The sequence below is a fragment of the Collinsella aerofaciens genome, assembly GCF_964243765.1.
Lineage (GTDB): Bacteria > Actinomycetota > Coriobacteriia > Coriobacteriales > Coriobacteriaceae > Collinsella > Collinsella aerofaciens_BU.
Genome location: NZ_CAXTGI010000002.1, coordinates 172406 through 229043 on the forward strand (window position 1 = coordinate 172406; position 56638 = coordinate 229043).

The 56638-nt window shown below is 60.1% G+C and carries 55 protein-coding genes and 1 tRNA gene (2 of these 56 cut by a window edge); 42 read left to right on the forward strand and 14 right to left on the reverse strand.

Going from position 1 to position 56638, the window contains the following annotated elements; genetic code table 11:
• The 31 genes from ACESSC_RS02275 to hflX form a co-directional block, all read left to right on the forward strand.
• Positions 1–1775 carry the 3' portion of a DNA internalization-related competence protein ComEC/Rec2 gene (locus ACESSC_RS02275; protein WP_373161046.1) on the forward strand. The gene continues 424 nt to the left of window position 1, outside the view, so 1775 of the gene's 2199 nt are visible here — the last part of the coding sequence; the start codon falls outside the window, past its left edge; the stop codon is at positions 1773–1775.
• Positions 1776–1853: 78 nt separating this feature from the next.
• Positions 1854–2816: a DNA polymerase III subunit delta gene (gene holA / locus ACESSC_RS02280; RefSeq protein WP_373161047.1), complete on the forward strand. Its 963-nt coding sequence runs from the start codon at positions 1854–1856 to the stop codon at positions 2814–2816.
• Between the two features lie 133 nt (positions 2817–2949).
• Positions 2950–3216: a 30S ribosomal protein S20 gene (rpsT, locus tag ACESSC_RS02285; RefSeq protein ID WP_022094714.1), complete on the forward strand. Its 267-nt coding sequence runs from the start codon at positions 2950–2952 to the stop codon at positions 3214–3216.
• A gap of 96 nt (positions 3217–3312) precedes the next feature.
• Positions 3313–5124 carry a translation elongation factor 4 gene (lepA, locus tag ACESSC_RS02290; RefSeq protein WP_040359843.1) on the forward strand — a complete coding sequence of 604 codons (1812 nt, stop codon included), beginning with the start codon at positions 3313–3315 and terminating at the stop codon, positions 5122–5124.
• A 4-nt stretch (positions 5125–5128) separates the two neighbouring features.
• A complete protein-coding gene (dusB, locus tag ACESSC_RS02295) occupies positions 5129–6172 on the forward strand; it encodes a tRNA dihydrouridine synthase DusB (protein ID WP_117773523.1) in 1044 nt (347 codons plus the stop codon).
• 2 nt (positions 6173–6174) lie between these two features.
• Positions 6175–7407 carry a radical SAM family heme chaperone HemW gene (hemW, locus tag ACESSC_RS02300; RefSeq protein ID WP_161194494.1) on the forward strand — a complete coding sequence of 411 codons (1233 nt, stop codon included), beginning with the start codon at positions 6175–6177 and terminating at the stop codon, positions 7405–7407.
• A gap of 58 nt (positions 7408–7465) precedes the next feature.
• Positions 7466–8569, forward strand: a complete 1104-nt coding sequence (locus tag ACESSC_RS02305; protein ID WP_373161048.1) for a DnaJ domain-containing protein — start codon at positions 7466–7468, stop codon at positions 8567–8569.
• An 81-nt stretch (positions 8570–8650) separates the two neighbouring features.
• Positions 8651–9799, forward strand: a complete 1149-nt coding sequence (gene dnaJ, locus ACESSC_RS02310) for a molecular chaperone DnaJ (RefSeq protein WP_117773521.1) — start codon at positions 8651–8653, stop codon at positions 9797–9799.
• 9 nt (positions 9800–9808) lie between these two features.
• Positions 9809–11101: a MiaB/RimO family radical SAM methylthiotransferase gene (locus ACESSC_RS02315; RefSeq protein WP_373161049.1), complete on the forward strand. Its 1293-nt coding sequence runs from the start codon at positions 9809–9811 to the stop codon at positions 11099–11101.
• Complete coding sequence (locus tag ACESSC_RS02320) at positions 11082–12068, forward strand: PhoH family protein (RefSeq protein ID WP_117773519.1); 987 nt, start codon at positions 11082–11084, stop codon at positions 12066–12068. The genes ACESSC_RS02315 and ACESSC_RS02320 overlap by 20 nt, the downstream gene beginning before the upstream one ends.
• Positions 12065–12574 (forward strand): rRNA maturation RNase YbeY, encoded by a 510-nt coding sequence (gene ybeY / locus ACESSC_RS02325; protein WP_117654802.1) that lies wholly within the window; start codon positions 12065–12067, stop codon positions 12572–12574. The genes ACESSC_RS02320 and ybeY overlap by 4 nt, the downstream gene beginning before the upstream one ends.
• 9 nt (positions 12575–12583) lie before the next feature.
• Positions 12584–12961, forward strand: a complete 378-nt coding sequence (locus tag ACESSC_RS02330) for a diacylglycerol kinase family protein (RefSeq protein ID WP_117639888.1) — start codon at positions 12584–12586, stop codon at positions 12959–12961.
• A 12-nt stretch (positions 12962–12973) separates the two neighbouring features.
• Positions 12974–14041 (forward strand): GTPase Era, encoded by a 1068-nt coding sequence (gene era / locus ACESSC_RS02335; protein ID WP_197032771.1) that lies wholly within the window; start codon positions 12974–12976, stop codon positions 14039–14041.
• 15 nt (positions 14042–14056) lie between these two features.
• Positions 14057–14806, forward strand: a complete 750-nt coding sequence (gene recO, locus ACESSC_RS02340) for a DNA repair protein RecO (protein ID WP_117839853.1) — start codon at positions 14057–14059, stop codon at positions 14804–14806.
• 138 nt (positions 14807–14944) lie between these two features.
• Positions 14945–15223, forward strand: coding sequence for a 30S ribosomal protein S15 (gene rpsO / locus ACESSC_RS02345; RefSeq protein ID WP_035138510.1), 279 nt, complete (start codon positions 14945–14947; stop codon positions 15221–15223).
• Between the two features lie 150 nt (positions 15224–15373).
• A complete protein-coding gene (locus tag ACESSC_RS02350; RefSeq protein ID WP_117773517.1) occupies positions 15374–17620 on the forward strand; it encodes a polyribonucleotide nucleotidyltransferase in 2247 nt (748 codons plus the stop codon).
• 375 nt (positions 17621–17995) lie between these two features.
• Positions 17996–19666 (forward strand): ribonuclease J, encoded by a 1671-nt coding sequence (locus ACESSC_RS02355; protein WP_373161050.1) that lies wholly within the window; start codon positions 17996–17998, stop codon positions 19664–19666.
• A 1-nt stretch (position 19667) separates the two neighbouring features.
• Entirely contained in the window at positions 19668–22445 is a 2778-nt protein-coding gene (locus ACESSC_RS02360; protein ID WP_373161051.1) for an FtsK/SpoIIIE family DNA translocase, read from the forward strand.
• Complete coding sequence (locus tag ACESSC_RS02365) at positions 22445–23938, forward strand: helix-turn-helix domain-containing protein (RefSeq protein WP_373161052.1); 1494 nt, start codon at positions 22445–22447, stop codon at positions 23936–23938. The genes ACESSC_RS02360 and ACESSC_RS02365 overlap by 1 nt, the downstream gene beginning before the upstream one ends.
• Positions 23939–23964: 26 nt before the next feature.
• Entirely contained in the window at positions 23965–24462 is a 498-nt protein-coding gene (locus tag ACESSC_RS02370; protein WP_271807112.1) for a YajQ family cyclic di-GMP-binding protein, read from the forward strand.
• Positions 24463–24489: 27 nt separating this feature from the next.
• Entirely contained in the window at positions 24490–25839 is a 1350-nt protein-coding gene (rimO, locus tag ACESSC_RS02375; protein ID WP_373161053.1) for a 30S ribosomal protein S12 methylthiotransferase RimO, read from the forward strand.
• Positions 25840–25938: 99 nt separating this feature from the next.
• Positions 25939–26487 carry a CDP-diacylglycerol--glycerol-3-phosphate 3-phosphatidyltransferase gene (pgsA, locus tag ACESSC_RS02380; protein WP_233547957.1) on the forward strand — a complete coding sequence of 183 codons (549 nt, stop codon included), beginning with the start codon at positions 25939–25941 and terminating at the stop codon, positions 26485–26487.
• A gap of 12 nt (positions 26488–26499) precedes the next feature.
• Positions 26500–27030 carry a CinA family protein gene (locus ACESSC_RS02385; RefSeq protein ID WP_271739224.1) on the forward strand — a complete coding sequence of 177 codons (531 nt, stop codon included), beginning with the start codon at positions 26500–26502 and terminating at the stop codon, positions 27028–27030.
• 257 nt (positions 27031–27287) lie between these two features.
• Positions 27288–28436, forward strand: coding sequence for a recombinase RecA (gene recA, locus ACESSC_RS02390; RefSeq protein WP_373161054.1), 1149 nt, complete (start codon positions 27288–27290; stop codon positions 28434–28436).
• 11 nt (positions 28437–28447) lie between these two features.
• Positions 28448–29140, forward strand: a complete 693-nt coding sequence (locus tag ACESSC_RS02395) for a regulatory protein RecX (protein WP_373161055.1) — start codon at positions 28448–28450, stop codon at positions 29138–29140.
• A 257-nt stretch (positions 29141–29397) separates the two neighbouring features.
• Positions 29398–30948 (forward strand): ribonuclease Y, encoded by a 1551-nt coding sequence (gene rny, locus ACESSC_RS02400; RefSeq protein WP_089573375.1) that lies wholly within the window; start codon positions 29398–29400, stop codon positions 30946–30948.
• A gap of 1 nt (position 30949) precedes the next feature.
• On the forward strand, positions 30950–32035 hold the full coding sequence (locus tag ACESSC_RS02405) for an ATP-binding protein (protein WP_118259731.1): 1086 nt from the start codon (positions 30950–30952) through the stop codon (positions 32033–32035).
• 74 nt (positions 32036–32109) lie between these two features.
• Complete coding sequence (locus tag ACESSC_RS02410) at positions 32110–32427, forward strand: stage V sporulation protein S (protein ID WP_006235982.1); 318 nt, start codon at positions 32110–32112, stop codon at positions 32425–32427.
• A gap of 45 nt (positions 32428–32472) precedes the next feature.
• Positions 32473–33843, forward strand: coding sequence for a tRNA (N6-isopentenyl adenosine(37)-C2)-methylthiotransferase MiaB (miaB, locus tag ACESSC_RS02415; RefSeq protein ID WP_373161056.1), 1371 nt, complete (start codon positions 32473–32475; stop codon positions 33841–33843).
• Positions 33843–34781: a tRNA (adenosine(37)-N6)-dimethylallyltransferase MiaA gene (gene miaA, locus ACESSC_RS02420; RefSeq protein WP_373161057.1), complete on the forward strand. Its 939-nt coding sequence runs from the start codon at positions 33843–33845 to the stop codon at positions 34779–34781. Before miaB ends, miaA begins: the two co-directional genes overlap by 1 nt.
• Entirely contained in the window at positions 34781–36070 is a 1290-nt protein-coding gene (gene hflX / locus ACESSC_RS02425) for a GTPase HflX (protein ID WP_373161058.1), read from the forward strand. The genes miaA and hflX overlap by 1 nt, the downstream gene beginning before the upstream one ends.
• Here hflX and ACESSC_RS02430 read toward each other — a convergent pair.
• On the reverse strand, positions 36055–36759 hold the full coding sequence (locus tag ACESSC_RS02430; protein ID WP_373161059.1) for a heparan-alpha-glucosaminide N-acetyltransferase: 705 nt from the start codon (positions 36757–36759) through the stop codon (positions 36055–36057). The two genes, hflX and ACESSC_RS02430, sit on opposite strands and share 16 nt — an antisense overlap.
• Positions 36759–37403, reverse strand: coding sequence for a transcriptional repressor LexA (gene lexA / locus ACESSC_RS02435; protein ID WP_373161060.1), 645 nt, complete (start codon positions 37401–37403; stop codon positions 36759–36761). The genes ACESSC_RS02430 and lexA overlap by 1 nt, the downstream gene beginning before the upstream one ends.
• 160 nt (positions 37404–37563) lie before the next feature.
• Here lexA and ACESSC_RS02440 point away from each other — a divergent pair, with 160 nt between their 5' ends.
• The 3 genes from ACESSC_RS02440 to dut are packed head-to-tail and all read left to right on the forward strand — an operon-like array spanning position 37564 to position 38959.
• Positions 37564–38016: a LysM peptidoglycan-binding domain-containing protein gene (locus ACESSC_RS02440; protein WP_124786160.1), complete on the forward strand. Its 453-nt coding sequence runs from the start codon at positions 37564–37566 to the stop codon at positions 38014–38016.
• A gap of 51 nt (positions 38017–38067) precedes the next feature.
• Entirely contained in the window at positions 38068–38511 is a 444-nt protein-coding gene (gene nrdR / locus ACESSC_RS02445) for a transcriptional regulator NrdR (RefSeq protein ID WP_022093781.1), read from the forward strand.
• A 4-nt stretch (positions 38512–38515) separates the two neighbouring features.
• A complete protein-coding gene (dut, locus tag ACESSC_RS02450; RefSeq protein WP_373161061.1) occupies positions 38516–38959 on the forward strand; it encodes a dUTP diphosphatase in 444 nt (147 codons plus the stop codon).
• A gap of 394 nt (positions 38960–39353) precedes the next feature.
• On the opposite strand, the gene ACESSC_RS02455 is transcribed toward dut, so the two are convergent.
• Positions 39354–40655, reverse strand: coding sequence for an MGDG synthase family glycosyltransferase (locus ACESSC_RS02455; RefSeq protein WP_373161062.1), 1302 nt, complete (start codon positions 40653–40655; stop codon positions 39354–39356).
• Positions 40656–40773: 118 nt separating this feature from the next.
• Between ACESSC_RS02455 and ACESSC_RS02460 the strand changes: the two genes are divergently transcribed.
• Both ACESSC_RS02460 and ACESSC_RS02465 read left to right on the forward strand, forming a co-directional pair.
• Positions 40774–41712, forward strand: a complete 939-nt coding sequence (locus ACESSC_RS02460; RefSeq protein WP_373161063.1) for an NAD(P)/FAD-dependent oxidoreductase — start codon at positions 40774–40776, stop codon at positions 41710–41712.
• Positions 41713–41865: 153 nt separating this feature from the next.
• Complete coding sequence (locus tag ACESSC_RS02465) at positions 41866–42477, forward strand: DUF1836 domain-containing protein (protein ID WP_373161064.1); 612 nt, start codon at positions 41866–41868, stop codon at positions 42475–42477.
• A 73-nt stretch (positions 42478–42550) separates the two neighbouring features.
• Here ACESSC_RS02465 and ACESSC_RS02470 read toward each other — a convergent pair whose 3' ends face one another.
• From ACESSC_RS02470 to ACESSC_RS02495, 6 genes are all read right to left on the reverse strand, one after another.
• On the reverse strand, positions 42551–43417 hold the full coding sequence (locus tag ACESSC_RS02470) for a DegV family protein (RefSeq protein WP_373161065.1): 867 nt from the start codon (positions 43415–43417) through the stop codon (positions 42551–42553).
• Positions 43418–43582: 165 nt separating this feature from the next.
• Positions 43583–44707: a C40 family peptidase gene (locus ACESSC_RS02475; protein WP_373161066.1), complete on the reverse strand. Its 1125-nt coding sequence runs from the start codon at positions 44705–44707 to the stop codon at positions 43583–43585.
• A gap of 32 nt (positions 44708–44739) precedes the next feature.
• On the reverse strand, positions 44740–45270 hold the full coding sequence (locus ACESSC_RS02480) for an adenine phosphoribosyltransferase (protein WP_373161067.1): 531 nt from the start codon (positions 45268–45270) through the stop codon (positions 44740–44742).
• 40 nt (positions 45271–45310) lie between these two features.
• Positions 45311–46189, reverse strand: a complete 879-nt coding sequence (gene ftsR, locus ACESSC_RS02485; RefSeq protein ID WP_117736838.1) for a transcriptional regulator FtsR — start codon at positions 46187–46189, stop codon at positions 45311–45313.
• A 3-nt stretch (positions 46190–46192) separates the two neighbouring features.
• Positions 46193–46627 carry an FHA domain-containing protein gene (locus tag ACESSC_RS02490; RefSeq protein WP_006236002.1) on the reverse strand — a complete coding sequence of 145 codons (435 nt, stop codon included), beginning with the start codon at positions 46625–46627 and terminating at the stop codon, positions 46193–46195.
• Positions 46628–46693: 66 nt separating this feature from the next.
• Positions 46694–47398, reverse strand: a complete 705-nt coding sequence (locus ACESSC_RS02495; RefSeq protein ID WP_373161068.1) for a CDP-alcohol phosphatidyltransferase family protein — start codon at positions 47396–47398, stop codon at positions 46694–46696.
• Positions 47399–47794: 396 nt separating this feature from the next.
• Here ACESSC_RS02495 and ACESSC_RS02500 point away from each other — a divergent pair, with 396 nt between their 5' ends.
• From ACESSC_RS02500 to ACESSC_RS02525, 6 genes are read left to right on the forward strand one after another with little or no spacing between them, the layout of a single operon-like run.
• Positions 47795–48523 (forward strand): lantibiotic protection ABC transporter ATP-binding protein, encoded by a 729-nt coding sequence (locus ACESSC_RS02500; RefSeq protein ID WP_373161069.1) that lies wholly within the window; start codon positions 47795–47797, stop codon positions 48521–48523.
• Positions 48520–49290, forward strand: a complete 771-nt coding sequence (locus ACESSC_RS02505; protein WP_373161070.1) for an ABC-2 family transporter permease — start codon at positions 48520–48522, stop codon at positions 49288–49290. Before ACESSC_RS02500 ends, ACESSC_RS02505 begins: the two co-directional genes overlap by 4 nt.
• A gap of 5 nt (positions 49291–49295) precedes the next feature.
• Positions 49296–50105: an ABC-2 family transporter permease gene (locus ACESSC_RS02510; protein WP_373161071.1), complete on the forward strand. Its 810-nt coding sequence runs from the start codon at positions 49296–49298 to the stop codon at positions 50103–50105.
• Complete coding sequence (locus ACESSC_RS02515) at positions 50098–50280, forward strand: hypothetical protein (RefSeq protein WP_373161072.1); 183 nt, start codon at positions 50098–50100, stop codon at positions 50278–50280. Before ACESSC_RS02510 ends, ACESSC_RS02515 begins: the two co-directional genes overlap by 8 nt.
• 45 nt (positions 50281–50325) lie before the next feature.
• A complete protein-coding gene (locus tag ACESSC_RS02520) occupies positions 50326–50988 on the forward strand; it encodes a response regulator transcription factor (RefSeq protein ID WP_099431768.1) in 663 nt (220 codons plus the stop codon).
• 26 nt (positions 50989–51014) lie between these two features.
• Positions 51015–52412 (forward strand): sensor histidine kinase, encoded by a 1398-nt coding sequence (locus ACESSC_RS02525; protein ID WP_373161073.1) that lies wholly within the window; start codon positions 51015–51017, stop codon positions 52410–52412.
• A gap of 606 nt (positions 52413–53018) precedes the next feature.
• Here ACESSC_RS02525 and ACESSC_RS02530 read toward each other — a convergent pair.
• From ACESSC_RS02530 to ACESSC_RS02550, 5 genes are all read right to left on the reverse strand, one after another.
• A tRNA-Pro gene (locus ACESSC_RS02530) sits at positions 53019–53095 on the reverse strand.
• Between the two features lie 80 nt (positions 53096–53175).
• Positions 53176–54387 carry a bifunctional phosphopantothenoylcysteine decarboxylase/phosphopantothenate--cysteine ligase CoaBC gene (gene coaBC / locus ACESSC_RS02535; protein ID WP_373161074.1) on the reverse strand — a complete coding sequence of 404 codons (1212 nt, stop codon included), beginning with the start codon at positions 54385–54387 and terminating at the stop codon, positions 53176–53178.
• Between the two features lie 3 nt (positions 54388–54390).
• Positions 54391–55110, reverse strand: a complete 720-nt coding sequence (locus ACESSC_RS02540; RefSeq protein WP_117842399.1) for a zinc ribbon domain-containing protein — start codon at positions 55108–55110, stop codon at positions 54391–54393.
• Positions 55107–55916 (reverse strand): Nif3-like dinuclear metal center hexameric protein, encoded by an 810-nt coding sequence (locus tag ACESSC_RS02545; RefSeq protein WP_373161075.1) that lies wholly within the window; start codon positions 55914–55916, stop codon positions 55107–55109. The genes ACESSC_RS02540 and ACESSC_RS02545 overlap by 4 nt, the downstream gene beginning before the upstream one ends.
• Positions 55913–56638 carry the 3' portion of a cysteine desulfurase family protein gene (locus ACESSC_RS02550; RefSeq protein WP_373161076.1) on the reverse strand. It continues 453 nt past the right edge of the window, so the window shows 726 of its 1179 coding nt (coding positions 454–1179); its start codon lies off the right edge, out of view; it ends in the stop codon at positions 55913–55915. Before ACESSC_RS02550 ends, ACESSC_RS02545 begins: the two co-directional genes overlap by 4 nt.

The following is a 56638-nucleotide window of genomic DNA, read 5'->3' on the forward strand; positions in this document are numbered from 1 at the left end:
CACGCGTGCTTCGAGGCGAGCTGCGAAAAGTGAAGGTCATCCGGTTGGCGTCGGTCGACGAGGGCTCTCCGGGGCCGCTGCTTCGGCTGCGAAATGGGCTGCTTGCGTCCATCGCGCCTGCGACCGACCCGGCGCGTGCGCTCATAGCCGGTGTCGTCTGCGGTCGTTCGGCCGAGCTGCGCTCCCAGCCAGCGGGCGACTGGTTTTCGGTGACGGGAACGGCACATCTTATCGCCGTCTCGGGCAGCCATTTGGCTATCGTGGGGTATGTAATCGAGGGCGTATTGCAAAAGACCCGGTGCTCACGTGGTCTTCAGCGGGCGATATTGGCGATAACGCTTGTGGGCTACGCTGCCTTTACGGGCGCCTCGCCTTCGGCCGTGCGCGCGTGCTGTATGGTCTTTGCGACGCTTGTCGTAAACGGCGCGGGGCGCCGCCGGCATGGCGCATCGGCACTCTTCGTAACCATGTCAATCTTTGTGCTACTACGGCCGACGGTGCTGTTCGAGATGGGCTTTCAGCTTTCATGTGCCAGCGTCTTTGCCATCTTGTGCTTTTGCCCGTACGCCACCTACGCTTTGGGAGAGCTGGGTGTGCCAACGGGCATTGCCGGCATGCTTTCCGTCACGCTTTGCTCGCAACTGGCGACGCTGCCCATCACCATTCCTGCCTTTGGTACGTTCTCGCTCATTGCTCCGTTGGCGAATGCGGTCATCGGTCCGGTGGTGAGTCTGCTGCTCGCTGTGTCGATCGTGCTGGTTCCCTTTTCGCTTGTGGCGCCGTTGCAAGCTTGGGCACTCGTTGTGCCCATGATTGCCGCCCGGTGCGCACTGTTCTTTGAGCAGCTCTTTGCCGCCGTTCCGGGTGCATCCGTGAGCGTGCCGCCCGATAGCATTTGGATTTACCTGGTGCCGTGTTTGCTGGTGGCTCTGCTGGTCTGGTGGCCGCGTCCCCGTGCACGTCCTATGGCGGTAGGGCTTGCGTGCCTGGTGCTCTTGGCTGCGATTCCGTACATCTACTGGGATCGATTCGCTCCGCCTTCGGTGACGGTGCTCGATGTGGGCCAGGCCGATGCGATTCTGGTTCGTCAGGGTGGCGCCGTGGCGCTCGTTGACTGTGGGCTTGATGAGCGCGTGGTGAGCGCGCTGGTTCGCAATAACGTCCACCATATCGACGCCGTCTTCGTGACACATTGGGACGAAGACCACTGGGGTGGTCTTCCCGATGTGCTCGATCAGTTTTCGGTTGGAACCATTGTGGTCGCGGCCGATGCGCTTGACGGCGCGCCTGCTGAGGTCCTGAATCGCCCCGGCGTAGCGTATCGGCAGGTTGCTTGCGGAGACACGGTCGATATCGGCGCATTTCGGACACGTGTGATGTGGCCGTTTGACACGGTGGATGGGGAGGGCAATGAGGACTCTCTTGTTCTATTGCTCTCCTATGCTCAGGAAGGCAAGAGCCTGCGCGTGCTCCTCACTGGTGATGCCGAGCTCGATCAGGAACGCGAGTTTGTACAGGAGGTGGGTGATATCGATGTGCTCAAGCTGGGGCATCACGGCTCAAAAGTTTCCGTCGACACGGACCTGCTGGGCACGCTTAAGCCCGAGCTCTCTATCGCGAGCGCGGGCGAGGGTAACCGCTACGGCCATCCGTCGGATGCCTGTATCGATGCCGTTAAGGAAGCGGGCGGCGCTTTCGCTTGCACCATCGAACAAGGAGACATTATCGTCTCGCCGACCGTAACCGGTTTTGCTATGCGATGCCAGCGACCGTGATGCTGCCGTTGGCGCGGGACCAACTCGTGGGCTAGAATGGCACGGTACGTATTCGAGAGTCTGCGAGAGGGGAGCGCAATGTCCGAAACCGGTTTGCTGCCGGCATATCTGATCGTCGGTACCGACGGAGTTAAGCGCGACCACGCCGTCTCGCGTATGAAAGCGCGTCTGGAAAAATCGGGTATGGTCGAGTTCAACCTCGACGAGCGAGACATGACCAAGGACCCCGATATCGAGTCCATTATCGGATCGCTTAACACCTTTCCGATGGGCAGCGAGTTTCGTCTGGTAATCCTCGATGGCTGCTCAAAGCTCGCCAAGGCGGTCTCGGAGCCGCTCGTTGGGTATCTGGCGAGTCCCAGCCCAACAACGGTCTGCCTCATCATCGCCGACTCACTTGCCAAGAATACGCGCCTGTATAAGGCAATCGCCAAGATCGACAAGAAGGCTATCGTCGATTGCTCGGGTACCAAGCGCTGGGAACTGCCGCGCCGTGTTCAGCAGATGGCGACGCAGCGCGGTAAGTCGATTTCGACGGCGGCCGCCGAGGAGCTCGTCTCGCGTTCGGGCGAAAACACGCGCATGCTCGATAACGACTTGGCTAAGCTTGCCCAGATGGTCGAGTCGCCTCAGATTGAACTTGCCGATGTTGAGCGCTGGATTGTCCGTACGGCCGAGGTTCAACCCTGGGACTTCCTCAACGCCGTCTCGGCTCGCGATATGCGGCGATCGCTCGAGCTCTTCAATCTGCTGCCCGCCAAGAGCTATGTGTGGACCTACACGCTGCTGTGCGGTCGCATCCGTGAGCTGATCGTCGCCAAGGCGCTCGATGCGCGTGGACAGGGTCGTGAGCTGGCCGCAACGCTCAAGCTCCAGTCCTGGCAGGTCAAGAATCACCTGACTTGGGCGCGTCGCTTTTCGATGGCAGAGCTCGTCGCAGCGCTCGAGGGTGCGGTCGATGTGGAGCTCGCGCTCAAGGGCTCTGCCGATTCTGAGACCGCGCTTTTGCTCTGGATTACGAACATCTTGAGAAAATCGTGATGATACCTGCACATTTGACAAATTCGTTCTATTCCTTTGAGGGGGAGCGTGCTATAGTAGGCGCTTGCATGACCTCACCGTGTCTCAGAGGTGTCATACATTTTTTGCAAGGAACTCGAAAGGAACTCCAGAAGTGGCAAACATCAAGTCTCAGAAGAAGCGTATCCGCACCAATGAGGCAGCTCGCATGCGTAACAAGGCTGTCAAGTCCGAGCTCAAGACGCTGACCAAGCACGTCCAGTCCGCCGTCGCCGAGGGCGACGCCGAGAAGGCCCAGGCTGCCCTCAAGACCGTTACCAAGCGTCTCGACATGGCTGCCGCCAAGCATGTTATCCACAAGAACCAGGCTTCCAACCGCAAGTCCGGTCTTGCCAAGCTCGTGAACAGCATCAACGCCTAAGTTGTAAATTTCACACTACACAGATTACGCGCATAAATGGAGCCTGTTTTATGGAACAGGCTCCATTTTTTGTACCGCTCGGGTAAGATAGTCCGCATGAATACTTCAATTGACATTTCCCACATCCGCAACTTCTCAATCGTTGCGCACATTGACCATGGCAAGTCTACGATCAGCGACCGCATCCTCGAGCTCACCCATACCGTCGACGAGCGCGACATGGAGTCGCAGCTGCTCGACACCATGGATATCGAGCGCGAGCGCGGCATCACGATCAAGTCCAATGCCGTCCGCGTGTCCTATGACGCCGATGACGGCGAGACGTATCAGTTCAACCTCATCGATACGCCGGGCCATGTAGACTTTACCTACGAGGTCTCGCGTTCGCTGGCCGCTTGTGAGGGCGCGGTGCTCGTCGTCGACGCCACTCAGGGTGTCGAGGCACAGACCGTCTCCAACGCGACGCTCGCCATGAACGCCAATCTGGACATTGTGCCCGCCATCAACAAGATCGACCTGCCCTCGGCCCATCCCGATGAGGTTAAGACCGAGATCGAGGATGACCTGGCGATCCCTGCCGATGATGCCGTGTGCGTCTCGGGCAAGACCGGCGAGGGCATCCATGATCTGCTGGAGTCCATTGTCTTTTTGATCTCTCCGCCCAAGGGCGATGCGAACGCGCCGCTCAAGGCGCTCATCCTTGACTCGTATTTTGATGAATACCGCGGCGTCGTCGCCACTGTTCGCGTTTTTGACGGCTCGATTAAAAAGGGCGATACCCTGCGCATGATGCAGGCCAAGGGTGACTTTTTGGTCGACGGCGTGGGCGTCAAGCGTCCTGCCGAGACCCCGGTCGACGCGCTGACCGTCGGCGAGGTTGGCTATGTGGTCACGGGTCTGAAGGACCCCGAGGCTGTGCGCGTGGGCGATACCCTTACGTGGGCTTCGAACCCCTGCCCCGAGCCTCTGCCGGGCTACCGCGAGGCCAAGCCCATGGTCTACACGGGCCTGTTCCCGATCGACAACAAGGACTACGAGAACCTGCGTGACGCCCTCGATAAGCTGCACGTCAACGACCCGTCGTTGGTGTGGGAGCCCGAGACGTCGGTGGCGCTCGGTTTCGGCTTCCGCGTGGGCTTCCTGGGCCTGCTGCACATGGAAGTCGTCAAGGAACGCCTGGAGCGCGAGTTCAACCTGGACCTCATTGCCACGAGTCCCTCGGTCGACTATCACGTCTACAAGACCGACGGCGAAATGATCGATGTCCGCAGTCCGCAGGACCTTCCCGAGGCCACGCGCATCGAACGTATCGAGGAACCCTACCTCAAGGCAAAGATCATCTGCCCGCCTGAGTACACGGGTGCCGTCATGCAGCTCGCCATCGAGCACCGCGGCGTCACAACCGACATGATCCACCTGACGAGCAAATCGGTCGAGATGCGCTTCGATATGCCGCTCGCTGAGCTCATCTTGGACTTCTTCGATCAGCTCAAGAGCCGCACCAAGGGTTACGCCTCGCTCGACTATGAGTTCAACGAATATCGCCCCTCTGAGCTCGTCAAGCTCGACATCCTGCTTTCGGGCGACGAGGTGGACGCGCTTTCGTTTATCGTCCATAAGGACAAGGCATATGGCCTGGCCCGTGGCCTGTGCGACAAGCTCAAGGAGATCATCCCGCGTCAGCTGTTCGAGGTGCCCATCCAGGGAGCTATCGGCAACAAGATCATCGCCCGTTCCACCGTCAAGGCGCGTCGCAAGGACGTTCTTGCTAAGTGCTACGGCGGCGATATCTCGCGTAAGCGCAAGCTGCTCGAGAAGCAGAAAGAGGGCAAGAAGCGCATGAAGGCCATCGGATCGGTCGAGGTCCCGCAGGAGGCCTTTATGGCGATCCTCAAGGTGGACGAGTAGGTCTATGGCGCTTTCTGAATACAGCAAGCGGCTGCTGGGCGCCTATGCCGAGCAGCCGTTCCTTATGGCTCCCATGGCGGGCGTGACCGACCCTGCCTACCGTATCATGTGCCGCCGCCGCGGTGCCAACCTTGCCTACAGCGAGATGGTGAGCGTGGCGGGCCTTGCCTATGCCAGCAATAAGACGTGGCGCCTGGTGCTACCGGCCGACGAGGAGCAGCAGATTTGCGTGCAGCTCTTTGGCTCCAAACCCGATCAGTTTGCGAGCGCCGTCGCTGCCGTCGAGGAACGTGTGGGCGATCGCCTGTCGCTCATCGATATCAACATGGCATGTCCCGCCCGCAAGGTCGTTACCAAGGGCGAGGGCTCGGCGCTCATGCGCACGCCCGACCTGGCCGAGAAGATCGTCGAGGCCACGGTGGGCGCGGCGCACGTGCCCGTGACCGTCAAGATTCGCAAGGGCTTTTATGCCGAGGACCGCAATGCCGCGACATTTGCCCAGATGCTTGAGAGTGCAGGGGCTGCCGCAGTCGCCGTGCATGGTCGTTGCGCCACGCAGCTCTACACGGGCCAGGCCGATTGGTCTGTCGTCGATGAGGTTGCCGACGCTGTCGAGATTCCCGTGATTGGTTCGGGCGATGTGTTCTCGGCCGAGGACGCTGCTGAGCATCTGCACGGCTCGGGTGCCAGCGCGGTGTTTATCGCGCGCGGCATCTACGGCAATCCGTGGGTGTTCGGCGATGCCCGAGCCCTTGCACTCGATGGCACGCCGGTTCCTTCTCGCTCCTCGGTCGAGCGCCTGGAGGCTCTGCGCGAGCACCTGACGTTGACGCACGAGCTTCTGCCGCTCATGTCGCGTGCTCGCACGTACGCAAGCTGGTACTTAAAGGGTATGCCCCATGCCGCCGCCTGGCGCGCTCAGGTGGTGCGTTGCTCTACGTACGAGGAGTTTATGGCGCTGGTCGATGATATCGAGCGCGACGTGGTGGCCTGCGAGGCCGCGCTTGCCGCCGGCGAGTCGGTGCCTGCTCATCCGCTGGAGGCCTAACGGTGGCCGTTACCGCGCTGTACGTGCACGTGCCGTTTTGCGCTCAAAAGTGCCGGTACTGCGACTTTGACTCGCGCAGCTTTGCTGCGTATGATTTGGATGCCGCGCTTGATTCCTATTTTGAGCAGTTGTATGCGCGCCTCGATTCCTTTGGCGACGCCGGGGCGCTTGCGCAGGTCTGCACGGTCTATACTGGCGGCGGCACGCCATCGCTGGCAGGGGAGCGCCTGGTGGAACTTGCCCGGCGTATCTCCATGTGGTGCAAACCCTTTGAATTTACTTGCGAAGCCAATCCTGAGTCCCTGACCGCTGAGCTCGCCACCGCGCTTGCCGAGGCGGGTGTCACGCGCATCTCTCTGGGCGTGCAAACCCTCGACAATACCGAGCTGGCTGCTATTGGCCGCATTCACGATGCTAATCGCGCACTTGCGGCTATCGCGACGGTGAAGGACGCTGGCCTCGATGTGTCGTGCGACCTGATGTGCGGCCTTCCCGGGCAGACGGCCGCAAACTGGCGGAGCACGCTCGATGGCGTGTTGGCGGCGGCGCCTCATCATGTGTCGGTCTACCCGCTCACGCTCGAGGAGGGGACGCCCCTTTACCGCATGGCGTGCCGTGACGAGTCGCTCGAGCCCGATGAGGATTTTCAGGCTTCGTGCATGGACGCGGCGCGTGAGCGCCTGGGTGCGGCCGGCTATCATCCGTATGAGGTGGCGAGCTACGCGCTCGACGGCCATGAGTGCGCCCATAACATTGCCTACTGGACCGGACGGGGCTACCTGGGCCTGGGCCGTTCTGCCGCCGGTATGCTTGATACTGGGGATTTCGACCGTCTTGCAGGTTTGTTCCCCGGCGTGTCTGCTCGAGGCGACGCGTACCGTGTGCGTTTGGTTCAGCGCGACGATGACGCGACGTCGTTTGAGGCCGAATACCTGTCGCAGCGAGAGGCTGCGGCCGAAGACCTGATGCTCGCTTGTCGCATGACGCGCGGTATTGCGTCCGACCTGTTGGTTCGCGCGGCTCGTGTCATCCCGGCCGATGAGCTGACAGCCGCTTGTGATCGCGCGCTCGAATTGGGTCTTGCCACTTGGGTGCCCGAGACGCTCGGGGTCCATGAGGGACCCTTTACTTCGGCAGATGTCGTCGCGGGCCATGTTCGAGCTCGTTTAGCACCGACACACCTGGGCTGGCTCGATGGAAATGTTCTGTTCGAGCTGTTTTGGGATCTAGCTTAGGCCGCTCGGGTAGAATTACCGGAATATATACGCTGCTGTGAGCAGGAGGTTGCCGCGCATGGCGACGATGAACGAAAAAGATTACTACGAGATTCTAGGTGTCTCCAAGGACGCCACCTCGCGTGATATTCAAAAGGCCTTCCAGCAAAAGGCCCGTAAGCTCCATCCGGACGTCAACAAAGAGCCGGATGCCGAGGAAAAGTTTAAAGAGGTTTCCGAGGCCTACGCCGTGCTTTCGGATGAGCAAAAACGTGCGCGCTACGATGCCATGCGTTCTGGCAATCCCTTTGCCGGTGCCCCTACGGCTTCGCCCTATGGTGGCGGCTATGCCGGCAACACGGGCTATGGCAATCCCTTTGAGGGCGGCTTTCCTTTTGGCGGTGCCTGGGGCCAGCAGCGTCGCGGCCAGGCTGCCTACAATCCCGAGAACGGCGCCAACGTGGTCGTCGATATCAAACTCGACGCCAAGGAGGCCAAGGACGGTGCCCGCAAGACCGTCCGCTATACGCGCTTCGATACCTGTGGTCACTGCGGCGGCTCGGGTTCTGTCTCCTCCGAGCATGCCCATACCTGCCCGAGCTGCGGTGGCCGCGGGCACATCGACGTCGACTTGTCCTTCCTGTTTGGTGCGGGCACGTTCCAGTCGGTCTGCCCCGAGTGCGGCGGTTCCGGTAAGGTCGTGGCCGACCCCTGCCCCGATTGCGGTGGCAGCGGTCGTACTCGCGTAACCTCCGAGCAGACGATTGAGTTTCCTGCCGGCACGCACGATGGCGACGAGGTCCGCATTAGCGGCATGGGTCACGCCGGCACTAACGGTGCCGCTGGCGGTGATCTAGTCGGCCGTGCCCATGTCGAGTCCGAGCGCTTGGAAGGCAAAGCTCGTACCGGTTTTTACCTGATGGGCATCGTGGCGCCGTTTTTGGTACTCTCGGCCATCTCGGGCGTGTTCTCGGCCTTTGCTGTGATGTGCTTTATTCCGTTTACCATGGGCCTGTTCATGGTGCTTTCGGACGGCGTGCTTCATCGCAGCCTGCTGTGGTGGAAGCGCGGTGCGATGCAGTTTGCCAACGGTTTTGCCAATGGCTTCATGTTCGCGCTCGTGTCGGTTTGGTTCGCGAGCTGCTCGCAACGGGCCATGCTTTCGCCGTACGGAATGTACTAACATCAAACCCTCTGTTTGCGGTTGGCCCAGCTTGGGTATAGGACGCACTGTGACAATAATGAAAGTCGGAAGGATTCGGTCGTGTCGGAAAATAGGGATTACTACGAGGTACTTGGCGTCGACAAGGATGCCGACGCGCGGACGATTAAGCGCGCGTTTCTAAAGAAGGCCCGTACCGTACACCCGGACGTTTCGGACGACCCCGAGGCCGAGGCCAAGTTCAAGGAGCTCAACGAGGCCTATTCCGTTCTTTCCGATGAGCAGAAGCGTGCTAACTACGACCGTTACGGCACTGCCGACGGCCCTGGTGGTTCGGGCTACGTCGATATCAACGATATCTTTGGTGGTATGGGCATGGACGACTTGTTCTCGTCGTTTTTTGGCGGCGGTGCCGGCGGTGGCGCCCGCAGCCGTCGCGAGCGTCGTCGCGGTCGTGACATGGCCATCTCGCTTTCGGTGACGCTCGAGGAGGCGGCGCTCGGCTGCAAAAAGACAATCAGCTATGACCGCTTTGCTCCTTGCGAGGACTGCAATGGCACCGGTAGGGCAGAGGGCGCACAGGAAAAGCAGTGCGGCCGCTGCCACGGCACGGGCTATGTCACGACGGTTCAGCGATCGTTTTTGGGCCAGGTTCAGTCTTCCTCGCCTTGCCCCGACTGCCATGGCGAGGGCACGGTTATCGACCATCCCTGCGAGACCTGCGATGGTCAGGGCCGCACGCCTTCGCATGAAAAGATTGACATCGATATTCCCGCCGGCGTTTCGACCGGTCGACAGCTGCGTGTGAGCGGCTTTGGCGAGGCCGGTCTTCGCGGCGAGCCTTCGGGCGACTTGATTGTCAACGTGCGCGTTGCCGACCATGAGCGCTTTAAGCGCAACGGTGACGACCTGTACCTGGTGAGCGATATCTCGATTGCGCAGGCTGCGCTCGGCTGCGAGATCGATGTCGAGGGCATTATGCCCGACGAGGTCGTTAAGGTGTGCGTCCCCGCCGGCGCCCAGTACGGCGACACCGTGAGCGTCAATAATTACGGCATGCCGCGCATTGGCGGTGGCGGTTCGCGTGGCCGTCTGATTGTGCAGCTGCGCGTGGTCGTTCCCACCAATCTTTCCAATAAGCAACGCGAGCTGCTCCGTGCTTTTGCCGATGAGATGGGCGATGACGTCGCTTCCGGTAAGAAGTCGGTGACCGACCGTATCAAGAGTGCCCTCGACGATATCCTCGATTAAGGAGCCCGCGTGCTCGCACCCCATATTTCCGTCGTCAACCTCGGCTGCCGTGTCAACCGGGTTGAGTCTGACCGTATCACTGCCGATCTTATGCGCCTGGGCTTTGCTATTGTGGAGCCCCAGGATGCCGATTTGATCGTCATTAACACCTGTGCCGTTACGGGCGAGGCCGAGGCCAAGACCCGTAAGGCCGTCCGTCATGCGCTGGCCCATCCAAATGTGCCCTATGTGCTCGTGACCGGTTGCGTGGTCAATTTGCATCCCGAGGAGCTGTTGGAGCTTTCGGATCGCGTGATTGCCGAGCCGTCTAAGATCGATGTCGCCGAACGTGTCTGCGATGTGCTGGGTGTCGAATCCGATAGTGTGGCCGCCTGCAGCGACAGCGATGTGGTCGACGCTCTGGGTCGCTCGCGTCTGGGTGTGAAGATCCAGGATGGCTGCAACCACCGTTGCACCTATTGCATCGTGTGGAAGGCCCGCGGTCCCGAGCGTTCCGTGCCCGTCGAGTCCGTGCTTGAGCAAGTTCGCGAGGCCCAGGAGGCCGGCGTGCCCGAGGTGGTGCTGACCGGTGTGAACCTGGGTGCCTACGATGGCAAGAGCGCGACCGACGAGCATGTCGAAATCGATGAGCTGCTCGAGGCCATCATGGAGCGCACGACTATTGCGCATGTGCGCATTTCCTCGGTCGAACCCATGGATATCTCTGAGCGCCTGCTTAAGGTTATGGCGCGCTATCCGCAGCGTATTGCCCCGTTTTTGCACCTGCCCGTACAGTCCGGCTGTACGGCGACGCTGCATCGCATGGGTCGTCCCTATAGTGCCGAGGCCTTTGAGGACACGGTGCGCATGATTCGCGCCATCCTGCCGCAGGCGTCTCTTTCGTGCGACGTCATCGTCGGTTTTCCTGGTGAGACGGACGAGGAGTTCGAGGAGTCGCTGGCGCTGTGCCGCCGCGTGGGGTTCTCGCGTATGCACGTGTTCCGCTACAGTAAGCGTCCCGGTACCCTTGCTGCCGACATGCCCGACCAGGTGCCGCCCGAGGTTATGGCCGAGCGCAGCCGCCGTATGCGAGACGCGGCGCAGGAGCTCGCTATCGCCGACGCTCGTCGTCGCGTGGGCACCGTTGAGCGCGCCGTGCTCGAGTATGGTGACAACCTGACGCTCGGTTCGTTCCATCATGCCCGTCTTGACGATACCTGTGGACTTACAGCCCCGTGCCTGCTCGATGTTGCTATCATCGGAGTCGATGATTCCGGCTTGGTCCATGCGCGCAGGGAGGTCCATGGAAGCCTCGAAGATTAGACTTACCGTTCCCGAGGGAGTTGATCCCTCGCGTGTTTTGGGCGCCGGCGACGGCGTCCTTCGTGCGCTCGAGAGCTTGGTTCGCGCTCACGTGGTCGCCCGTGGCGATAGGATCTCCGTGAGCGGCGACCCGGACGAGGTCGAGCTCGTGGCTCGCTTTTTCGAACATGCTTTTCGCGAGGCGGCGGCCGGTCGTACCCTGTCTGCCGACGATGTCTCGCGTTGCCTGGCCGTCTTGCGCGACGGCGAGCATGAGGCCACATCGCTTCGCGATGACGTGCTGCTTTCGTATCGCGGTCGCGTCATTCGTCCCAAGACGCTTGGGCAAAAGCGCTATGTGGATGCCATTCGCTCGCATACCATCACCTTTGGCTTGGGTCCTGCCGGTACCGGTAAGACCTATCTGGCCATGGCGCTCGCCGTTGCCGCGCTCAAGCGCCATGAGGTGGGCCGTTTGATCTTGACGCGTCCGGTTGTCGAAGCAGGGGAGAACCTGGGCTTTTTGCCCGGCACCCTCGAGGAAAAGATCGATCCGTACATGCGCCCGCTCTACGATGCCCTTTTTGACATGATGGATCGTGAGCGCACCGATGAGCTTATGGAGCGCGGCGTGATCGAGATCGCCCCGCTCGCCTACATGCGCGGTCGTACGCTGAGCGATGCTTTCGTGGTGCTCGACGAGGCGCAAAATACCACGCCCGAGCAGATGAAGATGTTCCTGACACGCCTTGGATTCAACTCCAAGTTCGTGATTACCGGCGACCTCAGCCAGCGCGACCTGGTGGGTCGTCGTGGTGGCTTGGCGGATGTCGAGAAGATTTTGGGCCGTGTCGACGATGTGGCATTTTCTCACCTCGAGCGTGCCGACGTGGTGCGTCATGCCCTAGTGGGTTGTATCGTTGAGGCATATGATGCTTATGATGACGTGCGTGAGCAACGCTCACGCGACCGAAAGGAGTCCCGTTGAGTGTATTGATCAGCAACGATGCCGAGCTCGATACGCTGCTCGATGCTCAGGAGGTGGAGCACATCTGCGAGGTCGTGCTTGCCGCCGAGGGCGTTGAGCGTGAAGTCGAGATTTCCCTTTCGTATGTCGACGAGGACGAGATGCACGAGCTCAACCACGAGTGGCGCGGTATCGACCGCACCACCGATGTGCTCTCGTTTGAGTGCGATTCGGCCTTTGACGATGACATTCCCGCCGATGAGACGCTCGAGCTCGGCGATATCATCTTGGCCCCGCAGGTTATTGCCCGTCAGGCCCCCGGTTTTGGCAATAGCCCCGCTGACGAGTGCCGTCTGATGCTCGTTCACGGCATGCTGCACCTGCTGGGCTATGACCACATCGAGGACGACGAGGCCGAGGTTATGGAGGCCCGCGAGGACGCTATCCTGCGCGATCTGGCGCTCGAGCGCGGCGAGGATCCCAAACTGGTTCACGTCGGCCCCATCACCAATCATGCCCACGACTAGGAGCCGTTTATGATTCCCGGATCGAACAAGGACCATCCGTCCTTTTTAAAGTCGTTCTCCTACGCCATGGAGGGCTTCGTCACCGCCGTCAAGACCGAGCGCAACATTAAGGTCATGCTCGTGGCGGGCGTGTGCACCGTCATTGCCGGCTGCATCGTGGGGCTCGACATTGCCGAGTGGGCCACGATTATCATCTGCTGCGGCCTGGTGATTCACGGCGAGCTGTGCAATACCGCCATGGAGGCCATTGTCGATCTGGCGACCCAGGAGCTCCATCCGCTGGCAAAACGCGCCAAGGACATCGCCGCCGCCTCTGTATACGTTCTTTCCATCACCGCCGCGATTGTGGGCGTGCTGGTATTTGCCCACGCGCTCGGCTTTATTTAGAAAGGGATTCCCATGTCCGACAATATGCAGTCTACCGATGAGATTTTGGACGACGAGTCCCCGGATGCTAAGGCGACCGAGGCCTATGAGGAAGTCGAGGAGTTCGACCCGTTTGAGGGCATGAGCGACGAGGAGCTCGACGCCCTGTGCGATGAGGACGACAGCCTCGCGGGCTTTGGCGACGTTGAGCCCGGTTTCCGCAGTGGCTTCGTGGCCTTGGTCGGCCGCCCCAACGCCGGTAAGTCAACGCTGCTCAACGCCTGCTATGGCAAAAAGGTCGCCATCACCTCGCCGGTGGCCCAGACGACCCGCCGCCGCATGCGCGCCGTCGTCAACCGCCCCGGCTACCAGCTGGTCTTTGTCGATACCCCGGGTATCCACAAGCCCAAGGACGGTCTAGGGTCCGAGCTGAACAAGAGCGCGCTGTTCGAGCTGAACGATGTCGATGTTGTCGCGTTTTTGATTGATGCCACCAAACCGATCGGCAGGGGAGACGCCTGGGTTGCCGAGCGTGTCAAGAATGCCCGTTCCAAGAAGGTCCTGGTGCTCACCAAGGCCGATGAGGCCGACCCCGCACAGGTCATGGAGCAGCTTAAGGCAGCCCACGAGCTTATGGACTTTGACGACGAGATCGTGACGTCGTCGGTCAAGAACTTCAACGTCGATGCCTTTATCGAGACCGTTGCGCACTTTTTGCCCGAGGGCCCGCGTTGGTTCCCCGAGGACATGGGTACCGACGCTTCTGACGAGACGCTCGTTGCCGAGTTTGTGCGCGAGAAGGTCTTGCGCCGCACCCGTGATGAGATCCCTCACTCCGTTGGCGTAATCTGCGACGCGCTCGAGCAGACCAAGAAGGTGCTGCGCGTGCACGCCACTATTTACGTCGAGCGCGAGGGCCAAAAGGGCATCATCATCGGCAAGGGCGGCGAGATGATCAAGCATATCGGTATCGACGCCCGTCGCGATCTTGAGCGCATTTTTGGCACGCAGGTCTTTTTGGAGCTGGACGTGAAGGTCAAGGCCGGCTGGCGTGACGACGAGGCCCAGATTCGCCGCTTTGGCTACAACGCCGAGGACTAAGGACGCGCAGCGCGCATGGCAGGCTCCCGGACATATCGCACGAAGGTGCTCGTGCTCGACAAGACCAAGCTCAAAGAGACCGATCTGATTCTGACGATGCTTGACGAGCGGGGTCGTCAGGTTCGTGCCGTGGCAAAGGGGGCCCGCAAACCCGGTGGGCGCTTGGCGGCGCGCTGCGAATTATTCTGTACCGTCGATATGCTGCTCGCACATGGACGCTCGCTCGACGTTGTTTCTCAGGCCGAGCTTTTGGAAGCGCCGGTTGGCGCCGCGCCCGATTACGAGACGACCTGCGCCGCAAGCGCGATTGCCGAGGTCGCGCGCGTGTGCTCATTCGAGGACGCCGAGGACCCGTTTACCTTTGCCATCACGCAGCGGGCGCTCACGCTTGTCGGCTGTGGGCTCGACTCGGCACATATGGACCTGCTCGTGGCGGCCTTTGTCTTTAAACTTCTGTCGCACGTGGGCTATCGACCCGATTTTTCGGCCTGCGTGCTGTGCGGAGACCCCATGCTGTCGTACTTTTCGCCCCAGGCGGGCGGGCTCATGTGCGGTTCGTGCGCGTCGAGCGTTCCGGGTGCCGAGCTGGTTTCGACCGGTGAGGTCGAGTGGCTGCGCGCCCTCATGTCCATGACCTTCGATGCACTCATGGTCGAGCGAATCGACCCGCATACGGCGGCGTTCTTGCTCGGGCTTTCGCATGTGTGGGCTGCGACGCACACCGACCAGCGCCTCCGTGCGATGGAATTCATGTTGGGTCGGTGATGATGCGCATGGGCGGTCTGCTTGTGGTAACATACCGACCTGTTGGTACCTCGACCTTGGATGCTCGCTCCACCGACGGCTTCCCAGTCCGAGGCGAATAGTGTCGCCCGCGGGCGACAAGAAACGAAAGGTGAAACAATGACTGTTTCCAAAGAGCGCAAGGCTGAGCTGACTGCCCAGTTCGGTAACACCCCGGTCGACACCGGCAACCCCAAGGTTCAGGTCGCCATCCTGTCCGAGCGCATCAAGGAGCTGACCGAGCACATGAAGTCCCACCAGAAGGACTTCCACACCCGTCGTGGCCTGCTCATGCTCGTCGGCCGTCGTCGTCGTCTTCTCTCCTACATCAAGAAGAACGACATCGTCGAGTACCGTGAGCTCATCAAGGCTCTGGGCATCCGCGACAACATCCAGTAAGGATTTGTACATGCTAAGAGCGTCCTGCGCAGCGGGGCGCTCTTTTTGTGTAAGGGCGCGAACAATCACGCTCTGAAGCGTGGCGGGGGCAGGGGGCCCGCGTCACATGAGAAGCCCACAGGCAAGGGGCCTGTGGGGTAAAGGAGAACAATGACACTCGTATCCAAGACCTTTGAGCTGTACGGCAAGACCTACACCTTTGAGTCCGGCGAGCTTGCCAAGCAGGCCACCGGCGCCTGCCTGGTCAAGCAGGGCGACACCACGATGCTCGACACCGTGGTTGTCTCCAAGGAGCGCAAGAACTACGACTTCTTCCCGCTGACCGTCGACTTCAACGAGAAGATGTACGCAGCCGGCCGCATCCCGGGTGGTTACCTCAAGCGTGAGGGCCGTCCCAGCGAGAAGGCCACGCTCACCGCGCGCATGATTGACCGTCCGATTCGCCCGAGCTTCCCGGACGGCTTCCGCAACGAGGTGCACATTGTCGCCACCTCGCTCGTCGCCGACCAGGTCAACCCCTTCGACGTCATCAACGTCATGGGTGCCTCCCTGGCCATGACGCTCGGCGGCGTGCCCTTCGAGGGTCCGCTTGCCTGCGTGCGCATCGGCCGCAACGTGGAGACCGGCGAGTTTATCGTCAACCCCACCTATGAGGAGCGCGAGAACTCCGATCTGGACCTGGAGCTGGGTGGCTCCGCCGACTTCATCTCGATGGTCGAGGCCGGCGCCGAGGAGATCTCCGAGGACGACATGCTCGCCGCCATGAAGTTTGGCCAGGAGGCCCTTGCTGCCTTCTGCCAGGCTCAGGACGAGTTTGTCGCCGAGTGGGAGCAGGTCAACGGCGCCATCGTCAAGAAGGAGTACCCGCTCGACCAGCCCGTCGAGGAGGTCCAGGAGCGCATCTTCGCCCACTACGACGAGATGGCAGCCGCCCTTCGCGACGCCGACAAGCTCTCCCGTATCGGTAAGGTCGAGGCTCTGAAGGAGTCCATCCGTGCCGAGTTCACCGAGGAGGAGCAGTCCGCTTGGGAGCGCGAGATTCCCGTGGCGCTCAAGAAGCTCGAGAAGAAGGCTATGCGTACCATGGTCGTCGAGACCGGCGAGCGCGTCGACGGCCGTGCCGCCGATGAGATTCGCCCCATCATGGTGAAGGATAACTACCTGCCGCTCGTTCACGGCTCCGGTCTGTTCCAGCGTGGCCAGACCCAGGTGCTTTCCGTCCTGTCGCTCGGTATGCTCAACGAGGGCCAGCGTCTGGATACCATCGAGCCCACCGAGGGCAAGCGCTACATGCACCACTACAACTTCCCGCCGTTCTGCACCGGCGAGACCGGCCGCATGGGCAGCCCCAAGCGCCGCGAGATCGGCCACGGCAACCTGGCTGAGCGCGCTTTGCTTCCGGTGCTCCCCGACGAGAACGAGTTCCCCTACGCCATCCGCGTCGTCTCCGAGGTCATGGAGTCCAACGGCTCCTCTTCGATGGCTTCGACCTGCGGCTCCACGCTCGCCCTTATGGACGGCGGCGTGCCCATTAAGCGCCCGGTCTCCGGTATCGCCATGGGCCTGATCCAGGAGGAGGGCAAGACCGTGGTCCTGTCCGACATCCAGGGTCTCGAGGACTTCCTTGGCGACATGGACTTTAAGGTCACCGGCACCACCGAGGGCATTACCGCTCTGCAGATGGACAACAAGGCCACTGGTCTTACCTTTGACATCTTGGCCCGCGCCCTGCAGCAGGCCAAGGAGGGTCGCGCCTTCATCCTGCAGAAGATGCTCGATGTGATCCCCGAGCCGCGCCACACCACGCGCAGCACCGCTCCGCGTATCGTCTCCATCCAGGTTCCGACTGACAAGATTCGCGACGTCATCGGTTCCGGCGGTAAGGTCATCCGCGGCATCCAGGACGAGACCGGCGCTTCGGTCGACATCCAGGAGGACGGCACCGTCTTTGTCGGCGGCACCGGCGAGTCCGTCGATCAGGCTGTCGAGCGTATCAAGCTCATCATCAAGGTTCCCGAGCCGGGCGAGGAGTACACCGGTCGTGTGGTCTCCATCCAGCCCTTCGGCGCCTTCGTCAACCTGCTGCCCGGCAAGGACGGCCTGCTGCACATCTCCCGCGTCGCCAAGGGCCGCGTGGAGAAGGTCGAGGATGTCCTTAACGTGGGCGACGAGGTCAAGGTCGTCGTCATTGAGGTCGACGATCGCGGCAAGATCTCGCTCGATCGTCTTGACAAGCCCGAGGCTCCGGCTCGCGCCGAGGGTACCTCCGAGGGCGACGGCGAGCACTTCCAGCGTCGTGAGCGTCCGCGTCGCGAGCGCTCCGAGCGCAGCGACCGTCCGCGCCGTCCCGGCGACAACGGAGGCCGCAAGCCCCGCCGTCACCACGACGCCGAGTAACAGCCGTACATAAGCAGCACCGCAAGGGCGACTCCGGACAGGGGTCGCCCTTTTGCTTGCGCCCGGGAGGGCCGCATATGAAATTTCCTGCTCTACAGTCCTGCGCAAGACGGAAAGCACATTAAGTGCTTTCCTTTGCGTGCGGAACTCGCGATAAACTTCATCAGTGCCCGCCCCACGGGAAACCGGCGGGATAGACCGGTTCAGATGGGGCTTTAATGCATGGGTGGTCTGTATTGGTTCAAATGGGTATCATACTGTGGTTATTGCATCGACTCTGTGATGCATGTTTGTACGTTCCCGGCGGTCGGTTTGCCAGAAGCGCCCCGTCGGTTGTTCCAGACCCGTTTCGAAGAAAGGAAACCACACTAACCTATGGCAGCTAAAAAATCATCTCCCTTGAAGATCATCCCGCTTGGCGGCCTTGACGGCATCGGCAAGAATATGACGGTCTTCGAGTGCGGCGACGACATGGTGCTCGTCGACGCCGGCCTCATGTTCCCGGATGACTCCCAGCCTGGTATCGACCTGGTGCTTCCCGACTACACCTATGTTCTGGAGAACGAGGAGAAGCTCCGCGGTATCGTCGTCACTCACGGCCACGAGGACCACACCGGTTCGCTTCCGTATCTGCTGCAGGACCTCAACAATAAGGTGCCCATCTTCTCGAGCAAGCTGACGCTCGGTTTTATCGAGGGCAAGCTCTCCGAGTTCCGCATCCGCGCGCCTAAGTTCCGCGAGGTCAAGGGCGGCAGCCATGTCAACCTCGGCGGCATCTCGCTCGACTTCTTCTCGATGACGCACTCCATCCCCGGCGCTCTGGGCGTGTTCATCCGCACCAATCAGGGCACCGTTATGCACACCGGCGACTTTAAGCTCGACCAGACGCCCATCGACGGCGTCACGCCCGACTACGCCGCTATCAGCCGCTTTGCCAAGCAGGGCATCGACCTGCTGCTTTCCGACTCAACTAATGCCACGGTTCCCGGCTTTACCAAGTCCGAGGCCGAGGTTGGTCCCAACCTGTTGCACGCCATCAAGAACGCCCCGGGTCGCGTGTTCGTCGCGTCGTTCTCGAGCCACATCCATCGTCTGCAGCAGATCTGCGATGCCGCCCGCAAGTGCGGCCGTAAGGTCGTTGTGACCGGTCGCTCCATGCTCACGAACACCCGCGTGGCGCGTGAGCTGGGCTACCTCAACATCGATGACGTCGATATCATCGATGCCTTCGATATCGATAACCTGCCCGACGATAAGATTGTCGTCATGTGCACTGGTTCGCAGGGCGAGCCGCTGTCGGCCCTGTCCCGCATGGCCAATGGCGAGCACAAGACGCTCTCCATCCACGAGGGCGATACCGTTATCCTCTCTGCAACTCCTGTTCCTGGCAATGAGAAAGCCGTCCAGCAGGTCGTCAACAGCCTGGCTAAGCTCGGCTGCGACGTGTGGGATAAGAACCGCGCTCTCGTCCACGTCTCCGGTCACGGTAGCCAGGAGGAGCTCAAGCTCCTGATGGCCATGGCCAAGCCCACGTACTTTATGCCGGTTCACGGTGAGGCCGTGCATCTGCGCGCCCATGCCCAGCTGGCCCGTAAGATGGGTCTCAAGGACGATCATATCTTTATCCTCGATAACGGCGACACGCTCGAGATGCGCGGCGGTATCGTCAAGCGCGGTGCGCCCGTCGAGTCCGGTGTCGTCTACGTCGACGGCCTGCGTATCGGCGATACCGACCCCATTGTCCTGCGCGATCGTCAGAAGCTCGCCAACGACGGTATGGTTACCGCTGTTGCCATCGTCTCGCTTAAGCACAAGAAGATCGAGGCCATCGAGTTCTCGGGCCGTGGTGTCTCGTTTGCCATCGACGACCAGTTCTCCGAGGATGCCTCCGCATCCATTATGAAGACGATCGAGAAGGGCAAGTTCAGCTTTACGAGCAGCGGTTCCGATGCCATTCGCAAGGCCGTGCGCGATTCGCTCTCCAACTTTATCTGGAGCCGTACGCGCACTCGTCCGATGATCATCCCGGTCGTCATGGAGGTTTAGTTTGGCGCGCGGATCAGCACAAAACGCCAAAGGTAATAAGGCCAATAACCAACCGGCATCTGCTAAGGGTGCCGGTTCCCATCTGCGTGCCAATAAGGGCCACGAGTCCGAGTTTGATGAGTTTGAGCCCCTGGTCGAGCCTTCGGCCAATCGCGATATCGCCGGTGTGGTCATCGCCGTTTTGGCGATCGCGTCCTTCATTGCCGTGATCTCTCCGGCAACAGCGCCCGTGACGGCTGCGGTTGCCGGTTTCTACCACCTGGGCTTTGGTCTGGGCGCCTACGTGCTGCCGATCGTCATCTTGCTGTTTGCCGCCACGCTCTTTTTGGGTGAGGACTCGCCGCTCAACGTGCGCTCTGTTGCGGGCGGCGCCTTGGTCTTTATCGCCGTCGTCTCCATTCTTTCGCTGATGGTGCCGGGCACGAGCGATTCGTGCGACCTTATGTTTACGCCGCAGAACCTTTCCGTGTCGGGCGGCTACATTGGCGCCTTTATCGCAAGTGCCTTGCAAAACGCCTTGGGTAAACCTATCGCCATGGTTGTCTTGCTGGGGCTTGTCGTCGTTGGTTTGGTCATTATCGGCTTTTCGGTGGGTGGCGTTTTGCGCTCCGCACGCGATCGCGCTGCCGATTTTGCCGAGCGTCGACGTGCCGATGTCAATGCGAGCCCGTGGGGCGATGAAGAGGCCCTGTCTGTTCCCGGCGTCGCTCGTCCGCACCTGAGCATTTTGCGCCAGAAGGGGACTGACGCCGCGGTGACCACGGTCATGGGTGGCGATGTCGACCCGGTTTTGGATGACGACGAGGACGATGACCCGTTTGTCGACGTATCCGAGTCGGTTGAAGCCGAGCGGGCCAAGACCACGCTGCTGCCGCGCCGTCATGCCAAGAAGGGCAAGACGGTTCCCAAGCTCAATACGAGTGAGCCCGACCCGTCTTGGTCCGATAGCGAGATTGAGCTCACCGAGGGCGATGACGAGGACGACGAGGCTCCGATTGAGACCGCAAAGACAACTTTGCTGCCGCGTCGCCATGCAAAGCGCGGCCAGGTCACCGGACAACTTTCGATGGAGGACGATCCGGACAAGGTTGACGAGTCCGAGCCGCCGTTTGCCGTGAACCCTGTTTCGGCCGCACCTCAGATTCCCGACTTCTTAAAGCATCCCAAGGTTGCCGATGCGCCTGCCACGAGTGCTGTCGAATCGGCTGCGGCTCGTGATGGGGGAGCGGACGGCGGCGCCGCAGATAACGAGGGCGAAGAAGAGGACGGCCTCAAGCTTCCGCCGCTCGAAATCCTACATGCCAACCCGCAGTCGGCTTCTGCCGCGTCTTCGGATAAGGAGCTGGAGCAGACCGCTGAGTCACTGCAATCCACCTTGCTTGAGTTTGGCCGCAGTGCCCGCGTGGTCGGCTGGATCGCCGGCCCCACGGTGACGACCTTTAAGCTGCAACCTGGCGAGGGCGAGCGCGTGAGCAAGATTTCGAGCCTCGAGGACGATATTGCGCTTTCGCTCGCCGCCCAGTCGGTTCGTATCTTTGCCCCGATCCCCGGCACCTCTCTCGTTGGTATCGAGATTCCCAACCGCAAGCGCCAGAACGTCAATCTGGGCGACGTGCTGCCCTATGTGAAGGGCGGTCCGCTCGAGCTCGCCATCGGCCGCGACGCCGAGGGCACGCCGGTTGTCGCCGACCTCGCCAAGATGCCTCACCTGTTGATTGCCGGTACGACCGGTTCTGGTAAGTCGGTGATGATCAACTCCATCATCACGACCTTGCTCATGCGCGCCCTTCCCGAGGACGTTCGCCTGATCATGGTCGACCCCAAGCGCGTCGAGCTTGCGGGCTATAACGGTCTGCCGCATCTCTATGTGCCCGTGGTGACCGAGCCCAAGCAGGCCGCGAGCGCTCTGCAATGGGCTGTGTCCGAGATGGAGCGTCGCCTGAAGGTCTTCGAGCGTCTCAACGTGCGTAAGATCTCGACCTACAACGAAAAGCAGGCTGCTGGCGAGTTTGAGCATTACGACAATCCGCCGCAAAAGATGCCCTACCTTGTCATTATCATTGACGAGCTCTCTGACCTGATGATGGTCGCCGGTAAGGATGTCGAGGCCTCGATCGTGCGTATTGCACAGCTGGGCCGTGCCGCCGGTATTCACCTTATCGTTGCCACGCAGCGCCCCAGCTCCAACGTGGTGACGGGCCTCATTAAGGCCAACATCACCAACCGTATCGCCTTTAACGTCGCCACGGGCATCGACTCGCGCGTCATCATCGACCAGATGGGCGCCGAGAAGCTCACCGGTTTGGGCGACATGTTGTTCTCCAAGGTCGACTGGGGCAAGCCCCGCCGTATCCAGGGCTGCTTTGTCTCGGATGATGAGATCAACGAGATTGTCGAGTTCGTCAAGTCGCAGAGTGAGCCCGACTACCACGAGGAGATTCTGTCCGCCGTGGCGCCCGCTTCCATGTCCATGGCTGGTGGCGGCGGCATTGTCCGCACCGGAGTAGCCGAGCCGCAAGACGATGATCCGCTCATTTGGGAAGCCGCCCATATTGTGGTGGAATCGCAGCTTGGCTCCACATCTGGCCTGCAACGTCGTCTGAAGGTTGGCTATGCGCGTGCCGGGCGTATTATGGACATGCTGGAAGAAAAGGGTGTCGTCGGCTCGCCCGACGGTTCCAAGCCGCGCGAGGTCCTGTTGGACGAGGAGGGGCTTGCCGCGCTGGAATCTGTCGACGCCGAGATGGCACGTGAAGATCGTGAGTTTGGAGGATTCTGATGGCTGCACGCTTTGGTGACATGCTGCTCGAGCAGCGTCGCCGAATGGGCCTTTCCATTCAGCAGGTCGCCAACACCATCAAAATCAGGCCGCAGATCATCGAGTTTTTCGAGACCGGTAACTTTGCTTCGATGCCGCCGCGCGGCTATGCGCAGGGCATGATTTCGAGCTATGCTCGCTTTTTGGGCCTCAATCCGCGCGAGGTCGTCAATGCCTACTTTGACGAGCTGATGGCATACGAGCGCGAGACGTCGCAGCAGGGCGGTCGTTTTCAGGACGCCGCCGGCTATGTCAATTCACGTTCCTCGGTGGATAATGGGCGCTTCTTGATGGTTCAGGGTGGTCGCTCAACGCGTTATGGTCAGCGTCCGCAGCAGGCTGGCTATATTACCGAGACGGGTTCGGGCGAGGAGATTCGCTCACAGCGTGACCGGTTCCGCAGTACGCCGATGCCCGAGGACCGTGCACTTCCCGCTGCCCGCGGCGTGGCGCGTGACCCTCGTGCCGGCTACGGCGACGGCGGCTATTCCGATCGCGGTCACCGTGGTATCTCCACCGGACGTTCTCGCAGTGGCTATGCGGACGCCGATGCCACGCAGGTGACGCCGCGTCTTCGCTCTCAATCACAGCCGTATGGCCAGCGCTCTTCGGCTCCACGTGCGTGCCAGCGTGGCTATCAAGGCCGCGGTGAACTTGCGCCCCGCTCGGGTCAGCGCAGCCTTCAGGGCCAGGGTGGCTATCGCGGCCGTTCCGACAGCAATCGTGGTCGTATGCCTCAGGGAGGCGGCCGCAGCAGTTCCAGTCGTGGACGCGGCGGTTCCCGTACTCCTCAAAACAACGGTCTCGATCCGCGTATCGTCTACGCCGGCATCGGTGCCGTGGCGTTGCTGCTGATCGTGCTCATCGTGGTACTTCTGCGCGGCTGCGCATCTTCGACGCCCGAGACCACGCCCGAGACGCCCACTGCCACCAAGACGACGACTAAGAAGTCTTCTAAGAAGACCGAAACGGTCGACGAGGACGAAGACACCGATGAGGCGACGGATGAGTCGACCGATTCGGACGTCACCAAGACGACGGCTAAAAAGGAAGAGAACGAGGTAACGAAGGTCAAGGTCTCCGTTGCCAAGGGAAAGACCGCCTGGATTGAGGTCAAGGTCGACGGCAAGTCGGTCTATGGCGCCCAGGCGACTGGCCCCTTTGAGCAGGAGTACACGCCCGAGTCCTCGATCGAGATCACCACGTCCAAGCCTTCCGATGTCACCGTTACCAAGAACGGCGAAAAGGTCCGTTACGATACCAAGACCTCGGGCGTGGCGCGTGTGACGATCACCGTTCCCAAGAAGGAAACGACTGATTCCGAGAATGGTGAAAGTTCTGATGGTGCCGACACCACCGATGGTACCGATGCCCAGTCCACGGATGGCGCCGATACCGCAACTGACGGCCAGGCGCCCACCGATTCTACCGACTATTCGTACGATAGCTACTAAGCCGCTCGTACGCGAAAGGAAACATCATGGCTAAAGATTCCAGCTTCGACGTCGTGTCCGAGGTCAACATTCAAGAGGTCGACAACGCCTTCCAGCAGACCACGCGCGAGATTTCCCAGCGCTATGACCTGAAGGATTCCGGCGCCACGATCGAGCTTTCGAAGGGCGACAAGCTCTTTACGATTAACGCCCCGGCCGACTTTGTCTCCAAGCAGATCATCGATGTCCTGAGCTCCAAGCTCATCAAGCGCGGCATCGACCTCAAGGCTGTCTCTTGGGATGCTCCACAGGCGGCATCGGGCGGCACCGTGCGCGTGCTCGGCCATATCGTCGAGGGTATCGACCAGGCGACCGCCAAGAAGATCAACAAGGACATCAAGGACCAAAAGCTCAAGGTCAAGGTGACTATCGAGGCCGACAAGCTGCGTGTTTCCTCTGCTTCGAAGGACGCGTTGCAGACCGTGATCCAGTTCCTGCGCGACCAGGACTACGGCCAGCCGCTGCAGTTCACCAACTACCGCTAATATCATTCGAAAGGACTGCTCTCCAACATGGATACACCGTTGGGCTCCGTGCTCTACATCACCCTCGGGTGCGCTAAGAACGAGGTTGACACCGACCGCATGCGTTCTCTTTTGACCGCCGCGGGCTACGAGGAGGCATTCGACCCACAGGATGCCGATATCGCCATCGTCAATACATGCTCGTTCCTCGCCTCCGCAACGTCCGAGAGCATCGAGACCACGCTCGAGCTCGCCAACGAGGTTCAGGACGGCGTTCGTTCTTGTCCCATCGTCATGTGCGGCTGTGTGCCGTCGCGCTATGGCGACGACCTGCCTGACGAGCTGCCCGAGGTCGCTGCCTTTGTGAAGGCCGACGAGGAGGACGGCATCGTGGCGGTCATCGATGGCGTGCTGGGTGTCGAGCGTGAGATCGCTGCCTATATTCCGCAAGTCAAGCGCACTGTCGAGGGCGCTGTTGCTTACGTCAAGATTTCCGATGGCTGCAACCGCTTCTGCAGCTTCTGCATGATCCCCTATATTCGCGGTCGCTATCATTCGCGCAATGCCGAGAGCATTATCTCCGAGGTACGCGACCTGGTTGCCGGCGGTGTGCGCGAGATCGTGCTGATCGGCCAGGACACGGGTATTTGGGGCACCGACTTTGCCGACGAAGACGCCACCGATGGCTCGCCGCGCAATCTGGCGCAGCTGCTGCATGCCGTCGCCGAGGCCGTGCGCCCGCACAACGTCTGGGTCCGCGTGCTCTATCTGCAGCCCGAGGGCATGACCGACGAGCTTATCGATACGATTCGCGATACGCCCGAGGTGCTGCCCTATATCGATATCCCCGTGCAGCACTGCGACGCGCGCATCCTCAAGGCTATGCGCCGTTCTGGTTCGCGCCAGGAGCTCGAGGACCTGTTTCGCGATCTGCGTGAGCGTATCCCCGGCATCGTGATCCGTTCCACGGCCATGGTCGGCTTCCCGACCGAGACCGACGACGAGTTCCGCGACCTTATCGACTTTATGGACACCGTCGGCTTTGACTACACGAGTGTCTTTGCCTACTCGCAGGAGGAGGGCAGCCTGGCCGCTAAGATGGAGGGTCAGGTCGATGAGGAGGTCAAGCTCGAGCGCGCCCAGGAGGCCATGGACCTGGCCGAGTCGCTCGGTTTTGCCGCCACCGCCGCACATGTGGGCGAGCGCGCCCAGGTGATTGTCGACGGCATCGAGGAGACCGAGGACGGCGCCGAGCTGATCGGCCATGCTTGGTTCCAGGCGCCCGATTCCGATGGCGCGGTGCACTTGGACGCCAGCGAGGCGTCCGTGGGCGATATTCTGACGGTCGAGTTTACCGATAGCTTCTGCTATGAGCTTATCGGCCATGTTGTGGAGTAGGAGAGCATCGTGGCAAACGAGAGCAATAAGGAACTGACGAGTGTTTGGACGCCCGCCAACATCGTGACGTGCGTGCGCATCGTCTTTATCCCGGTGTTCATGATCGTGTCGGCGCTTTCTCACACGAGTGTTGCCGGTACAGATTGGAGCACCTTCGACGGCCCGCTCGCCGCCGCTGCCTTCATTCTGTATGTGATCCTGTCGTGCACCGATAAGGTCGACGGCTACCTGGCGCGCTCGCGCAACGAGATTACCGATTTCGGTAAGTTCTTGGACCCCATCGCCGACAAGCTGCTCGTGTTCTCGGCCTTGCTGCTGTTCTTGGACTTTGGCACCGTGACGGTTTGGTCCGTGTTCATCATCTTGTTCCGCGAGCTGTTGGTAAGCGCCCTGCGCATGGTTGCGAGTGCCGCCGGCGTGGTCGTTGCCGCCGATAAGCTTGGCAAGTACAAGACGGCGACCACGATGGTCTCCATCTGCGGTTACCTGTGCGTCTTTGCGATGGCCGGCTTGCACCTTGGCCCGCTGGCGCTGACGCTCGGCATCTACTCGGTGTCGCGCTTCCTGTACGCCGTTGCCGTTGTCCTGACCGTTATCTCGGGCGCCCAATACTTCTGGAACTGCCGCAAGATCGTCTTTTCGATCTAGGTCCTGGTGGGTATGACGGACTCTTTTGATCAGATTTCCGCACATAACGAGGAGCTGGCGCGTCATATTGTCGAGCGCGCGAGCGCTCGGGGCGTGACGGTTTCGACGGCTGAGTCGCTGACAGCAGGTATGATCGCCTCGACGATTGCCGATATCCCGGGCGCCTCGGTGGTGCTGCGTGGCGGTGCGGTGACCTACTGCGATGAGATCAAGCATCGCGTTTTGGGTGTTGATCAGGAGACGCTCGACCGCTATACCGCGGTGTCGCATCAGACCGCGCGCGAGATGGCGGCGGGTTCGCTGGAGCTGTACCAGAGCGATATTGCAGTGAGCGCAACGGGTTATGCCGGCCCCGGCGGCGGCACTGAGGACGATCCGGCTGGCACTTTCTATATTGGCTGGGCGTATCGCGCGGCTGATGGGGAAGTGCCGGTCGTGGACTCTGTGCGCTGCCACTATGAGGGCGACCGTTCGTGTGTTCGTGCCCATGCGGTCGCGGAGGCATTGGGACGCATTGCCCTTGTGCTCAACTCTATGGAATAGACGTGTTTTAAGGGGCCTTCGGGCCCCTTAATTGTGGAGATAGGGACCCCTGACGAATTTAGCGTTTGCGCTGGTCATAGGTGTATTTTTGCCTTTCTTGTTCTTATTTGCCCCTTTGTGGTCAAGCATTTGGTCAGTGTTTGGTCGGCGTTTGGTTGGGTTTTGGAAAGACTGCCTGCATATGATTGGCCTGAACGGTTGACCACGAACAGCCGTTCGTTTATTATCGATGCAGGTTGTTAAGAGGAGGGCTATTCATGGCCAAGAATTCAGGTCCCGTACGTACCGTTCATGCTCGCACGACGGGTAAAGAGCGCGATGAGATGATCGCCACCACCAAGGCCGAGATCGAGAAGAAGTTCGGTCAAGGCTCCATCATGAGGTATGGTGACGGCGGCCCCGAGCTTGAGGTTGAGGCCATCCCCACGGGCGCTCTGGCACTCGATGCCGCTCTGGGTATCGGCGGTGTGCCGCGCGGCCGTATCGTCGAGATTTACGGTCCTGAGTCCTCCGGTAAGACGACGCTTTCGCTTGAGATCCTGGCCGAAGCCCAGGCTATGGGCGGCGTGGTGGCATTTATCGATGCCGAGCACGCGCTCGATCCCACGTATGCCGCGCGCATTGGCGTGGATATCGACGAGGTACTGATTTCCCAGCCTGATACGGGTGAGCAGGCGCTCGAGATTGTTGACATGCTCGTGCGTTCCGGCGCCATCGATGCCATCGTCGTCGACTCCGTCGCCGCGCTGACCCCGCGTGCCGAGATCGAGGGAGAGATCGGCGATACCACGGTCGGATTGCAAGCTCGTCTGATGAGTCAGGCGCTCCGCAAGCTCGCCGGCTCGCTGTCCAAGTCCAACACGACATGCATCTTCATTAACCAGCTGCGAGAGAAGATCGGCGTCATGTTCGGCAACCCCGAGACCACGACGGGCGGCCGCGCCCTTAAGTTCTTCTCTTCGGTGCGTATCGACATTCGCCGCATCGACAGCATTAAGCTTAAGGATGAGGTTATCGGTAACCGCGTGCGCACCAAGGTCGTTAAGAACAAGGTGGCAGCTCCGTTCCGTTCTGCTGAGTTCGACATCATGTACGGTACGGGCATCTCTAAGGAGGGCTCGATTCTGGACATGGCTGTCGAGTGCGGCATTTGCAAGAAGATGGGCTCCTGGTTTGCCTATGGCGAGGACAAGCTCGGCAACGGTCGCGAGGCCGCCAAGGCGTTCCTGCGCGAACACCCCGATTGCGCCGACGAGATTGAGCATAAGGTCCGCCTTGCCTGCGGGCTTGAGTTTGATGACGATGCTCCGTCCGAGGTCGAGCTGACCGATCAGCCTGCGCCTGAGGAGTTTGACGAGCTTTACGCCATCGATGGTTCCGCCATGCTCGATGATGACGACGAGTAGCGGTTACGCTCATGTCGTATACGGTGACCGAGGCCACAGTCGTCTTTCCCGATAAGAAGGCGGCCTCCTCGTTCTCGAGCGGGTATGCGTCCAAAAAGCCTTGCGCACATATCGATTGTGAGCTTGAGGGCGGTTTTGAGCGGTCCATTTGGATTCCCGTGCGGGTCGCGCGCCTGTATGTCAAAAATCGCCCCGATCTTCCCTGTGATTGGGATAACTTTCGTGAAGCGGTGCAGCTCATCGAGCGTAAATGTGCACTTACCATGGTGACCGAGATGCTATCGCGACGCGACCATGCGACGGGTGAGGTCCGTGATAAGTTGGCACGCTACGGCTTTCGCCAGCCCGCGATCGATTTCGCCGTCGAGCGCGCCACCGAGTATCGCTTTTTAGACGAGAACCGCTTTTGCTCGTACTTTATCGAGGAACACAAGCGGCGCGGTTGGGGACAGCGTAAAATCGAGACCGAGCTCAAGCGCCGTCATGTCGTGCTCGATGACATTCCCGGTTATCCCGAGGATTATTTTGCCGTCGAAGACGATTTGGCGCGTGCGTCAGCCCTGCTCGCCAAGCGGCGTGTTCCAGAGACGCGCGGATTCGAAAAACTGGTTCGGTTTTTGATGGGCAAGGGCTTCTCGTATCACATCGCCGCCGATGCCGTTAAGGCACGTCTCGATGCCGAACGTGAGGAATGTGCGGTTTAGGCGTATGCGTTTTGTGCCCCTGCCGTTCACCGCGTTTTAGCCGCCGTGCTGGGGCCATTTATTTGACAGTTGTTGTGGTTCAACGTACGATAAACACTGTCATTTGCTTTGTGATATGTGCTCATCTGTGATGAGTTTGTTTATATGTTTATCTGTATCCGACCCGCATAAGCTGCGCCCATATTACTCAAATGTCGCGAGCCGTTCGTAAGGACGGTTCGCTTTGTTGTGTAACGAATCCATAAAAAGGAGTGAGCATGCCTATCATCGCAGCGCTCGTTGGCATCGTTTTGGGTGCCATCGCCGCCATTGCCTACATGCGCACCGCCAAGCAGGGTAGTCTTCACGAGGCCGACGAAAAAATCCAGTCGGCACACGCACAGGCTGAGTCCCTGATCGGTGATGCCAAGCGTCAGGCCGAGACCCTCAAAAAAGAGGCTCTGCTCGAGGCTAAAGAGGAGATCATCAAGAACAAGCAGGCCGCCGAGGCCGAGGACAAGCAGCGTAAGAACGAGATTCGTACGCTCGAGAACCGCGTGATGCAGCGCGAGGAATCCCTCGATCGCCGCAACGACGCTCTCGACAAGCGCGAGCATCAGCTGTCCAGTCAGGCTGGTCAGGTCGAGAAGCGTTCTCGTGAGCTCGAGGAGCTCTGCGCAAAGCAGACCTCCGAGCTCGAGCGTATCGCCGACCTTACCCGCGAGGACGCCCACAAGGAGCTCCTCGATAAGGTTCGCGGCGAGGTCACCCACGAGGCCGCCACGATCATTCGCGAGTCCGAGCAGCAGGTTCGCGCTGAGTGCCACAAGACCGCCCAGGAGATTCTGTCCCTGGCGATTCAGCGCTGCGCTGCCGACCACACTGCCGAGGTTACCGTTACCTCCGTGCACATTCCCTCTGATGACCTCAAGGGCCGTATCATCGGTCGCGAGGGTCGCAACATCCGGACCTTCGAGCAGGTTTCCGGCGTCAATCTCGTGATCGACGACACGCCCGAGACCGTCGTTCTTTCGAGCTTCGACCCGGTCCGTCGTGAGACCGCCCGTGTCGCCCTCGAGAACCTCATCGCCGACGGCCGCATTCACCCCGCTCGCATCGAGGAGATGTATCACAAGGCTGCCGACCTGGTTCAGCAGCGCGTGCGTGAGGCTGGCGAGCAGGCTGCCTTCGATACCGGCATCCACGACCTGCACCCCGAGATCGTCAAGACCCTTGGTGCCTTGCGCTACCGTACCTCGTTTGGACAGAACGTGCTTCAGCACTCCCTCGAGGTTTCCGATCTGTGCGGCGTGATGGCTTCCGAGCTTGGCCTGGACGTTGTGACTGCCAAGCGCGCCGGCCTGCTGCACGACCTGGGCAAGGCAATCGACCATGACGTCGAGGGCCCGCATGCCGTCATCGGCGCCGAGCTGGCCCGCCGTTATGGCGAGAAGCCCGTTATCGTCCACGCTATCGAGGCTCACCATGCCGATGTCGACCCCAACACGGTGCTCGATGTCCTGGTGCAGGCCGCCGATGCTGTCTCTGCCTCTCGCCCCGGTGCCCGTCGCGAGTCTGCCGAGAACTACATCAAGCGTCTTGAGAAGCTCGAGGAGATCGCCAACTCCCATGACGGCGTCGAGCGCACCTATGCCATGCAGGCTGGTCGCGAGGTCCACGTCATGGTTCAGCCGGACAAGATCTCCGATGCCCAGTCCACGGTCCTGGCTCACGATATCGCCCATCAGATCGAGGAAGAGATGGAGTATCCCGGTCAGGTGCGCGTCGTCGTGATTCGCGAGAGCCGCGCTGTCGATATCGCTAAATAACATGAGCGACGCGAACGAGCTCATCTCATTTATCGCGTCGATGTCGGGGGAGGGCAACCTTCGCGTCGAGGAGAACCTTGGCGAGGGGTATGTCCGCCTCCGCGTTTCGGAGGCCGAGCGGCGCCAGGCAAAGCACGACATTCAGCATGTCGAGGATATCGTCATCGAAATGCTCCGTAATGCTCGCGATGCCGGCGCCGACAAGGTCTATCTCGCCACGACCAAGGAAGACGGCGTCCGCACGCTTGTCTTTCTGGATAACGGTTCGGGCGTTCCGCAGGATATGCAAGAGCGAATCTTTGATGCCCGCGTTACCTCCAAGCTCGAGAGCATGAAGATGGACCGTTGGGGCGTTCACGGTCGTGGCATGGCATTGTTTTCGATCAAGCAGAACACCGATGAGGCCCGTGTGGTCACGTCCGGTGTCGATCTTGGTTCAGCCTTTAAGGTGAGCGTCGCGGCCGACCGCCTCAGTGAGCGTGCCGATCAGTCCAGCTGGCCCCAGGCCGTCAAGGATGAGGACGGACGTTATGTCTGTGCTCGCGGTCCGCATAATATTATTCGCGCTGCATGTGAGTTTGCGCTCGAGGAGTTGCGTGGTTGCGATGTCTATCTTGGTTCTCCGTCTGAGATTGCTGCGACCCTTTATGCTCAGGCGTCAAGCCGGCTTGATACGTCTCGTCTCCTGTTCATTGATGACGAGAGCGAGCTTCCGGTTGTCGATCGTTTAGGCCTTGCTTCTGATGCCGAGGACTTTATCCGTATCTGTTCGGGTTTGGGTCTTGAGATGTCCGAGCGCACGGCCCATCGCATTTTGGCGGGGCAGATTAAGCCCGTTCGCGGTGTGGCCGCGCGTCTGCTGCGCGAGCGTGATTCGTCCTCGCATGCGCCGGCTCCTGTCGATCTCGCGAAGGATCGTCGCGGGCTACGTATTGCCAAGGATGACATGGCACAGTTTTCGCGTGCTGTGGAGCGCGACTTTAATGACCTTGCTGCCCGGTACTATCTCAACCTTTGCGGCGACCCAAAGATTCGTGTTTCGCGTGATCGAATCACCGTGACCTTTGATCTTGCCAAAGAGGAATAGTGCCTTTACCGAGTCCACTCGGTACGATACAGTTATTGCAGTTAAAACGTACTTTTAAATGCAGGAGTTTCTTCATGGATTGCCTGAAGGTATCAAGCAAATCATCGCCCGCGTCCGTTGCCGGCGCCATCGCCGGCATGGTCAAGGATGGTGTACCCGTCAACATCCAGTGTGTCGGCGCCGGTGCCGTCAACCAGGCCATTAAGGCCGTGGCTATCGCGCGCGGTTTTTTGATTCCAACCGGTTTTGATATTTCCTGCGCGCCCGTGTTCTCCGACATCCTCATTAACGGGGAGTCGCGCACGGCCATCCGCCTTTCTATCTACGTTCACCAGATCAATCGAGCTGCTATGGATAACGTCGTCATGGATGATGTTAAGCCTGTGGCATAGCTTCTGATTGCCTCGTTTTGCTCCCCATCGTTAGGACTTATGCACATGGACCAGCGTTCCGTACGCGATATTCTTGCCGGTAAAACCTACTTTATCCGCACCTTTGGCTGCCAGATGAATCAGCACGATTCCGAGCGCGTGAGCGGTCTGCTTGATTCGTATGGCTGCCTCATGGCGCTCGATCCCGCGCATGCCGATATCGTTGTCTTCATGACGTGCTGCGTGCGCGAGGCCGCCGATACTCGCCTGTACGGTCAGTGCAATTCCTGCAAAAGCCTGCCGCCTTCGCCTTCGGGCAAGCGCGTGGTTGCCGTTGGTGGCTGCATCGCGCAGCGCGATGGCGAGGGCCTGCTCACCAACGTCGATAACGTCAATGTCATCTTTGGCACGCATTCCATCGCGCATGTGGCCGAGCTCATTGCCGAGGCGTTCCTTGATGGCAAGCGTCATATCCGTATCAATGAGCATGAGGATACGGATGCAATGAGCATGCCGTGGCATCGCGAGACTCAGTATCACGCCTGGGTGCCCATCATGACGGGCTGCAATAATTTCTGCACCTATTGCATCGTGCCGTACGTGCGTGGTCGCGAAAAGAGCCGCCCCTTCGAGGAGATTGTCGACGAGGTGACCGGTTTGGTACGCCAGGGCGTGCGTGAGATTACGCTGTTGGGCCAAAACGTTAACTCATATGGTCGCGATCTGTTTGGCAAGCCGCGTTTTGCCGATTTGCTGCGTGCCGTGGGCGATACGGGCGTGGAGCGCATCTTCTTTACGTCTTCGCATCCTAAGGACCTGCTGCCCGAGACCATCGACGCCATGGCCGAGACGCCTGCCGTTATGCCGCAGCTTCACCTGGCCGTCCAGTCAGGTTCGACGCGGATCCTCAAAGAGATGAATCGCCGTTATACACGCGAGGACTATCTGGGCCTGGTCGATCGCATTCGCAACCGCATGCCCGATATCGCGCTCTCGACCGACATTATCGTTGGCTTCCCGGGCGAGACTGAAGAAGACTTTGAGCAGACGCTCTCGCTTGCCGAGACGGTCCGCTATGCTCAGGCCTATACCTTCATCTATTCCAAGCGTGCCGGTACCCCGGCCGCCGAGATTGACGATCCTACGCCGCATGAGGTTATTCTCGAGCGTTTCAACCGCCTGGTTAAGGTTATCGAGACCACGGCATACGAGTATAACCAGGGTGAGCTTCATACTGTGGTTCCGGCGCTCATTGAGGGAACGAGTAAAAAGAACGACGCGGTCCTGCTGGGCAAGAGTCCCAAGAATCAGACCGTGCATGCGCCTATCCCCGAGGGGTACAGCATCGATCAGCTTGTTGGCAAGATCGTTGATGTTGACGTTGACGCTGCCAAGACCTGGTATTTATCCGGTTCCGTTGTGGGCGAGCCGCGCTAATGGTTTCTTCCGGGGCAGGTCTTTCCGCCGTTGCGATCGTCGGTCCGACGGCGGTTGGTAAGAGTGATGTTGCCGACCGTTTGGCAGCTCGTCTTTCGTCCGAAGTGCTGTCGTGCGATGCGATGCAAATCTATCGCGGCATGGACATCGGTACCGCAAAGATGGCGCCCGATGAGTGCACGGCGCCGCTGCGTCTCGTCGACATTGTAGAGCCGGGTGTGGCATATTCTGCTGCGCTTTATCAGGCTGACGCTCGCGCGCATGTTGAACGTCTCCTTGGTTCGGGTTGCCTGCCGGTTTTTTGCGGAGGTACGGGGCTATATCTCAAGGCAGCCCTCGATGAGATGGACTTTCCCTCGGGTGAACTTGAGGACGATCGCCGTGTGGGCTATCAGGAGCTTGCCGAGCGTATTGGCGAGGAAGGACTTCATGCCCTGCTTGCCGAGCGTGATCCAGAATCAGCTGCTGTTATTCATCCCCATAACGTGCGGCGTGTGATTCGCGCGCTCGAAATGCACGATGATGGCGTTTCCTATGCGCAGCAAAAGTCGCAGTTTAGTGTTCCGCGCGAGCATTATCATGCGTTATGGTTTGGCCTGACGCGTAATCGCGAGGTGCTCTACGAGCGCATTAACCAGCGCGTCGATCTAATGTTTGAGCAGGGTCTTGTCGATGAGGTCCGCGGTCTTATGGGCCAGGGGCTGGGAGATGCCCTGACGTCAATGCAGGCAATTGGCTATAAAGAGATCATCGATGCTTTCAATGGCGTTATGAGCATGGACGAGGCTCGTGAACTCATTAAGATGCGTTCGCGTCGCTATGCCAAGCGTCAGCTTTCGTGGTTTAAGCGCGATGACCGTATCGTGTGGTTTGATATGGATGAATGTACGATCGATGGGGTCGTTGAGGATATCCTGCATCGTATTGAGGCTGCCTAATGGCCCGTTTCCCCCTTGTTCCCACGGCACCCGAGCCCGAGCGTGCCATTTTAGTTGGTGTTGAGTGGCGCGACAATGCATGGCCGCTCGATCGCTCGCTTGATGAGCTGGAGCGTCTTGCCCACACAGCTGGTGCCCAGTGCGTGGCACGCTTGTCGCAGCGTTTGGTAAAGCCGTATCCTAAATCGTTTATCGGTTCCGGTAAGGTAGAGGAGCTTTGCGGCCTGGTGCATCGCATGGATGCCGATGTCGTTATTTTTGACGACGACCTGACCCCCTCGCAGCAATCCTATTTGGAGAAAGCCGTGGGCGAGCCGGTAAAGATTATCGATCGTACAGCACTGATCCTGGATATCTTTGGCCTGCATGCTCAGACGCGTGAGGGACGCCTGCAGGTACAGCTGGCACAGCTTCAATATTTGTTGCCTCGCCTGCGTGGCATGTGGAGCCATCTCGCCAAGGAGCAGACGCGCGGCGGCATCGGCTCACGTTTTGGTCAGGGCGAAAGTCAGCTCGAGGTCGACCGTCGCCTCATTCGTAATAAGATCGCTGCGCTTCGTCGTGAGCTCAAGCAGGTTGAACAGCGCCGCGATGTTCAATCCAAGAGCCGCATTGAGTCACCGGCGTTTCGCGTCGCGTTAGCCGGTTATACCAATGCCGGTAAATCGACGTTGCTCAATCGTCTGACCGGCTCTACGGTACTTTCGCAGGACAAGCTGTTTGCTACGCTCGACCCGACGACGCGCTCGTATCGCCTGCCCGGCGGTCGCGGCATGACGATTACCGATACCGTCGGCTTTATTCAAAAACTGCCGCATGGTCTGGTCGATGCCTTTAAATCGACGCTTTCCGAGGTGTTGGGTGCCGATCTAATTCTCAAAGTCGTAGATGCGTCTGACGAGGACTATGAGCGGCAGCTGGAGGCTGTCGACCGCGTGCTTGATGAGATCGGCGCCGGAGAGCGTTTAACGCTGACCGTATTCAATAAAATCGATCTTCTCGATAGCGTCGATCGATTGAGTTTCCGTCGTCGCTATCCGGAGGCCGTTCTGTTCTCGGCCCAAACGGGCGAGGGGCTCGACGATCTCGTCGACCGGATTGCTCGCGAGGCAGCTGCCACCGATGTGTTGCTCTCCGCTGATATCCCGTATCGTGAGGGCGCTCTCATCACGCTTGTGCATGAGCAGGGAACCCTTCTGCATGAAGAATATCTCGTGGACGGCGTTCGCATTGTGGCGAAACTGCCGGCTCGTATTGCACCGCGGCTCGAGCGTTATCGCACCGAGTAGACGATCTCCAAAATGCCCAGAATGATGGGCTGATGCAGCAGATAAAAGGGGAGAGCGTGACGTCCAAGGCTGGCGAGCGCCGGCAGGGGGTTGGCGTAGGCCAAGCTAGGGACGGTCTTATCGATACTCTTCGCTATGTGTGCGGCGAAGTATCCTGCAAGATACATAAAGATAAACGGGATGATGGGGTAGTAATCACCTGAGACAAACCCAGGGCTCGGAAATCCCAGCCACGCCAGGTAGGGGACAGGGTAGATCGTTTTGGGGATGCTCCAGGTGAGGGCGAACAACACAAGGCATAGGGGCATGCCCCATCTCGCCGTTATCTTCTTAAGGACGGGATCGGTCAACGCCGAGATGCCGGTGCATGCGGCCATGCAGTAGATGATGCCAAAATTAACCGAATCGTCGAATGAGACAAGTGTTGTTGCCAACCAGACAACGAGTGCTGCTAAGGCGTATTTGGCGGCACGTTTGATATTGTTGCGCGAAAGAGTGCACATCCAACCCGCGATAAACAAAAATACCCAGCTGATGCTGGCGCGCCAGACGTCTTGAAAGACAGTCTGGGTAAACCAAGGCATATCCCAGCCGTACAGGTAGGCGAGATCATAGCAAGCGTGAAAACCTGCCATAGAAATCATCGTAAACCCGCGGACGGTATCAAAGATGGTTATGCGTTTTTGCATTACGAGAACCGGCGCATCAAGCCGACGACTTTGCCCAGGATAACGGGATTCGTTGCATAGATAGGTTCCATGGTGTCGTTCTCGGGCTGCAAGCGCACACGCCCCTGCTCCTTGTAGAACGTCTTGACGGTCGCCGAACCATCAATCATGGCCACGACAATTTCGCCGTTCATGGCACTCTTTTGTTCACGGACGATGATGTAATCGCCATTGAAGATGCCGACATTGATCATTGAGCTCCCATGCACCTCAAGGATAAAGGAACCCTGATCAGTGGCGATTTCGGTCGGGATAGTAAACGTGTCTTCGATATTCTGCTCGGCCAGAATGGGAATCCCAGCCGCGACGCGACCAACGAGCGGCAGCGAGACCGTTCCGCGAGGTGCGGTGGGCTCGTCAGATTTAGAAATTGAGACAGAGGAACCATCCTCGTTAAAGAGTTCCAGGGCGCGCGGTTTGGTGGCATCGCGCTTGAGTAGCCCGCGCGCTTCAAGGGCAGAGAGATGGGCGTGCACGGTGCTGGGGGAGGAAAGGCCCACGGCAGAAGCCATCTCGCGCACGCTGGGCGGATAACCCTTCTCCTGCTGATATTCCTTGATGAAGTCGTAAATTTGCTGCTGACGCTTGGAAATTTTGCGAGCCATCAGGGCATCCTCTCTACCCATGTCAAACAAATGTTCGAATTTTGCTTGACAGGAACAACTGTTCGAAGATAATAATAACCGAACATTCGTTCTCGCGCTAGACATTTTTGTCCGAGCGGCTTGATAAAACTGTTCTCAGCAAAACACGTGAGAGGAGAACATGATGAACGTAACGAATATGGTCCAGGGAAACCTCGCCCTTAAGCTCGAGACGCCTGCAGAACCCACTTTTACGGTTGTTCAGGGTGGTCGCTCCGGCTTTCAGCCTTTGACCGTAAAGCCTGCGCGCAATCAGCAGGCTGTAGTCGCGCCGGCCCGCGTTGCCCTGAAGGTTCCGACGATTGTCGCCGTCGCCGTTGCGCTTACGCTCTTCTTTGTCCTCGCTATGTCGGTCTTTAGCACTCGTCACGCCGCGTATGCCGAGTCCGTTTCCAACATTACCTACGAGACCATTCGCGTTCAGCCTGGCGATTCTCTTTGGTCGATTGCCGAAGAATATCCAATCGAAGGCCTTTCCACGCAAGAGACTTCCGACATGATCCGTAGCGTCAATCATCTGGAGCATGGTTCGCTCGCCGCCGGTGCGCATCTTAAGGTTCCTGCTCGTTCGTAATCATTATCGCGCTGCGCATGGTACCCTTGTTATCGTTTAAGAGGAGGTACCATGCGCTGTCCCAAATGCGGCAAGGCACATACCCGCGTCGTTGACTCCCGTATGCAGGAGTCAAATAACACCATTAAGCGCCGTCGCGAATGTTGCTCGTGTAACTACCGCTTTACAACGTTTGAGCGATGCGAGGACCCTATCGAGGTCATTAAGTCAGATGGAACTAAGCAGCGGTTCGATCGCAATAAGCTTCTTGTCGGCTTGATGCGCGCCACCATCAAGCGCGATATCGACACTAAGAAGCTCAATGAGATTATCGATGACATCGAGGTCGAGCTTCGCTCTCGCACGCTGACGGCCGTCACGTCCCATGAGTTGGGTGACATGGTGCTCAAGCGCTTGGCCAAGATCGACAAGGTTGCGTACATCCGTTTTGCCTCGGTCTACCGCGATTTCAAAGACGTCGATGAATTTCTGCAAGAGCTCGACAAGCTAAGGTGATTCCATGTCCAACATTACCGTCAACATAAAGCGTCTCGACCCCACCGTCGAGCTTCCCAAATACGCCCATCCCACCGATGCCGGCTTGGATTTGCGCTCCAACGAGGACTGCGTTCTGAAGCCCTTCGAACGCCGTCTGGTCTCTACGGGGCTGGCCATCGCCCTGCCCGATGGCTACGCCGGCTTCGTCCAGCCCCGCAGCGGCTTGGCCATCAAGCAGGGCCTGTCTATAGTCAATACGCCGGGCCTCATCGACGCCCACTACCGAGGAGAGCTCAAAGTCATCCTCATCAACCTAGACCCCACGAACAACATCCAAATCAACAAAGGCGACCGCATTGCCCAACTCGTAATCCAAGAAGTCCCCACGGTCAACCTCGTAGAAGTAGACGAATTAGACGAAACCGACCGAGGCAACGGAGGCTTCGGCTCCAGCGGCGTAGCTTAGGGGCGCTCGTATCCCTCCCGCCCGCCTCTCACACATATCATTCCATGCTCAAACATTCTCGCTTCGCTTCGCTCGCTGCGAAACTGCGCGTGGAACGATATGTGTGAGAGGCGGGCGGGCGGTTACTCGCTTGAAAGCAATAATCAATCTTTTTGATATGCCGGTGCGACAAAGGAACAGTCCCTTTGTCGCACCGGCTAACTGCATTTGGTTACTTTGGTTTGCCTTTGCAGCTTCTAATAGGGGGATCCGGCGCAGCTGGTGGTGCGTAAACGCAGCTGACCGGCCCGACCCGCCTATATATCGTCCCACGCGCAGTTTCGCAGCGCAGCGAGAATGTTTGAGCATGGGATGATATATAGGCGGGTCGGGCCGGTCAGCGGACAGTAAATCACTACCTGATATGCGCGGGTTTTCCGCCCCAGTAGAAGCGGCAGAAGGCTCGTTTGCGCTTTTGGGGTTTGCCTACGAGCTCCATGGCGGCGATGGCTATGTCTTCGGCTGCGTGGGGGCGGCGTAGTACTTCGCCGTTGATGAGTAGGGCTTTGAGTGATTCGGGATGATCGTGCAAGTGACGTAGGGTAACGATGAGCTCTCGTGCGGTGGTGACATGCATGCTGGCGCCCATGCCGGTGAGCATGGTGGTGTTGGCCTTTTCCTGGCCATAGGACTTGCCCAGCAGGATCATCGGCAGGTGTGCGCACAGGCATTCGGTGACGGTGAGTCCGCCCGATTTGAGAATTGCCAGGTCGCAGCCGTGCATAAGCGCTGCCATATCATCGACATAGTCCAGAACCGTGACGTTTTCGAGCTTCATGGCGTCGAAGAGCGTTTTGAGGCGGGTGGCATATTCGGTGTCTTTGCCCGGCAAAAAGACAAAGTGCATGTCTTCGAAGCTGCGTAGGAAGGGGAGGGTGCGGTCCATCTCCGCGCGAAAGCGAACGTACGGTTGAGGCAAGCTGGCACCGGCCATTACCAGCACGACGGTCTTGTCGGTGGGGAGGTTGAACTTAGCTAGCTCTTCCTCGCGATCGTAATCCGTGTCGAATCCGGCGCGAATAGGAATGCCGGTAATGCGAATCTTTGTCTCGAGCACCTTGCGCGGACGCAGCGTTTCGGCCATAAATTCGTTGGCTACACAGAACAGGTCGGTGTCCTTGTGGGGCCAAAAGCCTTCGACTTCATAGTCTGTTGGTACGCAGATGACCGGATAATCGATACCCGTAATCACGCGGGCGCCTACGGCAACATTGGCTGCCGTGATGTGCGTCGCGACCACGGCTATGGGCCTGCGGCTGCGGACATATTCGTTGAAGGCGGGGAACATAATTCGCGACCATGCCGTGCCGCCGCCCCAGAGAAGATGTCCCGTAAGCGTATATCGCCAGGTCAGGTCGTAAATGGGGCGCGTGGCTCCCGTAAAAGAAGCCGCGGTCTTATTGCCGTCGAATTTAATACGTCCAAAATCAAGGATATCGAGCACTTCAATCTCAATATCCTCGGGGATGCCATTGGTGCCGCGGATGAGGTCGAATGCCTGCGCTATCGCATTTGCGGCGGCCTTGTGGCCCGAGCCGACGGAGGCGTGCACGATGGTCACGAGAGGTTTTTGTTGAGCCAGGAGCGTGGTCTGCTCCGATTGGGGAGCGCTGTGCGTGAGCAGGGGAGCGTCGTCACTCGTCTGCGCCTGGTCCATCGATAACTCCCCTTCAGCTTTGTAATACGGATTTATCATTGTAGTGCATGAGTGTCACGTTCACGTAAATTTGGGTACGAGCGCAAAGAACGACAACGTTTCGACGAAAGGACGCTTCATGACTACCGATAAGCCGATCGATGTTGCGATTATCGGTGGCGGCCCCGCGGGCTATGCTGCCGCCATTTATGCTGCGCGTGCCAACCTGACGACGACCGTGATTGAGCAGGGCATGTCGGGAGGGCAGATCGCCACAACCAATGAGGTCGAGAACTATCCGGGTTTCCCGCTCCTGAGTGGCGCCGAACTTGGCGAGCGTTTTCAGCAGCATGCAGAGGGCCTGGGAGCACAGGTTACATGGAGCATGGTTACGGGTATCGATTACGATGCCGATGCAGCGTTGTTTACGGTGCATCACGATATGGGCGATACGCTGGCCTCGAGCGTTATCGCTTGCATGGGTGCCACGCCGCGTCCGGCAGGTTTCGCAGGCGAGGATACGTATCGCGGTCGTGGCGTTTCATATTGCGCAACATGTGACGGCATGTTTTTCCGCGGCAAGCAGGTTTTTGTAATCGGTGGTGGCAATTCGGCATGCGAAGAGGCGCTGTTCCTGTCCGACATTGCCAGCAGTGTGACCATCGTGCTGCGCCGCGACCAGTTCCGTGCGCCCGATGGTGTTGTTCGGAAAGTACTCGCAAAGGACAATATTACAGTTAGGTACCAAACTAGTATTGTGGAGCTATCGGGCGAAGCCATGCCAACGACGATTACCTTTAAGGACAATGCATCTGGGGAAACTCATGTCGAGTCATTTGAGCCCGGCTCGTTTGGCATCTTTGTCTTTACGGGGACGCAGCCACATACCGAGCTTGTTGAGCATCTAGTCGACCTGGCGCCTGATGGCGGCATTCTGACTGATGAATCCATGGCGACCCGCACGCCAGGTCTATTTGCCGCTGGCGATATCCGTTCCAAACGTTTACGCCAGGTTGTGACCGCTGTTTCGGACGGAGCCATAGCGGCAACGAGCGCATACGCGTTTCTCCGTGGATAAGTACGATAATATATCTTATGTAAGGTTGTTATCAATTTACTAAATGGCGGGACGAAGCATCAGTGCACTGTCCCGCCAATTTTCTTGGCGGCTATGTGGTATGCAAAACTAGATAACCTAGAATACAATATAGAAAACGAATGGAGGCCTCTTATGAACCACGCTAAATACGTTATTCCGATGTCCGATTCGTCGGTCAGCATTAAGCCCGAGGATATTCAGCCCACGGTGCTACCCGATGCATTCATTCAGTCCGATATCGTGCGTAAACTCAATACGTTGAGTCTGCCGCGCTATAACCAGTTGCCCAATGTGACGCTCTACCGCGACCAGGTCATTGAGTATGTTGCGCTGTGGATGGAGCCGCTGTCCATTTGCGTTGAGCACCCTGTCATTACGCCATCGATGATCAATAACTACGTGAAGGTCGGCCTGGTGCCTGCTCCGGTTAAAAAGCAATATGGCCGCGAGCAGATTGCCCGTCTGATCGCTATCTGCATCTTTAAGCAGGTGCTACCTATTGCTGCGGTGCAGGCACTCTTTAACATTCAGCGATTGAGCTACGATGCCCCGACGGCCTTCAACTATGTGGTTGATCAGCTCGAGGCATCGATTCGTTCGGCGTTTTCCGTCGAGCCGACGCCGGTTCCCGATACGGCGCATCAGGTAACGCGTGAGTCGCTGCTTGTGCGCAGCGCGGTTTCATCCTTTGTTTCGAAGGCTTACTTGATGAGCTATCTCAAGTTCAACGGGTTTAATAGCTAGCCGACGTATAAAACGAGCGGGACAAAGAGCCATCTGTCGGTTTGTCCCGCCCATATTTTTGCTTGGTTGGACTTTATTTGCCCGAAGCTACGCCCATGCCGTAGCCGATAATGAGCCCATGCATTTCGGCATAGTATGAATCTAGCCCGTTACAGGGCATGATGATAGTCTTGGAGCCTGGCCAGCGCTCCACAATTCGGCTGGCAAGTGCTTGGGCGCCTGCCTCATTCTCGACATGGTCGATAACGACCTCGCCGCCCGTAAAACCTTCGGCTTCCATGGTGTCGATAATCTTGTTGAGCATCTTCTTTTCGCCACGCGTGTGTCCGACGAGTTCGATTTTACCGGCTTCACTCGCCGTGCCCAAAATGCGAATATTGAGCTTGTTGGCAATGACGCCGGCTGCCTTAGGGATACGTCCGGCTTTGGCCAGGTTTTCGTAATTGCACAAGCTGAAGAGGATTTTGCTGTTCTGCTCAAGGCTATCGAAGTATGCGCAAGCGTCCTTGAATGAGACATCCGGATTGCTTGCAAGATAGCGGTCGAACAGCAAGAAAATGAGGTCCATTTTGCCGCCAGCTGCGCGCGAATTGACTAGATGAATCTGCCGGTCGGGCTCCTCGGCAAGAACCATATCGCGAGCCGTAGCTGCCGCATTGTAGCTGCCCGACACGCCCTCAGAGATCGGCATGCAGATGGTCTTGTCTGCCAATTTGAAGAGCTCGACCCACTCCCCTACGCTGGGACAAGCGCTCGAAGAAGCGTTCGTCTCCGCCTGAACAGCGCAGTTGAGCTCATGTACATCGAGCGAAAGGTCATCGACGAATTCACGCTCCCCCACTCGAATTTTGAGGGGCGCAAATGCAAATGTGGTATGGGGCGCGGTCGGTTGCCAATCGCGGAGGTTACAGCTTGAATCGGAGATAAGTGCCCAGCTCATAGAGGGTCCTTTCTAATTGTTCCTCAACAATTATAGCCATCTTGCAAACCGAATGTACGGCTATCTAGTTTTGAATACTAGATAGCCGTACAAGATTAGAGACAAAAGAATAGACCTCGCGACTTTAAGCCACGAGGTCCACATTCACACGCTGTGTAAGATGACTTAGTAACGCACGAAGATATAGTTGTTGTTCATGCCGGCGGCAACGGAGCTGATGATGACGCCCGTTTTGTAGTCGGAAGCATGGATCATCTGACCATTACCGATATAAATGCCGGTATGGTAGGAGTTAACCACAACATCGCCGGGTTGCGGATCGGACACACGGGTCCAACCCATGAAGTCGACCGTGGTGCCCAGACGGCAGTAGCGTCCCGTGAGGCAATAGCTTACAAAACCGGAGCAGTCAAAGCTGTTCGGTCCAATGCCGCCCCAAGAATACGCATAGCCGAGCTTGCTGTAGGCGCGCGAAACAACGGAACCGCCATCGACGGACTGGCTCGGAGCAGAAGGCGTCGGAGCCGGAGCAGGCGTGGAGGGCTGCGGCGTCGGAGCAGGTGCCGGCGTAGGAGCCGGAGTGTTGCCGCCCTGGTTGTTATTGCTGGTCTGACCACCGTTGTTGGTGTTCTCGGTCGTACCGGCAGTCTCGTTGCTCACCGTGGCCTTCTCGGCAGTACTGGCGTTGATGCCGGCCTGCAGCGCGGCGTTGGCCTCGGCCTCTGCGGCAAGCTCGGCCTGCAGCTGCGAATCCAGGGAGTTTACGACGTTCTGGGCTTCAGCCTGCTGGGCGTTAAGCTCGTCGACCTTCTTTTGCGTGGTGGCGACGTTCTTCTCCTGCTCGGCCTGCTTATCGGTGAGCTGCTGCTTAAGCTCCTTGACCTCTTGAATGGTCTGAGCTTGCTTATCGGAAACTTTGCCGTAGTAGAACAGACGGTTGAGCATATCGCTCAGATCATCGACACCCGTCAAAACCTGAAGCAGGCTCAGACCGCCGGTTTTGTACTCGCCGGCGACATAGGTCGAGAGCTTGGCCTGACCATCGGCGATCTCCTGCTGCTTTTGCGTGATCTCGCCGGCAGTCTGATCGAGCGCCTGCGTCTGCGTGGCAAGCTCATCGTAAATCTGCTGGGTTTGGGTGCCGATCTGCTCGAGTTTCGTACGAGCAGCGGCAAGGTCGGATGCGGTATCGGCGTAGGCAGGAGCCGCGAGGCCCAAGCCCAAACCACAAGCGAGGGTTGCCGTAGCAGCGCAGCGTGCCATGTTTTTGTGCGTGTTTGCTGTGCGCATGTAGCTTCCTTTCCAGTAACTAAGGGTAACGGCTAGCCTACCGTCACCAGGCTAAAGAGCTCCACATCGTCATCAGACGGCGTGAGCTTCTCGCGCGGGTTGAGAAACGCAAGCTCAAGTATACAACCGTAACCGATAAGCTTTGCGCCCATATCTCGCACCAGTTTACCTGTTGCCTCGACGGTTCCGCCCGTCGCGACCAAGTCGTCCAGAATCAACACGGTATCTTTAGAGCTGATAGCGTCGGCATGGATCTCAATTGAATCGGTGCCGTACTCGAGCTCGTAGCTCTGGGTTACGGTCTCGCGCGGCAGCTTGCCCGGTTTACGTGCGGGAACAAAGCCGGCGCCAAGGGCTACAGCCACCGGTACGCCAACCATAAAGCCGCGAGCCTCGGGACCCACGACCTTGGTGATTCCCATGCCGGCAAAGTGCTCGGCGAGGGTATCGGTCATGGCTTTGAGCGCCTCGGGATTGCCAAAGAGCGGCGTGATGTCTTTAAAGATGACTCCGGGCTCGGGATAGTCGGGGATGTCGACGATTTGAGATTCGAAGTCGTACATTGCATGACCTTTCAATGGGTTGCCGGATAAGCGGCAGCGGTTATTTGCCCGCCGTGGCGGTGCCGGAGTGCGAAGGGGCGACGACCTTGAGCGGCTTTACGAGAGAATCCTCGTGTGAAGCCGGCGTGGCTATCTCTTCGTTTTTGGCTTTGGTGGACTCGGAGCGAGTGATTTCCTCATCGAGTGCATCGATGTCGGCGTCCTCGACCACGGCATTGAGCGACTCAAAAACGCGGTTCTTGAGCAGCGCAGTGTGCACACCCTCGGTCAGGTCGTGAAGCTTCTTAAACGCACGCTCGAGCTTGGCGTCGCGCTCGTCATCGGAGGTATCCATTCCGAGCATGCTCACGAGCACCTGCTCAAACATAGAGGACTCGCGGTTGGCGGAAGACACGTACTGACGCAGGTTGCGGGGCTCGATATGGAAGCGTGACAGCTCGGAGCAGTAGCGGATGATTGGAAAATCGCGACCATCGACGAGCTCACGATTCTGCGGACTCTTGATGATGCGAATGAGGTCGTTCTCGGCGAGCGAGCGGATAAACGAAATCTCGACGCCCAGCATATCGGGAATGGTCTCAATGGGATGCAGCTTTTGCTTAGTCTCCTTGGGCTCCGTCTTGAGCGGAACATCGGACAGCAAGCCCACCTCGTAAGCGAGCGTTGACAGGTCCGTGGCGTTTTCCAAGCGCTGCTTAATCACGTTGAGCGGCATGTAGCGGGTCTTCTGCAAGTGCAGGATGACCTCCAGGCGATCAACGTCCTCCTTAGAGTACTGACGGTATCCCTTAGGCGTACGATGAGGGGTAATGAGCCCCTCATCTTCTAGAAATCTAATTTTTGAGTTCGAAAGATCGGGGTATGCGCCTCGAAGAAGGTTGACGACTTGGCCGATACTCAGATAGTTGCGTTCGGCCATGCCCTACTCACCGGTTTCGATGCGCTCCGGCGTGCTCTCGTGGTAGATGAGCGTAAACGTACCGATCTGGACGGAAGAACCATCGTGCAGCGGGGCCGCGTTGACAATGGCGCCGTCGACCCAGGTGCCATTGAGCGAGCCCAGGTCCTCAATGCGAGCGCCGAGGCCCTCGCGAATAATGCGCGCGTGGCTACGCGAAACGGTCATGTCATTGAGGAAGATGCCGTTCGCAGGATCGCGGCCGATGGTGGTCACGTCGTCCTCGAGCTCAAAGGCGGCACCAGTCTGCGGACCCTTGACGATGGACAGAACGGGGGCGGTGATGCGCACGTTGGCCATGAGGTCGGGAACGGTGACGTCGCTTGAAGGCACGCGGAATACGCAGGTAGCGTCAGCAGTCTTATCATTCTGAGGCATATTATTGACCATGTTGTCCATGACAACCCCTAACTTATCGCGGACGTGCCGCAAATAATGAACCGTACGTAATCATACCCCAACGAATCAGTCTTCGATTTCGGGGTTCAGAAAGTCGATGTCCTCGTCCTCGGGATGCGCGAGAGCCTGTTTAATGGCCACTCCGCCCTTAATGGAATAGATGACAGCCGTGAGTATGGAGAAGATCACGCCGCCGTACACAAAGAAGATGCCGAGGGGCACCGAGCTTCCGTTGAGGCCCGGGAAGGCCGTAAGGGTTGAAGGTAAAAGATGCAGGCCGTCAATAACGGGGAACCCGAGCAGCATGAGCGAGAAGCCGGTCATGAGCAGTGCAGTGGCAATCTTTCCGGGAAAGACGACATCGATGGGGCGACGGTGATAATGACGAACGATAAGCGTGCCGATGCCCAGATAGATGTCGCGGCCAATAATGAGCACGCAGACCCAGATGGGCAGCTCTCCGCGGACCACCAGCCCAAGTACGCCGGTGAACAGCAGCGCACGGTCGCAGATGGGATCCATGACCTTGCCGAGCCACGAGACCGTCTTGGTCATGCGGGCGATCTGACCGTCCATCCAGTCGGTAGAGGCGGCAACGGCGTAGATAACGATGGCGATGACGCGGTTGTTATCCGTCACAAACAGGTAAAGAAATACCAGGGTGAGGATCAGGCGCGTAAAGGTGATGAAATTGGAGATCGTAAAGATCTTATTCGACGGGTAATCGGAAGTGCCGATAAGCTCCTTTTTGATCTTCTTTTTGATGCCCACAGGACTCCCCCGCTGGTTAACGACAAAACTTTCGATACTATACCCGTTCCGGCGATCTCTATCCAGCGTAAGCATAGAGAGTCCAGACATATGGAGGATGCTACTGGGTTGTGCGGGATTCTGCATTTGTGTACATCAGCCTCTAAATATGACATTTTTCGGCATCTTTGATGGCTGATGTACACGTTTTGATTCGGTGATTACATCGATCGGGAAAGTTGTTGCCTTAAGCAAATTAATCATGATGTGCGGGTCGAGAAGGGTTGGCGCCAAAAGAACCCAACGGCCGTTATGGCTTCGTTAGAAACGCGCCCCACCATGGATGGTGAACCCGAAAGGTAAGGCGCGCGGGCACGGTGACTCGGCCCGCGCTCCCGGAAGAGAAAGGATAAACCCATGGGTTACATGCTCGAGACGCGTGGGCTCACCAAGCGCTTCGGCCGCGGCGACCAGGCGCAGGACGCCGTGGCCGATGTGAGCCTTCATATCCGCGAGGGCGAGGTGTACGGGCTGCTCGGTCCCAACGGCGCCGGCAAGTCGACAACGCTCAAGATGATCTGCGGGATGCTGCGGCCGACGGCCGGGGAGATCCTCTTTGCCGGGCACGCCTGGCGCCGCGAGGACCTCTACGCAATCGGCAGCCTCATCGAGGAGGCGCCGCTCTACCCCAACCTCACCGCGCGAGAGAACCTGCGCGTGCGCACCACGCTGCTGGGCCTTCCCGAGAGCCGCATAGATGAGGTGCTCGCCGCCGTGGACCTCGCGGACACCGGGAAGAAGCGCGCCGGGCGCTTCTCGATGGGGATGCGGCAGCGCCTGGGGCTCGCGTTGGCGCTGATCGCCCGGCCACGCCTGCTCGTGCTCGACGAGCCCACCAACGGCCTCGACCCCATCGGCATCGAGGAACTGCGCGACCAGATCCGCGGCTTCGCGGCGGCGGGTACGACGGTGATCGTCTCGAGCCACATCCTCTCCGAGGTGCAGCAGATGGCGGACACCATCGGCATCATCTGCGGGGGGCGCCTTGCCTACGAGGATGCGCTTCGTCCCGAGCAGGACCTCGAGGAACTCTTCATGAGCTTCTGTCGGGAAGGGCGACGAGGGCGCGGGGAGGTGGCGGCATGACGGGTGAGAAAGGCGGCTTGCTCGCGGCCCTGCGCGCCGAGGCCCTGAAATCGCGCCACGCGGCGCCGGTTCGCCTGGCCGTGCTCATGGCGCTGCCGATGCCGCTGCTCGGCGCGATGCCCTACCGGGGCGTGCAGATCTTCAGCGCGTGGAACTACTGGTACGCGCTCTTCCTGCCCGTGTGTCTCTCGCTCGTGGTGGCGTGCGTCGCGCGGGCTGATGCTCGCACGCGGATGCGGGGGCTTCTGGGCCTGGGCTTCCCGCTCGGGCGCGCCTGGTGGGCCAAGGCGCTCTGGTGCCTCGCGCTCTGCACGCTCTCGAACCTCGTGGTCTTCGGCATCTACCTCGCGGGATCGGCGTTCTCCTCGCAGGGCCTCACGGCCGCGGGCACGCTCACGATGCTCCTCTGCGCGCTCGTCAACACGGTGACCGCGGCGTGGATGATCCCCGCAGGGCTCTTCCTCACGGCGCGGCTCGGCATGCTCGCGGGCATCTTCTGCCCGCTCGCCGCGCAACTCGTAGGTGGGTTCGCCTGGTCGTTGGTGCCGCTGCCGCAGCTCTTTCCGCCGTCGGCGAACATGGTCATCCCCACGAGCTTCATCCCCGTGCTGCCGAGCGGCGAGCCGCTCGCGGCGGACATGGCGCTCGGCGAGGCGCTCGCGTCGGACGGCATGCTCACACTGGCGGGCCTTGCGGTCTGCGCGCTCGCGTTCGCCGCGCTCACGGCGGCGGGCGCGGCCTGGTTCGCGCGCTCCGAGGAGAGGTGATGGCCATGACACGACTCTCCGACCCGATGCCGCGCATGACTCTCCCGCGGGCCCTGCTCTCCGAGGCCCTGCGCCTGGCGCGCTCCCCGCTCACGGCGGTGCACCTCGTCTGCGGCTTGGCAGCCGGTCTTGCCTGCGGCGAGTACTTCTCTGTAACCCGATGGGACCCGGCGCTGGGCGCGGACGCCTACGCCCAGTTCCTCGGCGCTCTCATGCCGCTCATGTCCGCCATCGTCTGCGGGCTCGCTGTGGACGAGGAGCGCGCTGCCGGGCGCCTCGCCAACCTCACGGCGGTCCCCTCGCGCGGGCGCGCCGTCGCGGCGAAGCTGCTCGCCCTTGCGGCGCTCGGCGCGGGCGCGCTGGCCGTGGCGCTCGGCGTGTTCGGGGCCGTGCTCGCCGTCGCCGGGCGCCTGCCGCTCGGGCCCACTCCGCTTGCGGCCGCCTGGGCGGGCATCGTGCTGGGCAGCCTGCCCCTCTACGCGCTGGGGCTCGGCGTGGCCCTGCGCCTCGGCCGCAACGCCGTCATCGGCGCCGGCGCGGCGGGGATGCTCCTCGCGTTCTTCTCGGTGGGCGGACTTGCGCACGGTCTCATGACCGGCGAGCTCACCGGTGCCCTGGCGACGCCCCTGAGCTGGGTGCCGCTCGCCTGGCCCGCGCGCCTGGGGTCGCTCGGGGTGGAGGCCTTCATCGACGCCGTACGCGCGGCGGGCCCACTCCTCACGACTGCGCTCGCTGGCCTCGTGCTCACCCTGGCAGCCGCCGCCGTCCTTCTCGCCTGGTTCTGCCGCTTCGAGGACGGGAGGGCAGATGCATAGGAAGCCGCTCGCCGCCGTGCTCGTCCCCCTCTCCGCAGCGTTTGTCCTGGGCGGGAATGCCCTGCTCGACGCCGGCTGGGGTTCGGCGCTGCGCTCGATCGCCGACTGCGTGCTGCCCAGCCCTGAGATCGTCATGTTGGCGCCCGCGGCTGCGCGCAGGGCTCTGGACCGCTGAGCGCGGCGTTAGTACAATTCCGACGAGAGTTTCAGGAGGTCGAACATGGCGAGGATACTGGCAGTGGATGATGAACGGGCGATCCTCGACGCGCTTGCGCGCGTCCTCGGCCGCGACGGCCATGAGGTCGTCAGGGCGGCGGACCCGACGGCGGTCCCGGGGATGGACCTCTCGCGCTTCGACCTCGTGCTCTGCGACGTCATGATGCCGGGGCTCGACGGCTTCGAGCTCGTGCGGCAGATCCGCCCGGACTTCGACGGGCCCATCGTCTTCCTGACCGCGCGCGTGGCCGAGGAGGATGCCGTGGCCGCCTACGGCCTGGGCGCCGACGACTACGTCCGCAAGCCCTTTGGGGCCGCGGAACTGCGCGCAAAGGTCGCGGCCCATCTACGCCGTGAGCGCCGGCCGCGCTCGCACGCTCTCTCCTTCGGGGAGGTGCGGATCGACCTCGGGGCGCGCGACCTCGCCGTGGGCGGCGAGACCGTGCCGCTCACGCCCACCGAGTACGCCATCTGCGAGTACCTCGCGCGCCACCCCGGGCAGGTCATGAGCCGCGCGCAGATACGCGAGGCGGTGCTCGGCTGGGAGAGCGACGCCGACGACGCGGCCATATCCATGCAGGTCAGCCGCGCCCGGAGGAAACTCTCCGAGGCCGGCGCCGATCCGATCGCGACCGTCTGGGGGATGGGGTACAAGTGGCAGCTCTGAAGATCGGGGCGCGAGGTCGCGGGGGCATGCCACTCTCCTTCGTCATCGCGCGCTACTTCGCCTACGCGTTCGCGGCGGTCGCCACGGCGTGGCTCGCCTCGTTCATGGTGCTCTCCGTGGCGATCAACGCGGGCATCGTCTACGAGGCAAGCTGGGGGCCGGCCAATGTTCGCGAGGTCGCGGAGGGCCTGGGACGCGACGGCGTCTGCGGGCAGCAGGACGTGCCGACGGCGTACCGCTACCTCATCCTGAACAAGGACGGATACGTGCTGATGACAGACCTCGAGGGCACGCGGCTCGAGGACGCGAAGGAAATGGCCCGTACGGCACTCGCCGCGGAACCGGGCACAGTGAAGATCGAGGGCGGGGGTTCGGGCCTCACCTACGCCGCGTTCCCGCTCAAGGGCGGCGGGGCCTGCGCACTCGTCAGCGAGTACCTGCCGCAGTGGGTCTCGCGCGACCTCGCCGGCCTGCTTCCCAACCCGCAGAACCTCATGCTCGTCGGCGCCGCTGCGGGAAGCGCGCTCGCGCTCGCGCTCGTGGCGCGCCGCGCGAGCCGCGTGATCTCGCGCAAGATGGCGCCGCTCGCGGAGGCGGCGGGGCGCGTCGGCGCGGGGGAGCTCGACTTCGCGGTCGGCAGCACCAACGTGCGCGAGGTGAACGACGTCCTTGCCGCGATGGACGCCATGCGGACCTCCCTCGCCGAGTCGCTCGAGGCCCGCTGGGCCGCGGAGCGGGGGCAGCGCGAGCAGGTGGCGTCGCTCGCCCACGACCTCAAGACGCCGCTCACCGTGCTGCGCGCCAACGCCGACTTCGTGGCAGAGGAGCTGGAAAACGAGAAAGACGCCGACCTCGCGGCCGCCGCGCGCGACATAGCCGGCAGTGTCGAAAGGCTCGACGGCTACGTGCGCCTGCTCATCGAGGCCTCGCGCGGGTCCGGCGGGGCGGAGAGGGCCCCCATGCGGCCGGCCGAGCTCTGCGAGCAGGTCCTCGCCGAGGCCGCCCAGATCGCCCGGTCGCGAGGCGTGACACTCGACGCGGCCATGGGCCCCGCTGTCGCGGGCGCGCCCGAGGCCCCGCTCGACCGAACCGCCCTGACGCGAGCCGCCGCGAACCTCGTGGCCAACGCCGCCGAGCACGCGCGCTCGCGCGTGGCGGTCTCCTGCGACGTCGCGGGCGGGCACCTCGTCATCGAGGTGTCCGACGACGGACCGGGCTTCTCTCCCGCCGCCCTCGAACGCGGCTGCGAGCGCCTCTTCACAGACGACTCCTCCCGCTCCTCGCGCGACGGAGGCCGCCACTACGGGCTCGGACTCCACGTCGCCTCCGAGGCCGCGAGCGCCCACGGGGGCTCCGTCTCGCTCGCCAACAGCCCCTCGGGCGGCGCGGTGGCCACCATCGCGGTCCCCCTGTGCGGGATCTGACGACTTCCTCGATGTCTACCTCGACTGCGATATGTCGCTCGCCGAGGCCGCGACGAGATGGCGTTGCGTCTGCCCCGTTTGGTGCTTCTAGCTCAAATTTGATCTGATGTAAGGCCCGTGCAATCCTGCATGGGCCTTTCTTTTGGCAATTGCTCGACCGATTCATGGCTTGAAACACAAATTATCGAGTTAAGAAGACATGGGGTCATACAGCGGCTTTCAGAGCGCCTGCCGCACTCCCCCGCCATTACCCTGCGGCGTCCTCGTATAGAGCCCATCCTGCTTGGCGTTTCGTTGCAACAGCCCACTTATCCACCGATCAAGTTAACTACTGGAATAAATACAGTGACACGCTTGTTCGTTAGAGTCGCTATATCTGTGTAAATCGCCGCGATAAATACAGCCTGTACTCGGCTGTATACCAGCTACGCGTATGTAGATTCATATCGCGTTAATAAATCGTCTCAAGCGTATGCAAAACGCGCAAGTAGCCGCAAAAGGCGATTGTCGTGCAGGTAGATTTTTGGCACCCTGTTGCTTAATCAAAATTAAGCAATTGCTTAAAACAAAAAAGGTCAGGTACTAGGTGCCTGACCTGCAAACTTCTGGTCGGGACGACTGGATTCGAACCAGCGACCCCTTGACCCCCAGTCAAGTGCGCTACCAAGCTGCGCCACGTCCCGAAGCTTTTGTTTGTTGCTCTGCTCTCGCTCGCAACAGGGAGTATATTAACCCGAAACTTTGGCCTTGTGCAAGAACTTTTTTAATTATTTTTGAGCAAGTCCAAAATTGTATCTGCGAGCTGGGGTTTTGTTAGCACGGGAAGTTCCTGCGTCCCTGCTGTGCTAACAATCCAGGCCTTATTGGTGTCGGTTCCAAAGCCCGAATCGGCGCGCGTGACATCGTTGGCGATGATCGCATCGCAACCCTTACGGGCCAATTTACGCTCAGCGTACTCCACGACGTTATCGGTCTCGGCTGCAAAGCCGATCACGCACCGCTCTCCCTTTTGGCACGAAAGCTCGGCCAAAATATCAACGGTCTCGACGAGCTCGATGCGATTCAAGCGTTCATTAGCCTTTTTGAGCTTGTGGTCCGCAGGGGCCGCGGGCGTGTAGTCGGCGACGGCTGCCGCGCAAATGGCAGCGTCGGCCGTCAGGAAGGCGTTTAACGCCGCCTGCAGCATCTCTGCGGCGGTCTGCACGCGCACGCACTCTACGCCGTGGGGAACGTCGAGCGATGTCGGTCCCAGCACGAGCGTGACGGCGGCACCGCGACGTGCGGCCTCCCCCGCCAGGGCGATACCCATCTTGCCCGAAGAACGGTTGCCAATGAAGCGCACGGGGTCGATCGGCTCATGCGTGGGGCCGGCAGTGATGACGATGCGCTTGCCTGCGAGGTCCTGGGGCGCGGGGTTGAATACCTCGCAGATGGCCTCAACGATGTCCTCAGGCTCGCTCATGCGTCCCGTGTCCACGTCGCCGCAGGCAAGGTAGCCGCTGCCGGGTCCCACCACATGGACGCCACGGTCGCGCAACGTGGCCATATTGGCCTGCGTCGCCGGCGCCTTCCACATGCCATTGTTCATGGCCGGCGCGATCACGATGGGGCGCGGTGTGGCAAGCAGCGTGGTGGAGATGAGGTCGTCGGCAATGCCGTTGGCCATCTTGGCGATGATGTTGGCCGTCGCGGGCGCCACGACCACCAGATCGGGCTCCTGCGCCAGCGAAATGTGGTGGATGGGGTCGGAGGGATCGTCGAACAGACCCACGGCGACGGGCTCGTTGGTGAGCGCACGGAAGGTAAGCGGCCCCACAAACTCGGTGGCATGCTCGCTCATAATGACCTTGACGCGCGCGCCGCGCTTTTGCAGCAGGCGCACGATATTGCACGACTTATAGGCGGCGATCCCGCCGGTAATGCCCAGCAGGATCGTTTTACCCTCAAGTTGCATTGAATTGTTGGGCGCCGCCATCGTTTACGCTTCCTTGCTCGGGAGCACCAGCAGGCGGTGGCAGTACGGGCAGTGCGTAATCTCGCTACCGTCGTGGTTGAGGTCGCTCATGGACGATGCCTGCAGCGCGGTGTGGCAGACCGTGGGGATGTTACCCTGGATGGTCTCGACGGCCAAGCCGCGGAACTGTTTGAGCAGACGCTCGTAATCGGTGAGCACATCGGTCGGCAGCGTAGCGGCAAGGGCGGTGCGTTCCTTGGTGGCAGCGTCAATCTGGGTCTGCAGGTCGGCGGCCTTGGCGCGGGCGGCCTTGGTATCGGCCTTCACACCCTCCTCGAACTTGGCGATGATGGCCTGCGCGCGAGCCTCGCGGTCGAGCGCTTCCTTATGGGCGACGACGACGTCCTTGCGGGTGTGCTCGATCTTGTCCAGGCGCTTGGCCAGGGTGGCAAGCTCGTTTTCCAGATCCTGGACCTCGCGGTAGTCGGAGCCGTCGACGTGGCGCTTCTTGGCAGCCTCGATGGCGTTGTTCGTCTGAATCTCGGTGGTGTTGAGATCGTCGAGCTCAATGTCCAGATCCTTGCGCTGGGCGTAGAGCTTGGTCATCTCGGACTTGAGCTTCACATAGGTCTTGCGCTTGGAAGCGAGCTCCTTGAGCTCCGGCATATTGGCAAGTTCGCTTTTGTTGCGGGCGAGCTCCAAATCGATCTGTTGCAGCTTGAGTAGCGTAGCGCCGGCGCTCATAAGTTCTCTCCTTTTGTCACAGTCCACCATTGGCAAGGGTTCAGTATTTTAATCGCATGACGGGGTTTAACCCCGGCGTCAACTGCAGAGTTCATCAAGATATCCACGAACGGCTCCTCGGAGCGGTCGTGGCCGAGCAAGATCACCGGCAGCCCGCGCAAGGCAAGGTCTTGCGCCACGTGGTAGCCCGCCTCGCCCGTCACGACAACATCTGCGCCCGCGGCGATGGCGAGCTCTCCGAAGTCGCCCAGGGAGCCGCCCAAAATGGCGACGGTGCGGCACGGGCGATCAGCTTTGCCCCACACACGCGGGTCGCTGCCAAAGGCCGTGGCAGCACGGGTGGCAAGATCGCGCAGCGTGCACGGGTCATTGAGCGTTGCAAGTGCGCCCAGGCCGGTGGCCTCGGGGTCGTCCACGTGCTCCAGTGAGCTCACGGGTGCGGCACCCAGCAGCTTGCTCAGGCAGACACGGGCTTCGTGCGAGCGGTCCAGGTTGGTGTGGAGCGAGATAATGCTCACCCCGCAGCGGGCAGCCTCGTAGAGGGCCGCACTGCACTGGGGTCGTGTGGCATCCGCCGGACAAAAGGCCTCGGGTGCCTTGATGTATATGGGATGATGCGTCAGCAGCACGTTGGCGCTTGCTTCTTGGGCGCGGCGAACATTAGCCTCAGTCGCATCGAGTGCGCAGGCCACGCCGGTAATCTCGGCGGCAGGGTCACCTACGGAAAGTCCTACGTGATCCCAGCTCTCGGCATTTGCTTTGGGATAGCGTGCCAGTAGCGCGCGCTCGAGCTCGGCGACGATCATGCGGCACCTGCGATCGAGAGCAGCGTCTGGGCAAACTCGTCCAGATCGTCCGGATTCACGCGGTCGTCAAAGGAAATGCGCAGTGCACCTAGTGCCTGCTCGCGACCAATGCCCATGGCGCTGAGCACATGGCTCGGGTCCATGCTGCCGCTCGAGCACGCCGAGCCGGCCGAAACCTCAAAGCCGGCGGCATCGAGCTTGACGATGAGCTCCTCGGAGTCCATGCCATCAACGTAGATCGACACCATGCCCGGCAGGCGATCGGCCTGTGCGTAGTCGCCCATGGTGGCATGAATACGCGGATGAGCCGTAAGCGTGGCGTAGAGCTTGTCGGAAAGGGCTTGCAGCTTCGCGCGCTCCTGAGCCACATGGGGCGTCAGAGATGAGGCGGCAGCGGCAAAGGCGAGCTGCGTTCGCAGGTCTTGCGTGCCGGCACGACGACCGGCCTCCTGTCCGCCGCCAAAGATGCGCGGGCGCAGCGGCGTGCGGCTCTTAAGGTAGAGTGCGCCAGATGCCACGGGACCGCCAATCTTGTGGGCTGCGACGGACATGGCGTCGACGCCCAGCTCGGCGGCATCGAGCGGAATGTGCAGATACCCCTGGATGGCATCGGTGTGGAACAGGGCGCCAACGGTATGCGCGGCCGCGGCAAGCTCGCGGATGGGCTGCACCACGCCGGTCTCGTTGTTGGCAACCATGATGCTCACGAGCGCCACGTCGTC

Bases quoted from the DNA above. Each gene is read 5' to 3' on its own strand.
- holA (WP_373161047.1), top strand. From the start codon at position 1,854: ATGTCCGAAACCGGTTTGCTGCCGGCATATCTGATCGTCGGTACCGAC.
- lepA (WP_040359843.1), top strand. From the start codon at position 3,313: ATGAATACTTCAATTGACATTTCCCACATCCGCAACTTCTCAATCGTT.
- dusB (WP_117773523.1), top strand. From the start codon at position 5,129: ATGGCGCTTTCTGAATACAGCAAGCGGCTGCTGGGCGCCTATGCCGAG.
- ACESSC_RS02305 (WP_373161048.1), top strand. From the start codon at position 7,466: ATGGCGACGATGAACGAAAAAGATTACTACGAGATTCTAGGTGTCTCC.
- ACESSC_RS02320 (WP_117773519.1), top strand. From the start codon at position 11,082: ATGGAAGCCTCGAAGATTAGACTTACCGTTCCCGAGGGAGTTGATCCC.
- ACESSC_RS02330 (WP_117639888.1), top strand. From the start codon at position 12,584: ATGATTCCCGGATCGAACAAGGACCATCCGTCCTTTTTAAAGTCGTTC.
- era (WP_197032771.1), top strand. From the start codon at position 12,974: ATGTCCGACAATATGCAGTCTACCGATGAGATTTTGGACGACGAGTCC.
- recO (WP_117839853.1), top strand. From the start codon at position 14,057: ATGGCAGGCTCCCGGACATATCGCACGAAGGTGCTCGTGCTCGACAAG.
- rpsO (WP_035138510.1), top strand. From the start codon at position 14,945: ATGACTGTTTCCAAAGAGCGCAAGGCTGAGCTGACTGCCCAGTTCGGT.
- ACESSC_RS02350 (WP_117773517.1), top strand. From the start codon at position 15,374: ATGACACTCGTATCCAAGACCTTTGAGCTGTACGGCAAGACCTACACC.
- ACESSC_RS02355 (WP_373161050.1), top strand. From the start codon at position 17,996: ATGGCAGCTAAAAAATCATCTCCCTTGAAGATCATCCCGCTTGGCGGC.
- ACESSC_RS02365 (WP_373161052.1), top strand. From the start codon at position 22,445: ATGGCTGCACGCTTTGGTGACATGCTGCTCGAGCAGCGTCGCCGAATG.
- ACESSC_RS02370 (WP_271807112.1), top strand. From the start codon at position 23,965: ATGGCTAAAGATTCCAGCTTCGACGTCGTGTCCGAGGTCAACATTCAA.
- rimO (WP_373161053.1), top strand. From the start codon at position 24,490: ATGGATACACCGTTGGGCTCCGTGCTCTACATCACCCTCGGGTGCGCT.
- pgsA (WP_233547957.1), top strand. From the start codon at position 25,939: ATGATCGTGTCGGCGCTTTCTCACACGAGTGTTGCCGGTACAGATTGG.
- ACESSC_RS02385 (WP_271739224.1), top strand. From the start codon at position 26,500: ATGACGGACTCTTTTGATCAGATTTCCGCACATAACGAGGAGCTGGCG.
- recA (WP_373161054.1), top strand. From the start codon at position 27,288: ATGGCCAAGAATTCAGGTCCCGTACGTACCGTTCATGCTCGCACGACG.
- ACESSC_RS02395 (WP_373161055.1), top strand. From the start codon at position 28,448: ATGTCGTATACGGTGACCGAGGCCACAGTCGTCTTTCCCGATAAGAAG.
- rny (WP_089573375.1), top strand. From the start codon at position 29,398: ATGCCTATCATCGCAGCGCTCGTTGGCATCGTTTTGGGTGCCATCGCC.
- ACESSC_RS02405 (WP_118259731.1), top strand. From the start codon at position 30,950: ATGAGCGACGCGAACGAGCTCATCTCATTTATCGCGTCGATGTCGGGG.
- ACESSC_RS02410 (WP_006235982.1), top strand. From the start codon at position 32,110: ATGGATTGCCTGAAGGTATCAAGCAAATCATCGCCCGCGTCCGTTGCC.
- miaB (WP_373161056.1), top strand. From the start codon at position 32,473: ATGGACCAGCGTTCCGTACGCGATATTCTTGCCGGTAAAACCTACTTT.
- miaA (WP_373161057.1), top strand. From the start codon at position 33,843: ATGGTTTCTTCCGGGGCAGGTCTTTCCGCCGTTGCGATCGTCGGTCCG.
- hflX (WP_373161058.1), top strand. From the start codon at position 34,781: ATGGCCCGTTTCCCCCTTGTTCCCACGGCACCCGAGCCCGAGCGTGCC.
- ACESSC_RS02430 (WP_373161059.1), bottom strand. From the start codon at position 36,759: ATGCAAAAACGCATAACCATCTTTGATACCGTCCGCGGGTTTACGATG.
- lexA (WP_373161060.1), bottom strand. From the start codon at position 37,403: ATGGCTCGCAAAATTTCCAAGCGTCAGCAGCAAATTTACGACTTCATC.
- ACESSC_RS02440 (WP_124786160.1), top strand. From the start codon at position 37,564: ATGATGAACGTAACGAATATGGTCCAGGGAAACCTCGCCCTTAAGCTC.
- nrdR (WP_022093781.1), top strand. From the start codon at position 38,068: ATGCGCTGTCCCAAATGCGGCAAGGCACATACCCGCGTCGTTGACTCC.
- dut (WP_373161061.1), top strand. From the start codon at position 38,516: ATGTCCAACATTACCGTCAACATAAAGCGTCTCGACCCCACCGTCGAG.
- ACESSC_RS02455 (WP_373161062.1), bottom strand. From the start codon at position 40,655: ATGGACCAGGCGCAGACGAGTGACGACGCTCCCCTGCTCACGCACAGC.
- ACESSC_RS02460 (WP_373161063.1), top strand. From the start codon at position 40,774: ATGACTACCGATAAGCCGATCGATGTTGCGATTATCGGTGGCGGCCCC.
- ACESSC_RS02465 (WP_373161064.1), top strand. From the start codon at position 41,866: ATGAACCACGCTAAATACGTTATTCCGATGTCCGATTCGTCGGTCAGC.
- ACESSC_RS02470 (WP_373161065.1), bottom strand. From the start codon at position 43,417: ATGAGCTGGGCACTTATCTCCGATTCAAGCTGTAACCTCCGCGATTGG.
- ACESSC_RS02475 (WP_373161066.1), bottom strand. From the start codon at position 44,707: ATGCGCACAGCAAACACGCACAAAAACATGGCACGCTGCGCTGCTACG.
- ACESSC_RS02480 (WP_373161067.1), bottom strand. From the start codon at position 45,270: ATGTACGACTTCGAATCTCAAATCGTCGACATCCCCGACTATCCCGAG.
- ftsR (WP_117736838.1), bottom strand. From the start codon at position 46,189: ATGGCCGAACGCAACTATCTGAGTATCGGCCAAGTCGTCAACCTTCTT.
- ACESSC_RS02490 (WP_006236002.1), bottom strand. From the start codon at position 46,627: ATGGACAACATGGTCAATAATATGCCTCAGAATGATAAGACTGCTGAC.
- ACESSC_RS02500 (WP_373161069.1), top strand. From the start codon at position 47,795: ATGGGTTACATGCTCGAGACGCGTGGGCTCACCAAGCGCTTCGGCCGC.
- ACESSC_RS02505 (WP_373161070.1), top strand. From the start codon at position 48,520: ATGACGGGTGAGAAAGGCGGCTTGCTCGCGGCCCTGCGCGCCGAGGCC.
- ACESSC_RS02510 (WP_373161071.1), top strand. From the start codon at position 49,296: ATGACACGACTCTCCGACCCGATGCCGCGCATGACTCTCCCGCGGGCC.
- ACESSC_RS02515 (WP_373161072.1), top strand. From the start codon at position 50,098: ATGCATAGGAAGCCGCTCGCCGCCGTGCTCGTCCCCCTCTCCGCAGCG.
- ACESSC_RS02520 (WP_099431768.1), top strand. From the start codon at position 50,326: ATGGCGAGGATACTGGCAGTGGATGATGAACGGGCGATCCTCGACGCG.
- ACESSC_RS02525 (WP_373161073.1), top strand. From the start codon at position 51,015: ATGCCACTCTCCTTCGTCATCGCGCGCTACTTCGCCTACGCGTTCGCG.
- coaBC (WP_373161074.1), bottom strand. From the start codon at position 54,387: ATGGCGGCGCCCAACAATTCAATGCAACTTGAGGGTAAAACGATCCTG.
- ACESSC_RS02540 (WP_117842399.1), bottom strand. From the start codon at position 55,110: ATGAGCGCCGGCGCTACGCTACTCAAGCTGCAACAGATCGATTTGGAG.
- ACESSC_RS02545 (WP_373161075.1), bottom strand. From the start codon at position 55,916: ATGATCGTCGCCGAGCTCGAGCGCGCGCTACTGGCACGCTATCCCAAA.